Source organism: Leucobacter sp. UCD-THU (genome assembly GCF_000349545.1).
In the GTDB taxonomy this organism is placed as follows: Bacteria; Actinomycetota; Actinomycetes; order Actinomycetales; family Microbacteriaceae; genus Leucobacter; species Leucobacter muris.
The window spans coordinates 103,395-159,067 of the sequence record NZ_KB714603.1; the positions used below are offsets into that span (position 1 = coordinate 103,395).

At 72.2% G+C, this 55,673-nt stretch carries 55 protein-coding genes and 2 tRNA genes (1 of these 57 only partly in view); 32 read left to right on the forward strand and 25 right to left on the reverse strand.

Going from position 1 to position 55,673, the window contains the following annotated elements; all coding sequences use genetic code 11:
- The 8 genes from H490_RS32375 to H490_RS26790 all read left to right on the forward strand — a co-directional run.
- The coding region (locus H490_RS32375) for a hypothetical protein (protein WP_416371712.1) at window positions 1–599 on the forward strand (599 nt) is incomplete at its 5' end.
- A gap of 75 nt (window positions 600–674) precedes the next feature.
- Window positions 675–1,049 carry a ribosome silencing factor gene (gene rsfS / locus H490_RS26760; RefSeq protein WP_017884572.1) on the forward strand — a complete coding sequence of 125 codons (375 nt, stop codon included), beginning with the start codon at window positions 675–677 and terminating at the stop codon, window positions 1,047–1,049.
- 100 nt (window positions 1,050–1,149) lie between these two features.
- A tRNA-Ala gene (locus H490_RS26765) sits at window positions 1,150–1,225 on the forward strand.
- Window positions 1,226–1,318: 93 nt separating this feature from the next.
- Window positions 1,319–2,071, forward strand: coding sequence for a cyclase family protein (locus tag H490_RS26770; protein WP_017884573.1), 753 nt, complete (start codon window positions 1,319–1,321; stop codon window positions 2,069–2,071).
- On the forward strand, window positions 2,068–3,042 hold the full coding sequence (locus tag H490_RS26775; RefSeq protein WP_017884574.1) for a bile acid:sodium symporter: 975 nt from the start codon (window positions 2,068–2,070) through the stop codon (window positions 3,040–3,042). The genes H490_RS26770 and H490_RS26775 overlap by 4 nt, the downstream gene beginning before the upstream one ends.
- 99 nt (window positions 3,043–3,141) lie before the next feature.
- Window positions 3,142–5,259, forward strand: a complete 2,118-nt coding sequence (locus H490_RS26780; protein WP_017884575.1) for a heavy metal translocating P-type ATPase — start codon at window positions 3,142–3,144, stop codon at window positions 5,257–5,259.
- 117 nt (window positions 5,260–5,376) lie between these two features.
- On the forward strand, window positions 5,377–5,841 hold the full coding sequence (locus H490_RS26785) for a fluoride efflux transporter FluC (protein WP_017884576.1): 465 nt from the start codon (window positions 5,377–5,379) through the stop codon (window positions 5,839–5,841).
- Window positions 5,838–6,203 (forward strand): fluoride efflux transporter FluC, encoded by a 366-nt coding sequence (locus H490_RS26790; protein WP_017884577.1) that lies wholly within the window; start codon window positions 5,838–5,840, stop codon window positions 6,201–6,203. The genes H490_RS26785 and H490_RS26790 overlap by 4 nt, the downstream gene beginning before the upstream one ends.
- A 9-nt stretch (window positions 6,204–6,212) precedes the next feature.
- Here H490_RS26790 and pdxY read toward each other — a convergent pair whose 3' ends face one another.
- Both pdxY and H490_RS26800 read right to left on the reverse strand, forming a co-directional pair.
- On the reverse strand, window positions 6,213–7,082 hold the full coding sequence (pdxY, locus tag H490_RS26795; protein WP_017884578.1) for a pyridoxal kinase PdxY: 870 nt from the start codon (window positions 7,080–7,082) through the stop codon (window positions 6,213–6,215).
- Between the two features lie 139 nt (window positions 7,083–7,221).
- The gene (locus tag H490_RS26800) at window positions 7,222–8,568 is read right to left on the reverse strand and encodes an FAD-binding oxidoreductase (protein ID WP_017884579.1); all 1,347 of its coding nucleotides are present in this window, start codon (window positions 8,566–8,568) and stop codon (window positions 7,222–7,224) included.
- A 134-nt stretch (window positions 8,569–8,702) separates the two neighbouring features.
- Here H490_RS26800 and gluQRS point away from each other — a divergent pair, with 134 nt between their 5' ends.
- Window positions 8,703–9,668: a tRNA glutamyl-Q(34) synthetase GluQRS gene (gene gluQRS, locus H490_RS26805; RefSeq protein WP_017884580.1), complete on the forward strand. Its 966-nt coding sequence runs from the start codon at window positions 8,703–8,705 to the stop codon at window positions 9,666–9,668.
- Between the two features lie 68 nt (window positions 9,669–9,736).
- Here the strand turns inward: gluQRS and H490_RS26810 are convergent, their stop codons facing one another.
- Entirely contained in the window at window positions 9,737–10,078 is a 342-nt protein-coding gene (locus H490_RS26810) for a spore germination protein GerW family protein (protein WP_017884581.1), read from the reverse strand.
- 42 nt (window positions 10,079–10,120) lie between these two features.
- On the reverse strand, window positions 10,121–10,942 hold the full coding sequence (locus H490_RS26815) for an SGNH/GDSL hydrolase family protein (RefSeq protein ID WP_051066204.1): 822 nt from the start codon (window positions 10,940–10,942) through the stop codon (window positions 10,121–10,123).
- 65 nt (window positions 10,943–11,007) lie between these two features.
- Between H490_RS26815 and H490_RS26820 the strand changes: the two genes are divergently transcribed.
- The 3 genes from H490_RS26820 to H490_RS26830 all read left to right on the forward strand — a co-directional run bounded on the left by H490_RS26820 (window position 11,008) and on the right by H490_RS26830 (window position 13,731).
- Window positions 11,008–12,816: a DEAD/DEAH box helicase gene (locus H490_RS26820; protein WP_017884583.1), complete on the forward strand. Its 1,809-nt coding sequence runs from the start codon at window positions 11,008–11,010 to the stop codon at window positions 12,814–12,816.
- Between the two features lie 198 nt (window positions 12,817–13,014).
- Window positions 13,015–13,509, forward strand: coding sequence for a Cys-tRNA(Pro) deacylase (gene ybaK, locus H490_RS26825; protein ID WP_017884584.1), 495 nt, complete (start codon window positions 13,015–13,017; stop codon window positions 13,507–13,509).
- 136 nt (window positions 13,510–13,645) lie between these two features.
- Window positions 13,646–13,731, forward strand: a tRNA-Leu gene (locus H490_RS26830).
- Window positions 13,732–13,783: 52 nt separating this feature from the next.
- Here H490_RS26830 and H490_RS26835 read toward each other — a convergent pair.
- The 6 genes from H490_RS26835 to H490_RS26860 form a co-directional block, all read right to left on the reverse strand.
- The gene (locus H490_RS26835) at window positions 13,784–14,911 is read right to left on the reverse strand and encodes an NAD(P)-binding domain-containing protein (protein ID WP_017884585.1); all 1,128 of its coding nucleotides are present in this window, start codon (window positions 14,909–14,911) and stop codon (window positions 13,784–13,786) included.
- A complete protein-coding gene (locus H490_RS26840) occupies window positions 14,908–15,294 on the reverse strand; it encodes a DoxX family protein (RefSeq protein ID WP_017884586.1) in 387 nt (128 codons plus the stop codon). The genes H490_RS26835 and H490_RS26840 overlap by 4 nt, the downstream gene beginning before the upstream one ends.
- Window positions 15,295–15,345: 51 nt before the next feature.
- Entirely contained in the window at window positions 15,346–15,867 is a 522-nt protein-coding gene (locus H490_RS26845) for a MarR family winged helix-turn-helix transcriptional regulator (RefSeq protein ID WP_017884587.1), read from the reverse strand.
- Window positions 15,868–16,033: 166 nt separating this feature from the next.
- The gene (locus tag H490_RS26850; protein ID WP_017884588.1) at window positions 16,034–16,891 is read right to left on the reverse strand and encodes an aldo/keto reductase; all 858 of its coding nucleotides are present in this window, start codon (window positions 16,889–16,891) and stop codon (window positions 16,034–16,036) included.
- Window positions 16,892–16,935: 44 nt separating this feature from the next.
- Window positions 16,936–17,499: a DapH/DapD/GlmU-related protein gene (locus H490_RS26855; protein ID WP_017884589.1), complete on the reverse strand. Its 564-nt coding sequence runs from the start codon at window positions 17,497–17,499 to the stop codon at window positions 16,936–16,938.
- Window positions 17,500–17,518: 19 nt separating this feature from the next.
- Window positions 17,519–18,544, reverse strand: coding sequence for a zinc-dependent alcohol dehydrogenase family protein (locus H490_RS26860; protein ID WP_017884590.1), 1,026 nt, complete (start codon window positions 18,542–18,544; stop codon window positions 17,519–17,521).
- 131 nt (window positions 18,545–18,675) lie between these two features.
- On the opposite strand from H490_RS26860, the gene H490_RS26865 reads away from it, so the two are divergent.
- The 3 genes from H490_RS26865 to H490_RS26875 all read left to right on the forward strand — a co-directional run bounded on the left by H490_RS26865 (window position 18,676) and on the right by H490_RS26875 (window position 22,253).
- On the forward strand, window positions 18,676–19,608 hold the full coding sequence (locus H490_RS26865; protein WP_017884591.1) for a helix-turn-helix transcriptional regulator: 933 nt from the start codon (window positions 18,676–18,678) through the stop codon (window positions 19,606–19,608).
- Between the two features lie 86 nt (window positions 19,609–19,694).
- Complete coding sequence (locus H490_RS26870) at window positions 19,695–20,813, forward strand: helix-turn-helix domain-containing protein (protein WP_017884592.1); 1,119 nt, start codon at window positions 19,695–19,697, stop codon at window positions 20,811–20,813.
- A 156-nt stretch (window positions 20,814–20,969) separates the two neighbouring features.
- The gene (locus H490_RS26875; RefSeq protein WP_017884593.1) at window positions 20,970–22,253 is read left to right on the forward strand and encodes an ArgE/DapE family deacylase; all 1,284 of its coding nucleotides are present in this window, start codon (window positions 20,970–20,972) and stop codon (window positions 22,251–22,253) included.
- Window positions 22,254–22,292: 39 nt separating this feature from the next.
- Here H490_RS26875 and H490_RS26880 read toward each other — a convergent pair whose 3' ends face one another.
- Entirely contained in the window at window positions 22,293–22,613 is a 321-nt protein-coding gene (locus H490_RS26880) for a hypothetical protein (protein WP_017884594.1), read from the reverse strand.
- A gap of 251 nt (window positions 22,614–22,864) precedes the next feature.
- On the opposite strand from H490_RS26880, the gene H490_RS26885 reads away from it, so the two are divergent.
- Window positions 22,865–23,521: a response regulator transcription factor gene (locus H490_RS26885; protein ID WP_017884595.1), complete on the forward strand. Its 657-nt coding sequence runs from the start codon at window positions 22,865–22,867 to the stop codon at window positions 23,519–23,521.
- Between the two features lie 38 nt (window positions 23,522–23,559).
- On the opposite strand, the gene H490_RS26890 is transcribed toward H490_RS26885, so the two are convergent.
- The 3 genes from H490_RS26890 to H490_RS26900 all read right to left on the reverse strand — a co-directional run bounded on the left by H490_RS26890 (window position 23,560) and on the right by H490_RS26900 (window position 26,181).
- Window positions 23,560–24,072: a mycothiol transferase gene (locus H490_RS26890; protein WP_017884596.1), complete on the reverse strand. Its 513-nt coding sequence runs from the start codon at window positions 24,070–24,072 to the stop codon at window positions 23,560–23,562.
- A 25-nt stretch (window positions 24,073–24,097) separates the two neighbouring features.
- Window positions 24,098–24,898 (reverse strand): SDR family NAD(P)-dependent oxidoreductase, encoded by an 801-nt coding sequence (locus H490_RS26895; protein ID WP_017884597.1) that lies wholly within the window; start codon window positions 24,896–24,898, stop codon window positions 24,098–24,100.
- Window positions 24,899–24,966: 68 nt separating this feature from the next.
- Window positions 24,967–26,181 (reverse strand): NAD(P)/FAD-dependent oxidoreductase, encoded by a 1,215-nt coding sequence (locus tag H490_RS26900; RefSeq protein WP_017884598.1) that lies wholly within the window; start codon window positions 26,179–26,181, stop codon window positions 24,967–24,969.
- Between the two features lie 198 nt (window positions 26,182–26,379).
- On the opposite strand from H490_RS26900, the gene H490_RS26905 reads away from it, so the two are divergent.
- A complete protein-coding gene (locus tag H490_RS26905; protein WP_017884599.1) occupies window positions 26,380–27,465 on the forward strand; it encodes a PQQ-dependent sugar dehydrogenase in 1,086 nt (361 codons plus the stop codon).
- A 98-nt stretch (window positions 27,466–27,563) separates the two neighbouring features.
- Here the strand turns inward: H490_RS26905 and H490_RS26910 are convergent, their stop codons facing one another.
- Genes H490_RS26910 through H490_RS26920 form a run of 3 tightly spaced genes read right to left on the reverse strand, consistent with a single transcriptional unit; the run spans window position 27,564 to window position 30,231 of the window.
- Window positions 27,564–28,469 (reverse strand): metal ABC transporter permease, encoded by a 906-nt coding sequence (locus H490_RS26910; protein WP_017884600.1) that lies wholly within the window; start codon window positions 28,467–28,469, stop codon window positions 27,564–27,566.
- Window positions 28,466–29,287: a metal ABC transporter ATP-binding protein gene (locus H490_RS26915; protein ID WP_017884601.1), complete on the reverse strand. Its 822-nt coding sequence runs from the start codon at window positions 29,285–29,287 to the stop codon at window positions 28,466–28,468. The genes H490_RS26910 and H490_RS26915 overlap by 4 nt, the downstream gene beginning before the upstream one ends.
- Entirely contained in the window at window positions 29,284–30,231 is a 948-nt protein-coding gene (locus H490_RS26920) for a metal ABC transporter substrate-binding protein (RefSeq protein WP_017884602.1), read from the reverse strand. Before H490_RS26920 ends, H490_RS26915 begins: the two co-directional genes overlap by 4 nt.
- 246 nt (window positions 30,232–30,477) lie before the next feature.
- Here H490_RS26920 and H490_RS26925 point away from each other — a divergent pair, with 246 nt between their 5' ends.
- The gene (locus H490_RS26925; protein ID WP_017884603.1) at window positions 30,478–32,505 is read left to right on the forward strand and encodes a BCCT family transporter; all 2,028 of its coding nucleotides are present in this window, start codon (window positions 30,478–30,480) and stop codon (window positions 32,503–32,505) included.
- A gap of 15 nt (window positions 32,506–32,520) precedes the next feature.
- On the opposite strand, the gene H490_RS31185 is transcribed toward H490_RS26925, so the two are convergent.
- Both H490_RS31185 and H490_RS26930 read right to left on the reverse strand, forming a co-directional pair.
- Window positions 32,521–33,330, reverse strand: coding sequence for a GNAT family N-acetyltransferase (locus H490_RS31185; RefSeq protein ID WP_017884604.1), 810 nt, complete (start codon window positions 33,328–33,330; stop codon window positions 32,521–32,523).
- A gap of 58 nt (window positions 33,331–33,388) precedes the next feature.
- Window positions 33,389–34,798, reverse strand: a complete 1,410-nt coding sequence (locus H490_RS26930; RefSeq protein WP_051066205.1) for an MFS transporter — start codon at window positions 34,796–34,798, stop codon at window positions 33,389–33,391.
- Window position 34,799: 1 nt separating this feature from the next.
- Between H490_RS26930 and H490_RS26935 the strand changes: the two genes are divergently transcribed.
- The 4 genes from H490_RS26935 to H490_RS26950 are packed head-to-tail and all read left to right on the forward strand — an operon-like array spanning window position 34,800 to window position 39,634.
- On the forward strand, window positions 34,800–35,516 hold the full coding sequence (locus tag H490_RS26935; protein ID WP_017884606.1) for an ATP-binding cassette domain-containing protein: 717 nt from the start codon (window positions 34,800–34,802) through the stop codon (window positions 35,514–35,516).
- Window positions 35,513–36,235 carry an ATP-binding cassette domain-containing protein gene (locus tag H490_RS26940; protein WP_305807413.1) on the forward strand — a complete coding sequence of 241 codons (723 nt, stop codon included), beginning with the start codon at window positions 35,513–35,515 and terminating at the stop codon, window positions 36,233–36,235. Before H490_RS26935 ends, H490_RS26940 begins: the two co-directional genes overlap by 4 nt.
- Before the next feature lie 37 nt (window positions 36,236–36,272).
- Window positions 36,273–37,814 carry an ABC transporter substrate-binding protein gene (locus tag H490_RS26945; protein ID WP_017884608.1) on the forward strand — a complete coding sequence of 514 codons (1,542 nt, stop codon included), beginning with the start codon at window positions 36,273–36,275 and terminating at the stop codon, window positions 37,812–37,814.
- Window positions 37,815–37,843: 29 nt separating this feature from the next.
- The gene (locus H490_RS26950; protein ID WP_017884609.1) at window positions 37,844–39,634 is read left to right on the forward strand and encodes an ABC transporter permease subunit; all 1,791 of its coding nucleotides are present in this window, start codon (window positions 37,844–37,846) and stop codon (window positions 39,632–39,634) included.
- A 29-nt stretch (window positions 39,635–39,663) separates the two neighbouring features.
- Here H490_RS26950 and H490_RS26955 read toward each other — a convergent pair whose 3' ends face one another.
- On the reverse strand, window positions 39,664–40,761 hold the full coding sequence (locus H490_RS26955; RefSeq protein ID WP_017884610.1) for a magnesium and cobalt transport protein CorA: 1,098 nt from the start codon (window positions 40,759–40,761) through the stop codon (window positions 39,664–39,666).
- A gap of 82 nt (window positions 40,762–40,843) precedes the next feature.
- Window positions 40,844–41,740, reverse strand: a complete 897-nt coding sequence (locus H490_RS26960; protein ID WP_031290146.1) for a TIGR01777 family oxidoreductase — start codon at window positions 41,738–41,740, stop codon at window positions 40,844–40,846.
- Between the two features lie 197 nt (window positions 41,741–41,937).
- On the opposite strand from H490_RS26960, the gene H490_RS26965 reads away from it, so the two are divergent.
- Window positions 41,938–43,482, forward strand: coding sequence for a protein adenylyltransferase SelO (locus H490_RS26965; protein ID WP_017884612.1), 1,545 nt, complete (start codon window positions 41,938–41,940; stop codon window positions 43,480–43,482).
- Window positions 43,483–43,841: 359 nt separating this feature from the next.
- Window positions 43,842–44,639 carry an SDR family oxidoreductase gene (locus H490_RS26970; RefSeq protein WP_017884613.1) on the forward strand — a complete coding sequence of 266 codons (798 nt, stop codon included), beginning with the start codon at window positions 43,842–43,844 and terminating at the stop codon, window positions 44,637–44,639.
- Window positions 44,640–44,710: 71 nt separating this feature from the next.
- Here the strand turns inward: H490_RS26970 and H490_RS26975 are convergent, their stop codons facing one another.
- Entirely contained in the window at window positions 44,711–45,259 is a 549-nt protein-coding gene (locus H490_RS26975) for a type 1 glutamine amidotransferase domain-containing protein (protein WP_017884614.1), read from the reverse strand.
- Between the two features lie 163 nt (window positions 45,260–45,422).
- Here H490_RS26975 and H490_RS0116215 point away from each other — a divergent pair, with 163 nt between their 5' ends.
- Both H490_RS0116215 and H490_RS26980 read left to right on the forward strand, forming a co-directional pair.
- Entirely contained in the window at window positions 45,423–46,073 is a 651-nt protein-coding gene (locus tag H490_RS0116215) for an NAD(P)H-binding protein (protein WP_031290147.1), read from the forward strand.
- A 183-nt stretch (window positions 46,074–46,256) separates the two neighbouring features.
- Complete coding sequence (locus tag H490_RS26980) at window positions 46,257–46,502, forward strand: hypothetical protein (RefSeq protein WP_017884616.1); 246 nt, start codon at window positions 46,257–46,259, stop codon at window positions 46,500–46,502.
- Between the two features lie 61 nt (window positions 46,503–46,563).
- Here H490_RS26980 and H490_RS26985 read toward each other — a convergent pair whose 3' ends face one another.
- Window positions 46,564–47,325, reverse strand: coding sequence for an SDR family NAD(P)-dependent oxidoreductase (locus tag H490_RS26985; protein WP_017884617.1), 762 nt, complete (start codon window positions 47,323–47,325; stop codon window positions 46,564–46,566).
- 89 nt (window positions 47,326–47,414) lie between these two features.
- Between H490_RS26985 and H490_RS0116220 the strand changes: the two genes are divergently transcribed.
- Complete coding sequence (locus H490_RS0116220) at window positions 47,415–48,275, forward strand: M15 family metallopeptidase (RefSeq protein WP_017884618.1); 861 nt, start codon at window positions 47,415–47,417, stop codon at window positions 48,273–48,275.
- Here H490_RS0116220 and H490_RS26990 read toward each other — a convergent pair.
- Window positions 48,272–49,474, reverse strand: a complete 1,203-nt coding sequence (locus H490_RS26990) for a YibE/F family protein (protein ID WP_017884619.1) — start codon at window positions 49,472–49,474, stop codon at window positions 48,272–48,274. The genes H490_RS0116220 and H490_RS26990 overlap by 4 nt on opposite strands.
- A 79-nt stretch (window positions 49,475–49,553) precedes the next feature.
- On the opposite strand from H490_RS26990, the gene H490_RS26995 reads away from it, so the two are divergent.
- The 3 genes from H490_RS26995 (at window position 49,554) to mshC (ending at window position 53,151) form a co-directional block, all read left to right on the forward strand.
- Entirely contained in the window at window positions 49,554–50,867 is a 1,314-nt protein-coding gene (locus tag H490_RS26995) for a M20/M25/M40 family metallo-hydrolase (protein WP_017884620.1), read from the forward strand.
- A gap of 137 nt (window positions 50,868–51,004) precedes the next feature.
- Entirely contained in the window at window positions 51,005–51,886 is an 882-nt protein-coding gene (locus H490_RS27000; RefSeq protein ID WP_051066216.1) for an undecaprenyl-diphosphate phosphatase, read from the forward strand.
- Window positions 51,883–53,151, forward strand: coding sequence for a cysteine--1-D-myo-inosityl 2-amino-2-deoxy-alpha-D-glucopyranoside ligase (mshC, locus tag H490_RS27005; protein ID WP_017884622.1), 1,269 nt, complete (start codon window positions 51,883–51,885; stop codon window positions 53,149–53,151). Before H490_RS27000 ends, mshC begins: the two co-directional genes overlap by 4 nt.
- Window positions 53,152–53,264: 113 nt before the next feature.
- On the opposite strand, the gene H490_RS27010 is transcribed toward mshC, so the two are convergent.
- Window positions 53,265–54,290, reverse strand: coding sequence for a PAC2 family protein (locus H490_RS27010; protein ID WP_017884623.1), 1,026 nt, complete (start codon window positions 54,288–54,290; stop codon window positions 53,265–53,267).
- A 137-nt stretch (window positions 54,291–54,427) separates the two neighbouring features.
- On the opposite strand from H490_RS27010, the gene H490_RS27015 reads away from it, so the two are divergent.
- A complete protein-coding gene (locus H490_RS27015; RefSeq protein WP_031290150.1) occupies window positions 54,428–55,135 on the forward strand; it encodes an HAD family hydrolase in 708 nt (235 codons plus the stop codon).
- Window positions 55,132–55,673, forward strand: the 5' end (the start) of a protein-coding gene (locus H490_RS27020; protein ID WP_017884625.1) for a tRNA (adenine-N1)-methyltransferase. 550 nt of this gene lie beyond the right edge of the window; only the first 542 of its 1,092 coding nucleotides appear in the window; the start codon lies at window positions 55,132–55,134; its stop codon lies off the right edge, out of view. Before H490_RS27015 ends, H490_RS27020 begins: the two co-directional genes overlap by 4 nt.

A 55,673-nucleotide genomic window follows, 5' to 3' on the forward strand; every position in this document is an offset into this window, starting at 1 on the left:
ACGAATGCCAGGAAAAAGGCATCGAAAAGCCGAGCCCGGAGCAGAAGACCAGCTACTCGTTCCCCGACATCGCCCCTCCGGAGGAGTGGCGCTCGGTGTTCGACGACCCGACCTCGCGCAAGGTGCCCGACCAGGGCGGCCAGGGCGGCGACTTCGACGATCTCATCTCCCGCGCGGTGGCGCAGGAGAGCACCTCGACCACCGCCGGAACGTCGGCGCTGATCCTGCCCTCCATGCCGGAGGACACCGGCGGCCTCGCCGGCCCCATCGGCACCACGGGTGAGCTGTACGTGACCGGTTCCCTCAAGCTGCCGAAGTCGCTCGGCGAGACCGGCGGGCACTCCGCACTGCACGACTCGATCGAGATGGATCCCATCACGGGCGAGGAGTCGGGCGATGTGCGCATGACATCGGAGGGCCCCGCCCCCGTGTCGGCCCGCCATGCCGTGAGCGCGCGCGCCGCCTCGGGTCTCCCGGTTGCGAAGCCGGTCAAGGATCGCAGCAAGCTCCCTCTCGTGCTCTCCCTCACCGGGGGCGGCCTGCTCGTCGCGGTGGTCGCGCTCGGCGTCTGGGGTGCGAGCAACGGGATGTTCGGATAGTTCTCGACCGCGGGCGCGCGCCCGCCGAACGAAGGAAACACACTGAAGACTGAAGCGAATCAGCCCCACGACGTGATGTCGGATCTGCGAATCGCGGTTCGAGCGGCCGACGAGAAGGGCGCCACCTCGCCGGTGGCGCTGCACGTCACGGAGCAGTTCGGCCTGGCCGACGCGTTCCTGATCGTGACCGGCAGCGTCGAGCGCAACGTGCAGGCCATCTCTGACGCGATCGAGGACGAGCTCAACGCCGAGGGCGTGCGCACCGTGCGCCGTGAGGGGCGTGAGAGCGGGCGCTGGGTGCTGCTCGACTTCGGCGACCTCATCGTGCACGTTTTCCACCAGGAGGAGCGCGACTTCTACCAGCTCGAGCGCCTCTGGCAGGACTGCCCGTTGATCGAGGTGGAGTCGATGCTCGCCCCGGCGGGGGACGGCGGCGCCCGGAGCGAGTGAGCCGCAGTGCGACGCGCCCGGGATCTGTCGATTTGCGCATCGCACCCCACTCCGGTGTAAAGTAGAGGAGTTGTCGGGGGAGCATTTCTCCGACTTCCCCGGGTCTGTGGCGCAGCTGGTAGCGCACCTGCATGGCATGCAGGGGGTCAGGGGTTCGAGTCCCCTCAGATCCACCACTTCAGAGTTCAAGCCCCGCTTCGGCGGGGCTTGAACCGTTTTCGGGCCGTCTTCGCGCGGCGACTCGGGCCGCTCCTCGGTACACTTCGAGCATGCTCGACCTCAGTCACCCGATCACCGCAGGCATGACGGTCTATCCCGGCGATCCCGAGGTGCGCTCGCGCGAGGCGCTCAGCGTCGCCGCCGACGGCGTGGCGGTCACGGAACTGCACCTCGGCTCGCACACGGGCACCCACATCGACGCCCCCTCGCACACGATCCGGGGCGGACGCACCATCGACGAGGTGCCGCTCGATGCGCTCTCGGGCGACGCCCTCGTGCTGCGGGCGGATCGTGCGGGGGAGTGCCGGCCCATCGACGGCGAGATGCTCGGGCTCGAGCGCTTCGACGCCGTTCCGCCGATCGTGGCCATCTGCACCGGGTGGGATCGCCACTTCGGCGGCGAACTCGCCCTGCGGCATCCCTTCCTGGCCGTCGAGGCCGCCGAGCGCCTGTGGTGCCTGGGCATGCGCGTGCTCGTGGTCGACACGCTCAGCCCCGATCCCACGGCCGTCGAGGCGGGGATCGCGGATGAGCGGAGCGCCGCGGGCGAGGCGACCGACCGGCAGGCGCCGCGAGATCCTGCGGCGGGTCCGCCGCCCGCCACCGCGGATCGACCGCTCGCCGTCCCGGATCCGCTGCCCGTGCACACGGTGGTGCTCGGCGGGGGAGGTGCGATCGTGGAGAACGTGCGCGGGCTCGACGCGCTCGGCGAGCGGGCGCGGCTCGGGATCTTCCCGCTGCCGCTCGCGGGCGCCGACGGCGCACCGGCCCGGGTCGTGGCCTGGAGGGACGAGGCCCGGTGATCCCGAGCTCCGTGCGGCTCGTCGAGCGCTTGGAGCGCCACCAGGTGGCGCTCTACCTGGCCGCCCTCGCCATCGGCGCCGCCGCGGGGCTGCTGCTGCCGGGCCTCGCGCGCCCAGCCGAACTCGCCATCACCCCGGTGCTCGGTCTGCTGCTCTACGCGACCTTCCTGGGCATCCCGTTCGCGAGTGCGGGTCGAGCGCTGCGCGACTGGAGGTTCCTCGGCGCGGTGCTCGTGGTGAACTTCGTGCTCGTGCCGCTCGTGGTGTGGCTGCTCTCGCGCCTCGTCGCTCATGATCGTGCTGTGCTGGTGGGGGTGCTGTTCGTGCTGCTCGCGCCGTGCGTCGACTACGTGATCGTCTTCGCGGGGCTCGCCGGCGGCTCCCGCGAACGGCTGCTCGCCGCCACGCCGCTGCTCATGCTCGCGCAGCTGCTGCTGCTGCTGCCGGTGTTCCTGTGGTGGATGGCGGGATCGGACATCGCGGCCACGGTCGAGGCGCGTCCGTTCGTCGAAGCCCTGCTCTGGCTCATCGTGCTGCCGCTCGCCGCCGCGGCTGGCACGCAGTTCGCCGCGGAGCGCGCCCGCTGGGTTGCGCGCCTGCGCGATGCCGTTCTCGGGGCGATGGTGCCGCTGATGATGCTGACGCTCGCGGTCGTGGTCGCGTCCCAGGTGGCGGGGATCGGGGGCAGGATCGCGACGCTCGTCATTGCGATGCCGGTGTTCGTGCTCTTCGCCGCCGTGATGGTGGCGGCGGGGGCGGCGGTCTCGCGGCTGGTCGGGCTCGACACCGCCGGGCGCCGGGCGGTGGTGTTCAGCGGTGCGACCCGCAACTCGCTCGTCGTGCTGCCGTTGGTGCTCGCACTGCCCCCGGCCTTCGCGCTCGCGCCCCTCGTCGTGGTGGCGCAGACGCTGGTCGAACTCGTGGTGATGGTCGCCCTCGTGCGCCTGATGCCAAGGCTGATCCCGGGCTAGGGAATACCCCCACCAGGTATCTGGTTGGACTGGGTGTCGCCGGTCGGGCCTTGCGCGCCGCAACTGAATCACCCAGGCTGGCAGTGAGGACGGGGGAGCATGAACGAGCATCACGACCACGCGACCATCCACGAGGCTCGCGAGCGGCCGGCCGATCAGAGCAGTCACGGGGGTCACGGCGATCACGATGGGCAGAGGGGCCACGAGGGCCACGCCGTCGACGAAGCCCACGCCGGTCACGCCGGTCACGCTGGTCACGCCGAGCGCTTCCAGCGGCTGTTCTGGTTCATGCTGGTGCTGGCGGTGCCGGTGGTCGCCTGCTCGCCGATGTTCGCGATGCTGCTCGGCTACGAGGTGCCGGGATGGGCGCTCTGGGTGTCGCCCGCGCTGGGCACCGTGATGTACCTCTGGGGCGGCGCGCCGTTCCTGAGCGGCGCGGTGGGCGAGATCCGGGATCGCAAGCCGGGCATGATGCTGCTGATCGGGCTCGCGATCACGGTGGCGTTCCTCGCCTCGTGGGGGGCGAGCCTCGGCCTGCTCGATCACGAGCTGGACTTCTGGTGGGAGCTCGCGCTGCTGGTGGTGATCATGCTGCTCGGGCACTGGGTGGAGATGCGTTCGCTTGCGCAGACGACCTCGGCGCTCGACTCGCTGGCGGCGCTGCTGCCCGACGCGGCCGAGCGCGTCGAGGGCGATGAGGTCGTGACGGTGGCGCCCGACGAGTTGCGCGTCGGCGACCTCGTCGTGGTGCGGCCGGGCGGACGCGTGCCTGCCGACGGGCGCATCGTGAGCGGATCCGCGAGCATGGACGAGTCGATGCTGACGGGGGAGTCGCGAGCCGTGCGGCGCGGCGAGGGCGAGCGGGTCGTCGCGGGCACGGTCGCGACCGACTCGGGGCTGCGCGTCGAGATCTCCGCGATCGGCGGCGACACGGCGCTCGCGGGGATCCAGCGGCTCGTCGAGCAGGCGCAGAGCTCGACGTCGCGCGCCCAGCGACTCGCCGATCGCGCGGCCGCGCTGCTCTTCTGGTTCGCGCTGGGCTCGGCCGTCGTGACGGCGACCGTCTGGACACTGGTGGGTCGGCCCGACGAAGGCGTGGTGCGCACGATCACCGTGCTGGTGATCGCCTGCCCGCACGCACTGGGGCTTGCGATCCCGCTCGTCGTGTCGATCGCGACGGAGCGCGCGGCGCGCGCCGGCATCCTGGTGAAGGATCGCCTGGCGCTCGAGAGCATGCGCGTCGTCGACGCCGTGCTGTTCGACAAGACCGGCACGCTGACCGTGGGATCGCCCGCGGTGACCGCGGTTGCACCCGCGGAGGGGAACGACCCCGACGAGCTGCTCGCGCTCGCTGCAGCGGCCGAGTCCGACTCGGAGCACCCGCTCGCGCGCGCGATCGTGCAGGCGGCAGCCGAGCGGCGTCTTGCGGTGCCGGCGTCGAGCGGTTTCTCGTCATCGCCGGCGGTGGGCGTGCGGGCCGAGGTCGGCGGGCGCTCGGTGCAGGTCGGCGGCCCCTTCCTGCTCGAGCAGGAGGACGTGCGGGAGCTGCCGGTGGCCGAGGCCTGGCGCGAGGAGGGCGCGATCATCCTGCACGTGCTCGTCGACGGCGGGGCGGCGGGCGCGTTGCGACTCGCCGACGAGATCCGGCCCGAGTCGCGCGCCGCGATCGACGAGCTGCACCGGCGCGGCGTGCGGGTGGTGATGATCACGGGCGACGCCGAGGCGGTCGCCGCGTCGGTCTCATCGGAGCTCGGCATCGACCGCTTCTTCGCGGGCGTGCGCCCCGAGGACAAGGCATCGAAGGTGGAGGAGCTGCAGAGCGAGGGGCGCCGTGTCGCGATGGTGGGCGACGGGGTGAACGATGCGCCGGCGCTCGCGCGCGCCGACGTGGGGATCGCGATCGGCGCCGGCACCGACGTGGCGATCGCGTCGGCTGGGGTGATCCTCGCGAGCGACGACCCGCGCGGTGTGGTCTCGGTGATCGACCTGTCGACGGCGAGCTATCGCAAGATGCGGCAGAACCTCTGGTGGGCTGCCGGCTACAACCTGGTATCGGTGCCGCTCGCCGCGGGGGTGCTCGCGCCGGTCGGCTTCGTGCTGCCCATGTCGGTGGGCGCGGTGCTCATGTCGCTCTCGACCGTCGTGGTGGCGCTCAACGCCCAACTGCTGCGACGGCTCGATCTGCGGCCCGTGGAGCGCAGCGCCGAGGGGGAGTAGACTGCGGGGGTGCCCTTCGGCGCCCGGTGGTGGGGCTCACCGGAACCAACCTCGTTCGATGCGACAACGGTCCCTGTCTCAATCGCGTACGCGTGTGTTCGAGATGGGAGTGACCGGATGAGTGAGCGTCGGAGCCGGCCGGGAACCGGCGAGGGATCGAGGATCGCGGCGACCCTGCCCGACCTGGGGGTCGTGGCGGTGGGCGGTGCGGTCGGATCCCTCGCCCGTCACCTGCTGTCGATCGCGATCGGGTCGAGCGGCGACTTCCCGCTCGCCATCTTCGTGATCAACGTGTGCGGCGCCTTCCTGCTCGGCCTGCTCGTCGAGGTCGTCGCCCAGGCGGGCGGCGAGGGTGGCCGCTGGCGCACGACGCGCCTGCTGCTCGGCACCGGCGCGCTCGGCGGGTTCACCACCTACAGCCTGCTCGCGGCCGACCTCGCCGAGCTGCTGCTCGACGGCGCCTTCGGCGTCGCGGCGCTCTACGCGGTGCTCACGCTCGTGCTCGGCGGGGCGGCGAGCTGGTGCGGGGTGCTGGCGGGGCGGATGATCGGTCCATCATCGGCGAGGGGGGCAGAACGGTGAGCGGCGCCGCACTCGCGATCGGGATCGCGTTCGCGGGCGGCCTCGGCGCGGCCGCGCGCCACCTCATCGACACGAGCCTGCCCGATCGGGTGCGTGCGCGCTTCCCGTGGGGCATCATGCTGATCAACCTGACGGGTGCCTTCGCGCTCGGAGTGCTCGTCGGCCTCGCCCTCGACCACCCGGTCGCGAGTGTGCTGTCCATCGGCTTTCTGGGGGGCTACACGACCTTCAGCACCGCGAGCCTCGACAGCGTGCGCCTGCTGGCCGCCCGTCGGTACCTGGCCGCGCTGTGGAACGGCCCGGGCATGCTGATCCTCGCCACCGCGCTCGCCGTGCTCGGCATCGTGCTGGCCCGATCCTGATCGACCGGCTCAGCGCACCCGTCGGGCCTCGAAGGTGCGCGCGGGGTGCACGTAGGCCTCCTGCGACTCGACGAGCTGCAGTTCGCGGCTGCCGGCCGCGAGGGTGCGCTCCAGCAGCTCGAAGACGCTCGCCGCGGTGCGGGAGAGGGCGACGGCCGCGTCGCCCGATCCGCGGAGGTGCGCCGTGAAGAGCGCGGCTGTCACGTCGCCCGAGCCGTTGCGCTTGAGCGGGAGGCGCGGCGTCTCGACCAGCCAGGCGCCGTCGTCGGTGACGGCGAGCATCTCGATCGCGGCGGGTTCGCCGTCGGCGCCGACCGGGCGGTCGGGGCGCTGCAGGCTCGTGACGAGCACGGTGGCGGGCCCGAGCTCGCGAGCGCGGTCGACGGCGTCGAGCGTCGACTCGAGCGTGTCGGGCGAGGTGCCCGTGATGAAGCCGAGCTCGAACTGGTTGGGCGTGATGAGGTCGGCCCGCGGCACCACCCGGTCGCGGATCAGGTCCTGCACCTCGGGAGCGACGTGGCAGCCCGACTTCGCGTTGCCGAGCACGGGGTCGCAGGCGTAGATCGCGTCCGGGCTGTGCCGTTTCACGCGGTCGACGGCGTCGAGGATCGCGTCGCCGATGCTGCTGCCGCCCTGGTATCCGGAGAGCACCGCGTCGACGTTCTCGAGGCCGCCGCGCTCCTCGATGCCGGTGACGATCTCGCGCACGTCGTCGCCGCTGAGCATCGGACCGCGCCACGAGCCGTAGCCGGTGTGGTTCGAGAAGCACACGGTGAAGACGGGCATCACCTCGACGCCGATGCGCTGCAGGGGGAAGACCGCGGCGGAGTTGCCGACGTGACCGTACGAGACCGAGGACTGGATCGAGAGGATGCGCATGGATCGATCCTCGCACTGGTCCATGGGCTGGACCACCTCTCGGGCGCGGGGATGGACCACTGGGGGTCCCCTCGCCCGGTGACGCGCTCCGCGGGACCCGCAGGAGCCCCGAGGCTCGGCCCTCCTCGCGGGATCCGCGTCAGATCGCACGATCGGGCGTGAGGATGCCGCGCGGATCGAGCGCCGCCTTGATCGCCCGCTGCACGTCGATCGCCGCCTCGTCGAGCTGCCAGGGCAGCTCGTGCCGCTTCAGGGAGCCGATGCCGTGCTCGCCCGAGATCGTGCCGCCCAGCGAGATCGCGAGTCGCGTGATGTCGTCGATCACACGATCGGCGGCCGCGATGCCCTCCGGGGTGTCGGGCGCCTCGACCGTGCTGTGCAGGTTGCCGTCGCCGGCGTGCGCGACCGTCGAGACGCGTCGCCCGTGCCGCTCCGAGATCTCGGCGATGCCGCGGAACACCTCGGCGAGCGCCGCCACGGGCACCCCCACGTCGCAGGAGATCTTGAGGCCGCGCGCGTTGAGGGCCGGGTTCGAGAGCCGCCGCGCCTCGAGCAGCGCGTCCGATTCCGAGACGCCCGTGTCGGTCGCGCCGTGCGCCGCGCAGACCGCGGTGATGCCCTCGGCCTTCTCGGCCGCGTCGAGGCCGGCCGTCTGACCCACGAGCATCGCGCCCCGCGGAACCGTCAGACCGCTCGGGTAGAACGACTCGATGATCTCGACGCTGAGGGCGTCCATGAGCTCGAGCACCTCGGGCTGGGCGGTTCCGCCCACGATCGCGGTGACGGCGCGGCCGGCGTCTTCGAGGGTGTCGAAGCTCGCGCGGAAGGTGCGGGGCGTTCCCGGAGGCACGGGCTTGAGGCGCACGGTGGCCTCGGTGATCACGCCGAGCGTGCCCTCCGAGCCGATGAAGAGGCTCTTGAGGTCGTAGCCGACGACGTTCTTGCGGGTGAGCGCGCCGGCGCGCAGCACGCGGCCGTCGGCGAGCACGACCTCGAGCGCGGCGACGGAGTCGGTGGTGACCCCGTGCGCGACGCAGCGCAGACCGCCCGCGTTGGTGGCGATGTTGCCGCCGACGGTGCACATGCGGGCGCTGGCCGGATCGGGCGGGAAGAAGAGCCCGCGCTCCCGGCAGGCGGTGTCGAGCTCTGCGGTGATCACGCCGGGCTGCACCACGGCGAGACGGTTCTCGGCGTCGATGCCGACGATGCGGTTCATGCGCTCGAGCGACAGCACGAGGCCGCCGTCGTAGGCCATGGCGCCGCCCGTGAGCCCGGTGCCGGCGCCGCGCACGCTCACCGGCACGCGGTGCTCGTGGGCCCATGCGAGGGCGGCCGAGACGTCGGCGGTCGACTCCGCGAAGACGAGCGCGAGCGGAGCGCCCCGGAGCACGGCGCGGGAGGTGTCGATCGCGTACGGGGCGATGAGGTCGGGATCGCGCACCAGCCGGTCGCCGAACACCTGCTGCAACTGCTGAAGAGATTCCACCCTGGCTCCTTGATCGATGGCACGGGCACCGCAACCACGGTACCGCACGGCCCCGAGCCGCGGCCGAGGCGGGAGAGCGGTGGCGTGAGACGTGGCCGGGAGCCCGGTCGGCAGCCGCGTGGGAGGATGAAGGGGTGGAGGATCGGGTGAGCGCGCCGCGCACGCGTGCGCAGGGCGGCAGGGGGGCGGGTCGGTACGCGCCGAGCCCCTCGGGAGACCTGCACCTCGGCAACCTGCGCACGGCTCTGCTGGCCTGGCTGTTCGCGCGAGCGAGCGGGCGACGCTTCCTCATGCGCATCGAGGATCTCGACCGCGCGCGCGACTCGGGCGCGGGGGAGCGGCAGCTCGGAGACCTCGCCGCCATCGGCATCGACTGGGACGGGGAGCCCGTACTGCAGACGGAGCGGGGCGCGGATCACGAGGCCGCGATCCGAACCCTCGCGCGCGCGGGTCTCGTGTACGAGTGCACCTGCACGCGACGGGACATCCTGGCCGCGCCGAGCGCCCCTCACGCGCCGCCCGGCGCCTATCCTGGCACCTGCCGCGACCGCACCGATGCGCAGCGCGCGGTGGCCCGCGAGGCGATCCTGCCCCGGATCCCGGCGCTGCGGCTACGCGCGCCCGAGGGGGTGCGCGAGCTGGAGTTCGACGACGTCGTGCTCGGGCGCACGCGCGGCGACATCGACGACTTCGTGCTGCGGCGCGGCGACGGCACCGTCGCCTACAACCTGGCCGTCGTGGTCGACGACGCGACGATGGGCGTCGACCAGGTGGTGCGCGGCGACGATCTGGCACCGTCGACGCCGCGGCAGATTCTACTGCAGCGGATGCTCGGTCTGCCATCACCCCCCGAGGTGGAGTACGGGCACGTGCCGCTCGTGCTCGGCCCGAGCGGGGCGCGCCTCGCGAAGCGGGACGGCGCGGTCACCCTCGCGCAGTTGCGGGAGCGCGGGGTCGGCTCCGGCGAAGTGCTGATCGAGCTCGCGACCTCACTCGGTCTCGGGGCGCCGGGCGAGCCCGTCACGACGGCTCGCCTGCTCGAACGTTTCGACCCGGCCGCGCTGCCCCGAGCCCCCTGGACCTGGGCGGGCCCGCGCTGATCTCGGCGGCCGCGCCGCGCGGACGCATCGAGCGCGCTGCGCCCCGGCCCGAAGCGGCGCCGTAGGGGCTACTTCTTGAGCGCCTTGATGATGCGGGCCAGGGCTCGGCCCGCCACCCACACGAACGGCACGCCGACGGCGAGCAGCGCGATGATGTTGGGCTCGAAGCGGGTGTAGCCGTCGCGGCTCACGTAGGCGCCGACCGGCACCGACATGCCCCCGCCCCCGCCGCCCGAGCCCTCGCCCTGGGCGTCTTCGAGGCCGCCGCCGCCCTCGCCGGCGCCGAAGCCGTACGAGGTGCACGCGACGGGCATGATCGTGGTGCCGTCGACCTCGACGGGCTCGCCGTAGGACGAGCGGACGCCCACCTGAGTGACCGTGTCTGCAAGCTGCTGGGTGAGTGATGCCATGCCCTCACCCTACCCGCTCAGCTGAGATTCCGGTGTGAGAGATCAGGCCTCGGCGCCGCCGTAGCGACCCCGGCGCGCGGGTTCGGGTCGGGGGCGCTTCGCCTCGATGCCGTCGCCCGAGGAGACGTGCTTGATGCGGCGGATCACCCACGGCACGAGGTGCTCACGCGCCCACACCACGTCCTCCTTGCGGGCCTGGCGCCAGGTGCGCAACGGCACGGGCGGGGGATCGAGCGGGGTGAGGTCGTGGGGCACGTTGAGGGCCTCGAGGGCGGCGCGCGCGATCGTGTGGTGACCGAGCGCGTTGAGGTGCAGCCGATCGCCCGCCCAGAAGCGGCTGTCCTGCAGCTCCTCGAGCGCCCATTGGTCGACGACCACGCAGTCGTGCCGCTTCGCGACCTTGCGCACGTTCTCGTTGAAGATCGCCACCTTGCCGCGGATCGTGCGGAAGACGGGCTGGAAGGCGGTGTCGACACCCGTGAACAGGAGGATCGTGGCGCCGCTCGCGCCCAGGCGCTCGATCACCCGGTCGAGCTTCGCCGCCACCTCGTCTGGGTCGGTGCCGGGGCGGATGACGTCGTTGCCGCCCGCGCACACGCTGATGAGATCGGGGCGCAGATCGAGCGCCGCATCCACCTGCTCCTCGGCGATCTGCCGGATGAGCTTGCCGCGCACCGCGAGGTTGGCGTACGCGAACTCGTCGTCGTAGGCGCTGAGCACCTCTGCGAAGCGGTCGGCCCAGCCGCGCAACCCGCCCGGGCTGTCGGCGTCGGGATCGCCCACGCCCTCGGTGAACGAGTCGCCGATGGCCACGAAACGCGACCAGGGAAGTTCGATTCCCGCCTGATCATCTGCCACTGCCATCCCCTGTCCGTCGAGCGGCGCCCGTCTGAGAACGCTCGCGATCTACACCGCTAGTCTAGAACGCTGTGACAGATTCGGATCCAGCCCTCCATCTCCCGGGAACGAGTGCCGCCGAACACCTGCCCCCCGCCTATCCCGAGCGCGCCGCCCACGGCACGGCCCCGCGGCTGCGCGCCTGGCAGGAGGAGGCGATCAAGCAGTATCTCGATCAGCACCCCCGCGACTTCCTGGCATCGGCGACCCCGGGCGCGGGCAAGACGACGTTCGCCCTGAGGCTCGCGTCGATCCTGCGCGCCAATCACACCGTCAGCCAGATCGTCGTCGTCGCCCCCACCGAGCACCTGAAGACCCAGTGGGCCGACGCCGCGGCGCGCGCGGGCATCCGCTTGAACCCCTCCTACTCGAACAGCGACGGGCTCGGCTACGGCCGCCATTTCCACGGCGTGGCCGTCACCTACGCCCAGGTCGCGATGAAGCCGGTGCAGCACCGCCTGCTCACCGAGAGCGCCGACACGCTCGTGATCCTCGACGAGGTGCACCACGGCGGCGACGCGCTGAGCTGGGGCGACGCGATCCGCGAGGCCTACGGCAGCGCGAAGCGCCGGCTGTCGCTCACGGGCACCCCGTTCCGCTCCGACGAGGCGCCGATCCCGTTCGTGCAGTACGCGCCGCAGGGCGACGGATCCCGGCTCTCCCTCACCGACTACGACTACGGATACGGGCGAGCGCTCGCCGACGGCATCGTGCGCCCCGTCATCTTCATGGTCTATGCGGGCAAGATGCGATGGCAGACCTCGGCCGGCGAGGAGATGGAGGCCGCGCTCGGCGAGGGCAACACGAAGGACATCACCTCGCAGGCGTGGCGCACCGCGCTCGACCCGGCGGGGGACTGGATCGCGAAGGTGCTGCGCGCCGCCGACCGTCGCCTGAGCGAGGTGCGGCAGCAGATCCCCGATGCGGGCGGGCTCGTGATCGCGACCGACCACGCCTCCGCGAAGTCGTACGCGCGTCAGCTGCGCGAGATCACCGGCGAGGAGGTGGCGCTGATCCTCTCCGACGACGCCGGCGCCTCGGAGCGCATCGACTCGTTCTCGACCGGGGACTCGCGCTGGATGGTGGCGGTGCGCATGGTGTCGGAGGGCGTCGACGTGCCGCGCCTCGCCGTCGGCGTGTACGCGACCAGCTCGTCGACGCCGCTGTTCTTCGCACAGGCCATCGGGCGCTTCGTGCGCTCGCGGCGCCGCGGCGAGGTCGCCTCGGTGTTCATTCCGAACGTGCCCGCGCTCATGCAGCTCGCCGCCGAGCTCGAGAAGGAGCGGGGCCACGTGCTCGAGGGGCCGAAGAGCGCCGAGGAGATGTGGGACGCCGAGGCCGCCCTGATGGCGGAGGCCGAGCGGGAGGACCGGGCCTCGTCGGAGCTCGAGGAGGCCGAGTTCACGTATCAGGCGCTCGGATCCGACGCGCACTTCGACCGCGCCGTGTTCGACGGCGCCGAGTTCGGGGGGTACGCCGAGGTCGAGAGCGAGGAGGAGCTCGACTTCCTCGGGTTTCCGGGTCTGCTCGAACCGCAGGAGGTGCGGGCGCTGCTGCAGCAGCGGCAGGCTCGGCAGGCCCGCCGCTCGGCGAGCCGCCAGGGGCTGCTCGAGCACGCGCCGGAGCGGGCGGAGGCGCCCGAGGCGCTGCACCGCACGCTCGGCGAGCAGCGCAAGCTGCTGTCGAGCCTCGTCGGCATGTACGCCAAGGTGTCGGGCGAGCCGCACAAGGATATCCACACCGAGCTGCGGCGCGTGTGCGGCGGGCCCCCCGTGGCCCAGGCGTCGGTGACGCAGCTGCAGAAGCGCATCGAGCTGCTGCGGAGACGGCTGCGCCCCTAGGGGCATGGCGGGCCCGAATCGCTGGTACGGCGTCGAGAGGCGTTTTCGAACTTCTTTTAGCAGATGGATANGCGTCGTCGTGGATGCGCGCCCCGTAGCCGGCTTTCTCGACGCGCTCGAGTGCTTCGCTCGCGCGAGCGGCGCCGAGGCCAGAGACGATAAAACGCTTTCGAAAACGTGCTCCCTAGAATCGAGGGTGTGGGAAAGAAGCATGCCGCAGCATCGACACCGGCGACCGTCGCGCTCGTGCGGGCGGGGATCCCGTTCGAGATCCGCGCCTACGAGCACGAACCCGGCGTGAGCGACTTCGGGGGAGAGGCCGCCGCCGCGCTCGGGGTGGAGCCCGAGCGCGTCTTCAAGACGCTGCTCGCCGAGGTGGACGGCGCGCTCGCCGTCGGCGTCGTGCCGGTGTCGGGCAAGCTCGACCTCAAGGCGCTCGCCGCCGCGCTCGGCGGCAGGCGGGCCGCGATGGCCGACCCCGCACTCGCGGAGCGCAAGACCGGGTACGTGGTGGGCGGGATCAGCCCGATCGGTCAGCGCACGCGGCTGCGCACGGTGGTCGACTCGTCCGCGCTGGGACACGGCACCGTGCTCGTGTCGGGCGGGCGCCGCGGGTTCGACATCGAGCTGACGCCCGGCGACCTGATGCGCGCGACGGATGCGATCGCGGCGCCGATCGGCCGGCCCGACTGAGCGGCGCAGAGGGGCTGCTCGGCGGCGACGCCGAAGGAATGGGGGCGACGCGCCCGGCCTGAGCCGCCCGATTCGTACCGTGCCGGGATCCGTGCTAAGTTATTATCTGTTCGGCCGATGAAGGTCCGGATCGTTCGCGCGGGTGGCGGAATTGGCAGACGCGCTAGCTTGAGGTGCTAGTGCCCGTATTAGGGCGTGGGGGTTCAAGTCCCCCCTCGCGCACGCGAACGAAACAGCCCCTGGGCAGGTCTCACGACCGGCCCAGGGGCTGTTCTCATGTCCGGCGCGAGTCGGCGGGCTCGACGGCGAAGCGATCGGCGAGGGCCCGGGCGGCCTCGCGACCGGCGCGATTCGCGCCGACCGTGGACTGCGACGGCCCGTACCCGATGAGGTGGATGCGGGGATCGGCGGCGGCACGGGTGCCGCGCACGGTGATGCCGCCGAACTCGTTGCGCAGGCCGAGCGGGTCGAGGTGCCGCAGGTCGGGGCGGAACCCGGTCGCCCACACGATCGCGTCGACGGGGGTGAAGCCGCCGTCGGCCTCCCGCACGCCGCCCGGCTCGAGGCCGGTGAACATGGGGCGCCGTTCGAGCGCGCCGCGGTCGCGGGCGGCGATCGCGTACGGCGTCCAGGCGAGGCCCGTGTACGAGACGACACTGCGGCCGGGTCTGCTGGCTTCGGCGTCGGCGGTGACCCGTGCGATCACCTCGCGCCCCTCGATCTCGGGGCGGAACCCGCCGTCGCGGAAGACGGGCGGCCGCCTCGTGTACCAGTGCGTGGTGGCGACGCGGGAGATCTCTTCGAGGAGCTGGACCGCCGAGATCCCGCCTCCGACGATCGCGACCCGCCGGCCCGCGAACTCCTCAGCCGAGACGTAGTCTCGGGTGTGCAGCTGGCGGCCGGTGAAGCACTGCTGCCCGGGGTACTCGGGGAGCAGCGGATTATTCCAGGTGCCCGTCGCGTTGATCACCGCCCGCGCGCGCCACCCGCCCTCGTCGGTGTCGACGAGCAGTTCGCCCTCGGAGTCGTCGTCGGCGCGACGCACGGCGCTCACCGCGACCGGTCGCAGGATCGGCAGTCGCGTCTCGCGCTCGAACGCGGCGAAGTAGGCGGGAACGGCGTCGCGACTCGCCGCGTCGGGGGAGACCGTCGGCTTCGGGTGGTCGGGCAGGTCGAAGATGCCGTTGACGGTCGCCATGCGCAGCGACTCCCACCGATGCTGCCACGCGCCGCCGGGAGCCGGGTTCGCGTCGAACATCACGAAGGTGCGCGCGGCCCCCGGCTCGGCGAGGGCGCTCGAGAAGCCGCGCCTGGCGAGGTGGTAGCCCGCCGAGAGCCCCGCCTGCCCCGCGCCGATCACGGCGACCGTCGCGAAGCGGCTCGGGCGTTGCGCGGCGCTCATCGGGTCGCGAGGATCAGCGCCGCCGAAGAGAGCCCGACGGCGATGAGCCCGAGGTTCACGGGCAGGGTCTTGCCCTCGCCGCGCTTGAGGTGCAGCGCGAGCGCCAGCAACTGGATCACCGTCAGGCCGAGCACCGCGGCGAACGCCACCCAGCTCACCCACGCCCACCCGTCGAGGGTGCGGGCGAGGATGAGCGGCAGGATCGCGCCGACCGCGCCGACGATCTCGGACCAGGCTGCGAAGTAGGCGATCCCCTTGCCCGTCGTCTCCGTCCACGGCATCTTCTCCTGCAGCGCGGGCCAGGGCGTGAACGCCTTGCCCGCGCCCGCCAGCAGGTTGCACACGGCGAGGAGGCCGGTGGCGATCCACATGATGATGAGCATCTGAGGTTCCTTTCGGTGGTGGGCGATGCGGAGCCGGTCGGGAGCGGCGACTCATCGGCCCGCCGCGCCGCGCGCGCCGGGTGGTCGAGGATCCAGTTCTCCGCACTGCTGTTCGAGGTGCGCGCGGAGGGACGCCACCGCGTCGCCGAGCGCCAGGAGCTGCTGCGGTGCGAGCGCGTCGACGAACAGCTCGTGCACGTCTCTGAGGTGCGGCACCGAGCCGCGCCGAAACTGCCCGAGGCCCGCGTCGGTGAGCACGACGGTCGATCCGCGGCTGTCGTCGGCGCACCGCTCGCGGCGGATCAGCTCGCGCTTCTCCATCCGTGCCAGATGGTGCGACAGTCTGCTGCGGTCCCATCCGATGCGCGCGGCGAGCTCGGAGGAGCGCATCGCGCGTTCACCCGCCTCGCTCAGCGCCAGCAGCACCGAGTAGTCGGCCGACGAGATGCCCGACTGCTGCTGCAGGCGGGCGCCCAGCAGACGGCGCAGCGCTTCGGAGGTCTCGACGTAGTCGCGCCAGACGCGCAGCTCCTGCCGCGACGGCAGCTCGTGCTTTGCCCCGTTTCGGCCCATCCGACTCGCCTCCGTATGAGATTGATGCATCAATCATATGCGGACATGGTTGACGCATCAACCATGCGATCAGGTCGTCGGACGGCGCCGAGATGCCGCACCGGCGCCGTGCCGGTCGCGTGCCTGCTGACCCGCTTCACCCACCGGTGCGCCGATCCGCCGGCTCTCACCCGCCGCTGTAGACCGGGAAGGCGGCGTGCGCGCCGTAGTCGCGGTCGTCGAGGCGCCTGAGGGCCTCCATATCGGCCCCGGGAATCACGAAGTCGACCTGCGCGTTCGCCCGCATGTGCTCGGGGTTCGCGGTCTTGGGCAGCGACACGCAGCCCAGCTGCAGGGTGTACCTGATGCACAGCTGGGGCACGCTCACGCCGTACTTCTCGGCGATCGCCCGCACCTGCGGATTGTCGAGGATCTCGCCGTGCGCGATCGGCGAGTACGCCTGCACGAGGATCCCCTTGCTCTGGCAGTAGGCGATGAGCTCCGACGGAGTGTTGCCGGCGTGCACGAGCACCTGGTTGGCGTGCGGCGCGACGGTGCCGTGCTCGAGGATGTTGTCGAGGTCGTGCCGCAGGAAGTTCGAGACGCCGATCGCCCGCAGCTTGCCCGCCTCGTGCGCTTCCTCGAGCGCGCGCCAGGCGGCGAGGTTGCCCTCGGCGTAGTCGCCGCCGCGGAAGTCGGCCCACGGCTGCGGAGAGTGGATCAGCATCAGGTCGATGTACCCGATGTCCAGCTTCGCCAGCGACTCGTCGATCGCGGCCCCCGCCTCGTCATAGTCCTTGATCTCCGCGGCGAGCTTGGAGGAGACGAACAGCTGCTCGCGGGACACCCCGCTCGCGCGCACCCCCTCGCCGACGCCGCGTTCGTTGCCGTACGCCTGCGCGGTGTCGATGTTGCGATAGCCGACCTCGATCGCGGTCTGCACGGCATCGGCCGCCCGGTCGTCTTCGATGAACCAGGTGCCGAGGCCGAGCTTCGGGGTCTCGACACCGTTCGACAGGGTGTAGGTCTCGTTCAGGATGGTCATGCGCTTGCTCCGTTCTGCTGCAGTGCGTGGGATTCGGTGCGTTCTCAGAGGTTGCGGATCACACGCGCGGGCACGCCGCCCACGACGGTGTCGGGTGCGACGTCGCGGGTGACGACCGCTCCCGCGGCGACGACGGCGCCGTGTCCGATCGTGACGCCCGCGAGCACCGTCGCATTGGCCCCGATCCAGACCCGGTCTCCGATCACGATGGGCCGCGGAACGGTGGTCGCCCGCTCCGCCGGGTCGAGCTCGTGGTTCAGCGACGCCAGTACGACGTTGTGGCCGACGGGCACATCGTCGCCGATGCGGATGCCGCCCTGATCCTGGAACCGGCAGCCGCTGTTGATGAAGACGCGCTCGCCCAGCACCGTGTTCTTGCCGCAGTCGGTGGTGAACGGCGGGAAGAGCCTCACCGTCTCCGCGACGGGCCGCCCGGTGAGGCGCGACATGATCTCGACGCGCTCCGCGGGCGTCGTGTAGCGGGTGTTCAGCTCCATGCACACCCGGATCGCCTCGTCGGCCAGCTCGTGCATCTTGGCCGCGAGATCGGTGCCGGGTCGCGCCGCTTCGCCCGCGTCCATCCGGTCGAGGAACTCCTGCGTATCCACTGCTGCTGTTCCCTTCCGCTCAGACCGTCAGCAGCACCTTGACGGCGGTGCGCCGATCCATCGCCTCGTAACCCGCGGCGGCCTCTTCGAGCGGCAGCGTCAGATCGAACACCCGGCCCGGCTCGATCCTCCGTTCCCAGATCAGCCGGATCAACTCGGGCAGGTAGCGGCGCACCGGCGCCGGCCCTCCGTGCAGGTGCACTTCGGCGAAGAACAGCCGGTCGGCGGGAATGGTGACGCCCCGATGCGCGACGCCGACGAAGCCGATGTGCCCGCCCGCGCGGCACGATCGGATCGCCTGCAGCAGCGACTCCTCGGTGCCGACCGCTTCGATCACCGAGTGCGCACCGAGCCCGCCGGTGAGCTCCCTGATCCGCGCGGCGCCCTCGGATCCCCGCTCCTCGACGATGTCGGTCGCGCCGAACTCCCTGGCGAGCCTCTGCCGTTCGGGGTGGTGGCTCATCGCGATGATGCGTTCGGCGCCCAGCTGTTTCGCCGCGAGCACCCCCATGAGGCCCACCGCGCCGTCGCCGACGACGACCACGGTCTTGCCCGGCCCCGCCTGTGCGGCATCGGCGGCGAACCAGCCGGTGCCGAGCACGTCGGAGGCCGCGAGCAGCGACGGGATCAGGTCGGGATCGGGCCGGCCCGGCGTCTTCACGAGCGTGCCGTCGGCGTGCGGGATGCGCGCCCGTTCCGCCTGGGTGCCGATGGTCGCCGACACGAACTCGGAGTTCACGCACTTCGACGGGTATCCCGATTCGCAGATCTCGCACTCGCCGCACGAGATGACGAAGGAACCGACGACGAAATCGCCGGGCCGCACGGTCTTCACCTCGTCGCCCACCTCCTCGACGACCCCCACGTACTCGTGGCCCATCGGGGTGCGATCGACGGGCTCGACGCCGCGGTACGGCCACAGATCGGAGCCGCAGATGCAGGTCGCGGTGATCCTGATGATCGCGTCGGTGGGCTTCAGGATCCTCGCGTCTTCCCGCTCGCCGACGGTGATCCTGCCGGGGGCGTCCATGATGACTGCGCGCACGTGTGCTCCTTGGTGTGCTGGCGAAGGGTACCCGTCTACCACACCACGAATCGGCCGAAAGAGGGAGACCCCGTCGAGGGAGGCACTGCCAGGGCCTCCTTCCGCGCGGGTCGGCGCCCTATCGTGGTGGTATGGACAATCGCGCCGAGGTGAAGCGCTTCCTGGCCACCCGCCGCGCTCGGGTCACGCCCCGGGAGGTCGGTCTGCCCGAGGGGTCGAATCGCCGTGTGCCGGGGCTGCGTCGCAGCGAGGTGGCGGCCCTCGCCGGCGTCAGCGTCGAGTACTACACCCGCATCGAGCGCGGTGCGATCGCCGGAGCCTCGCCGGAGGTGCTGGACGCGATCGCGCGGGCGCTGCGCCTCGACGATGCCGAGCACGCTCACCTCTTCGACCTCGCCCACGCCGCGAGCCCGGTGGCGCGGCCGCCCCGCCGCCGCAATCCGAAGAGCTGGGCGCCGCATCGGAGCCTGCAGTGGATCCTCGACGCGGTGAGCGACGGGCCGGCGTTCGTGCGCAACGGCCGCATGGACATCCTGGCCGCCAACCGGCTGGCCCGCGCGTTCTACCGGCACACCTTCGACATGCCGGGCCGGCCGCCGAACATCGCGCGGTTCACGTTCCTCGACGAGCGAGCCTTCGCGTTCTATCCGGATTGGAAGATGTTCGCCGACGTGACGGTCGCGATCCTGCGCACCGAGGCGGCGCGGGATCCGCACAACAAGGAGCTGCACGACCTGATCGGCGAGCTGTCGACGCGCAGCGCCGAGTTCCGCACGCGCTGGGGCGCTCACGACGTGCGCCACCACGGCGCCGGGTTCAAGACCTTCGACCACGACATCGTGGGGGAGATGACGCTCGCCTATGAGGGTATGAACATGGAATCCGAACCGGGACTGTCGATCACCGTCTATGCGGCGGAGCCCGGCTCGCCCTCCGCGGAGCGGATGCGGCTGCTCGCGAGCTGGGCTGCCGGCGAGTACGGCGAGTACGGCGAGCGCGGCGACTCCGGCGAGGCTCCGCGGCAGGCCGAGGCCCCGGCCGATCGGGAGCAGCGGGCCGAGTAGCCCAGACGATCCGGCCCTCGGAGGCCACGCGCGGTCCGAACTCGGGCCCACCGGCGAACGCGCCCTCGAGCGGCGACAATGGGGGGATGGGCGAATCGACCTGGCTGAATCTGCTCGAACGGGTGCGACGGGACATCCCGACGCTGCTCGGCGACTTCATGGAGGAGCTCGCCGACCTCGACGGCTACTCCGGCGGCCCGGTGCCGCGCGACGATCTCGAGCGCACCGCACTGCAGGCGTTCGACCTCTTCCTGGAACGGCTATCGGCCGATGACGGCGAGGCCGCGGCCTCCGATTTCCCCGGCTCCCTCGGCAGACGGCGGGCGCGCCAGGGGATCCGGATCGGCCAGTTCACCGAGGGGGTCAGGATCAACTTCCGGCTGCTCTGGCGCGCGCTGCACCGGGCCGCGGAGCCGGACCTCGTCGGGGAGCTCGTCTCGAACGGCGAGCGCGTGCTCAACGTCGTCGAGCGATACGCGACGGAGGTGCAGGCCGCGTTCATCGACGAGACGCAGATCATGGCCCAGTTCCACCGCACGGCGCGCGAGCGGGCGCTGTCCCGCCTGTTCGCGGGCGGAGCCGACGAGGCCGAGGTGCGCGGCGCGGCGGAGGTGCTCGGTCTTGCGAGCGATGAGACCTATGAGCTGATCACCGCGAAGACCGCCGAGGTTCCGGAGGCGATGCGCGCCTCCCTCTCGGAGCAGGCGGCCCTGACGTACGAGGACGGCGACCTGCTGCACCTGTTCCGGCGCAGGCGCGGCGTCGTCGACTGGCCGCTGGCCTCGCGGGGGCTCGCGGGCGTCCACATCGCCAGAGTCGCGGGCGTCGGGGCCCTCGCGCCGGCCGCCTCGCTGGCCCGCGATGTTCTGCGCGTCGCGGAGCCCGGGAGGATCGTGACACTGCGAGACGCGTTCGCGCCGCTCATGCGCGAGCGGGTGCGGGAAAGGGTCGAGGGTTTCGAGCACGAACTGCTCGGCGACTGGCGGCGCGCCACGTCCGACGAGCGGCAGAGGTTCTCGGAGACCCTGCACGTCTTCATGCGCAGCGGATCGGTGCAGGAGACCGCGGATCGGCTCTTCCTGCACCGCAACACCGTGTTCAAGCGGCTGCGCGCGTTCGAGGCGCTCACCGGGCTCGACGTGACGCGGCCGAGGGACGCCGCGATCGCGCTCCTGCTGCTGCCGGCCGACCCCTCGGTGTTGTGATCACCACTCGAGGCGCGGAATCGGCTCGATCTGGACACCTCGGCGATGCATCTCGACACATAGGCTCGAAATCACCGGACGCGAACGGAGCGCCCGAGCAACGCACCCGCGCCGTGCCGCAGCGATCCGGCCCCGCGGCCGCCGAGAGGAAGCAACATGATCCCCCACGAAGTCGCCGACCGGATCCTCGCCGCCGTGGACGCGCGGTTCGACGAGCAGCTCGCGAGAACCGCTGAGCTCGTCGCCTCGCCGTCGCTGCGCGAGGGCGAGGAGCCCGCCCAGGATCTCATCGAGCAGCAGATGCGGGATCTCGGGCTGGAGATCGACCGCTGGGCGATCGACACGCCCGAACTGCGCGCGCACCCGGGCTTCGGCAAGTGCACGGTCGACTACCGCACCATGACGAACGTCGTCGGCACCTACAGTCCCGCTCGCGACGGCGGGAGGTCGCTGATCCTCAACGGGCACATCGATGTCGTGCCCGAGGGGCCCGAGGCCGAGTGGTCGCGCTCGCCGTGGGACGCCGAGATCCGCGACGGCTGGATGTACGGACGCGGCGCCGGCGACATGAAGGCCGGTCTCGTCTCGAACCTGTTCGCGTTCGACGCGATCCGCCGCGCCGGCCTCGAACTCACGGGCCGGGTCCACCTGCAGTCGGTCGTCGAAGAGGAGTGCACCGGCAACGGTTCGCTGGCCGCCCTGCTGCGCGGCTACACGGCCGACGCCGTCATCATCTCGGAGCCGGAGGAGGATGCGCTCGTGCGTGCCAACGTGGGGGTGCTGTGGTTCACGGCCCGCGTGAGCGGGGATCCCACCCACCCCAGGGAGATGGCGAACGGCTTCAACGCGATCGACGCCGCCTACGAGGTCATCGGCGCGCTGCGCGAGCTCGAGAAGCGCTGGAACGCCGAGAAGGGCGAGCACCGCTATTTCGAGGATCTGGATCACCCCATCAACTTCAACGTGGGCGGCATCCGCGGCGGCGACTGGCCGTCGAGCGTGCCGGCCTGGTGCGAACTGCGGGTGCGCGTCGCCACCTATCCGGGCACGACCGCCGACGACGCGTGGAGTGAGATCGTGCGTTGCGTGGAGGACGCCTCGCAGCGCGCCGAGGCAGGCCGCTCGTTCGAGGTGCGGCTCACGCCCGACGGCTTCTACGCCGAGGGCTACGTGCTCGAGCCGGGCGGGGAGGCGGAGGCGCTGCTCGAGCAGACGCACCGCGCGGCGTTCTCTCGCGAACTCACGAGCTTCACCACTCCCGGATACCTCGACGGCCGGGTCTTCGTGAACTACGGCGGGATGCCGACGCTCGTCTACGGCCCCGTCTCGGAGAACATCCACGGCTACGACGAGCGCGTGAGCATCGACTCGGTGCGCAGGTGCACGAAATCGATGGCGTTGTTCCTGGCCTCCTGGTGCGGAGTCGTCGAGGCCGAGTAGCGGCGGCCGCGCCCCGGGCCCGGCAGAGGCGAGACCGGGCTACTTCGAGTCGTGAGACTCCCGTCCCGCGTGCTCGGGGGTGAGCACGAGCCCCCGGCTCGAGTACGACGACTTCGTGAGCCGCTGCAGCCACTCCCTCGAGAGCGGCACGCGCTCGCCGTCGGAAAAGTGGAAGACGATGGGGATCGACGCCGAGATCCAGAGCGTCGTCGTGACCGCGCGCTGGTGCTGGTGCGCGGTCCAGGTGAGGAAGAAGGACTCGTTCCTCCGCACCCTCGTGACGATCACGACCCGCAGGTGCTCAAGGGTGCGGTCGTCGAAGTGGTACTCCTGCGTCCTGCCGTAGATGAGTGTTCCCAATGCTGCCTTCGGGTCGATGCCGAATGACTCCTGTCGCGGGCGCGCCATTCTCGGCGGACGGCCATCGGCCCGGGTGGAGTGGGAAGGGGGCGTGCTTCCCGGGGAAACTGTAGCGAGGAGGGCACCACCCCTGGGGGTGTGTTCTCGGCGGCCCGAGACAACTAAAATTCGGCGTCGAACCGCCGTCTCGTGGGTCTTCGGCGGGGCGCGGATCCGGCAGCCTACGGGCCGCTCGCGCCTATACTCGTTACGTGAACACCGAGCCTCTGCGCCTGCGTCTGCTCAACGACTACGAGGTGGTCGTGGCGGGCCTGCGCGCCATGCTCGAGCCTTTCGACGACCGGGTGCGGGTGGTGGAGGAGGACATTCGCTCCGTCTCGGGCCGGCGGGTGGATCTCACCCTCTACGACACCTTCGGCCGCACCCTCGACGAGCAGCGGGACCTCGGCGAGCTGGTCGCGGATCCGGCGACGGGCACGGTCGTCGTGTACGCCTGGAACGCCGGAGAGGCGGCGATCGAGGGCGAGGGGGCGACGAGCGGAGTCGAGTACCTCGACAAGTCGCTGCCCGCGGCCGAGCTCGTGGCCTCGCTCGAGCGGATCGCTGGCCGGGGTGCGGCACCCGGAGCTGAAGCGCCCCGGGAGAGCCCCGGCGGTCGCCTCGCCGAACCGCAGAGTTCGTGGCCCGGCAGGGAAGAGGGGTTGAGCGTGCGCGAGGCGGAGGTCGTCGCGCTGATCACCCAGGGGCACACGAATCCGGAGATCGCGGCGTCGCTGTATCTGAGCCTGAACTCACTCAAGTCGTACATCCGCTCGGCGTATCGCAAGATGGGCGTCGAGCGCCGATCCCAGGCGGTGCGGTGGGGCATCGAGCACGGCATGCTGCCTCCTCGGAAGGGCGAGCGCTAGGCGGCCTCCCCTGAGTGAAGGGGCGCGCCTCCCACCGCCTATTCGAACGCTCCCGGCTCCATGCCGGCGATGTAAGCCGCCTGCGCCACGTGCTCGGCCGCGTCGACCGAGATGCTCACGAGCCGTGAGGCGCGGGTCACCGGCGGATCCCACTGCTCGTCGATGATCTCGTCGAGCGCGGAATCGTCGAGCGACCGCAGGTACTCCACCTGCGCGTCGACCACGGCTGCGAGATGCTCGAGCAGCAGCTCGGGATCCTCGATGACGACGGCGCGCGCCTGCTCCGCCGTGTGCCCGTACCCCATCTCGTGCGGGCCGAGATCGAGGCCGAAGCGCCGGTCGAAGCCCTCCGACGACCACACCGCTTCGCGGCCGGAGAGCGAGGCGAGCTGCTCGTCGAGTTCGCGGGCGGCGTGCCACAGCAGCCAGGCCACGGAGTTGTCGTGGTGCGGGTGGGCGTTCAGCAGGCCCGGCGTGAGGGAGATGCGCAGGGCCTCGGCGGAATCCTTCGGCCGCCGGGCCAGGTCGATCAGTATGTCGATGGCGTTCATGTCGTGCTGCCGTCGCGAGCTCCGCTCAGAGCGTCGCGACGGATCCTCCGTCCACTCGATAGTTCGAACCGGTCACGAAGGAGGCGCGGTCGGAGCACAGGAACGCGATGACCGCGGCCACCTCCTCGGGGGCGCCTCGCCGCTTCAACTCGAGGAAGGGGCGCTCCTCGTCGAGGAAGGAGCGGATCGCTTCGTCGCGCGTCACCCCGAGCTCTTCGGCGCGGCGATCCATCATGGCGTCGGTCATGGGCGTGCGGATGAAGGCGGGGGAGACGGTGTTGACGAGCAGGCCCTGCCCCGCATAGCTGCGCGAGAGGCCCTTCGCGAGCGCGAGCACGCCGGCCTTCGCCGCGCAATAGGGCAGCTCGTCGTCGTACGGCTGCACGGCGTCCTCCGACGCGATGAACACGATGCGGCCCCGGCCGCTGGCGCGCAGGTCGTCGAGGAAGGCGCGGGTGACGCGCACGGGAGCGAGCAGGTCGACGTCGAGCGTCGAGATCCAGCCCTCGTCGTCGATCTCGTGGAACTTGCCCTGCGCCCCCGTCACCCCGGCGCAGTGCACGAGCGTGTCGACGGCGCCGACGGCGCTCGCCGCACTGCGGTGCAGCTGCTCGATGTCGGACGGGCGGGTGAGATCCGCCGGGAATGCGTGCAGCCGGTCCGGCGGGGCATCCAGCTCGCGCGCGGCGGCGCGCAGTTTCTCGGGATCGCGATCGGTCAGCACGACCGTGGCCCCCTCCCGAAGAAGCTCGGAGGCCGTGCTCCAGCCGATGCCCGAGTCGCCGCCGGTGATGAGGGCCGTGCGCCCCGCGATGCCGAGATCCATGATGCTCCTTCCGCTGCAGCGGGTGGTGATATCGGTCCGTCATCCGGATACGGATGGCGGATCCCCGATCAGTCCTCCGTCTCGCCGTCCTCCGTTGGGATGCGGCGGCGCAGCGCCTCGTGATCAGAGCCGTCGGCGTTCGCGATCGCGTCGCGCGCGTCGTCGCGCCGGCCCTCGACGTTCCAGAGCAGCACGCCCGCCACGCGGTCGTCGTCGACGTAGTAGACGACGCCCCGCTCTCCGTCCCACTGCTCGACGGTCTCGAGCGACGGGTCGAGGGTGCCGACCGCCTCGTAGCGGTTGCCGAACACCACCGAGTAGAAGTAGGGCGTGTGATCGTAGGGCTCGTCGGCCCCCGCGAGGTTGCGTCCCGCCTGGTGCCCCATCTCGGTGGCATTGTCGACGTGCTCGATGCGGCGCCGGCCCAGGATCTCGTCGGGGTAGGAGGCGATGTCCCCGGCCGCGAACACCCGGGGGTCGCTCGTGCGCAGCCGGTCGTCGACCAGCACCCCGTCGTCGGTCTCGAGGCCGGCCCCACGGGCCAGCTCGATGTTCGGGGTGACGCCGACGCCCACCACCACTGCGTCGCACGTCAGGGAGCCGCCGTCGGAGAGCGCGAGGCGCACCGAGCCGTCGGCTTCGAAGCCGGCCCCCTCGGCCTTCGCTCCGGACACTATGGTCACGCCCTCGCGCTCGTACATCCGCTGGAACCGCGAGGCCAGCTCGGCGGGGAACTTCGACCCGCCCAGCACCTCATCCGGGAAGACCAGCGTGACGCGCGTGTCGTTCTGCACGAGGGCCGCCGCCAGCTCGGTGCCGATGAAGCTGCCTCCGACCACCGCCACGTGGCGCTCGCCCCCCGCGAGACCGCGCAGCCGTCGGTAGTCCTCGACGGAGCGGAAGAACACGATGCGGTCGTCGTCCGGCAGGCCGGCGGTGCCGGGGCTGCCTCCCGTGGCGAGCAGCAGCTGCTCGTAGCGGAACTCGGCGCCGTGCTCGGTGCGCACGACGCGCTCGCCGCGGTCGATCTCCACCGCTCGCTCACCAGCGTGCCTCGTCGCACCCGTGTCGGCCTCCGTGTCGAGCCAGACGTCGTCGAAGGCGAAAGCGGGATCCGTCCAGAGCTTCTTCGAGAGGGCCGGCCGCGTCACCGGAGGCGTCTGCTCCTCGGCCACGATGCCGATGGTCCCCTCGGGGTCGAGCTCGCGGATGCCGCGAGCCGCGCTGTCGGCGACCATGCCGCCGCCGACGATCAGATACCGGTACTCGCTGTAATCAGCCATGACCTCACGGTAACGAGCCGCGGGCACGCAGCGGCAGGGCCTTGCCAACACCCCGAGCCGAGTGCTAGTCGCCGCTCGCCGCGATCGACGGCTCTTGCGAGGCCGACCGGTTCGGCGCCGGTGGAGCGCCCGGCCTCGCTAGGGCTGATGCGCCCGGCACGCAGCGCGGATGCCGCGACGGGGGCGTACCGTGGGAGCATGATCGAGACGCTTCCCGCGCCGTGCCGCGCCCGCTGGATCGCCGTGGCCGGCGCCGCGCTGCTGCTCGCGGGCTGCACGACCACGCCCGGAGCGGAGCATCGGGGCGGCGGCGCATCTCCCGGCGCAGAGGCGGCATCGGGCGCGGAGACCGTGGCGACCGGCCTCGACGCCCCGTGGTCCATCGCGTTCCACGGGGAGACGCCTCTCGTCAGCGAGCGCGACACCGCGCGCATCGTCGAGCTCGATGCCGAGGGCGGCAGCCGCGAGGTGGCGGTGATCGACGGGGTCGTGCCCGCCGGGGAAGGCGGGCTGCTCGGCATCGCCGTGCACGACGAGCACCTCTACGTCTACTTCACCGCGCGCGACGAGAACCGCATCGAACGGCTGCCGCTCGCGGGGGAGCCGGGCGCCCTGGCCCTCGGTGAGGCCGAGACGATCCTCGACGGGATCCCGGCGGCGAGCCATCACAACGGGGGCCGCATCGCCATCGGGCCTGACGGCATGCTCTACGCGACCACGGGCGACGCGGGCGACCCCGCGAGCGCGCAGGACGCGGGGTCGCTCGCAGGCAAGATCCTGCGCCTCGCGCCCGACGGGGCGGCGCCGGCCGACAACCCGTTCCCTGGCTCCTACGTCTACAGCCTCGGACACCGCAACGCGCAGGGTCTCGCCTGGGACGACGACGGCGCGCTCTACGCCTCGGAGTTCGGTCAGAACACCTGGGACGAGCTCAACGTGATCGAGGCGGGCGGCAACTACGGCTGGCCCGAGGTGGAGGGCATCGCGGGCCGGGCCGGCTTCGTCGATCCCGTGCAGCAGTGGGAACCGGGGGAGGCGAGCCCGAGCGGCATGGCCGTCGTCGACGGCAGCCTGTACATTGCCAACCTGCGCGGAGAGCGGCTGCGCGAGGTGCCGCTCGGCGATCTCGGGGCCTCGACCGAGCACCTCGCGGGCGTCTACGGGCGGCTGCGCGAGGCGGCGGTCGCGCCCGACGGATCGCTGTGGGTGCTCACGAACAACACCGACGGCCGGGGCGCGCCGGCCGACGGCGACGATCGGATCCTGCGCGTGGATCCCCGCTGAGGAGCCTCGATCCTCGCCGCGCCCCGGCGTGTCGTTCCGGCTCCGGAACCAAGCCCGACCGCCGCCCGGGCCGGCCTCGGGTCCGGCTCGGGCGGGGATCAGGCGACGGATCCCGAACCCCTCGCCCGCGTTCGCGACCGCGTCGCCGAGCGCGCCCGGCGACGAGCGAGCAGCCGGGTGGCGATGAGCCCCTGGCGCGGCCCGAACAGGTAGGCCAGGGCGAACGCCGCGCCCTGCGCGAGCACGATCATGGGGCCCGACGCCGTGTCGAGGTAGTAGCTCGTGTAGAGGCCGACGACGGCGCAGACGGCGGCGATGGCGGGGGCGAGCACGAGCATGCGCCCGAAGCGATCGGTGAGCAGGTACGCGGTCGCACCGGGGATGATGAGCATCGCGACGACGAGGATCACCCCGACGGCCTGCAGCGCGACCACCGAGGTCATCGCGAGCAGCCCCAGCAGGATCGCGCCGAGGAGGCGGGGGTGCAGGCCGATGGCGTGCGCGTGCGTGGGGTCGAACGCGAAGAGGGTGAAATCGCGCCGCTTCACGATCAGCACCGCGAAGACGATCGCGGCCAGCACCGCGATCTGCAGCAGATCGGCCGACGACACCCCGAGCAGGTTGCCGAAGATGATGTGCGTGAGGTCGGTCTGCGAGGGCACGACCGAGATGATCACGAGCCCGAGTGCGAACAGCGTGGTGAAGACGATGCCGATGGCCGCGTCCTCCTTCACGCGGCTCGTGTCGCGCACCGCCCCGATGAGCGCGACCGCGAGCACGCCGAACACGACGGCCCCGAGTGCGAAGGGGGCGCCCACCAGATAGGCGATCGCCACTCCGGGCAGCACCGCGTGCGAGACCGCGTCGCCCATCAGCGACCAGCCGATGAGCACGAGCCAGCACGAGAGCAGCGCGCACACCACCGAGGCGACGAGCGCGGTCGCGAGCGCGCGCGTCATGAAGTCGTAGCCGAGCGGGTCGAGCAGCAGGTCGAGCGGGTTCATGCGTCCTCTCCCGGTTCGCGCGCGTCGCGTTCGCGGCTGTCGTCGTCGCGCTCCCGATCGTCCGATGCGGGACCGTCGTCACGATGCATGACGTCGAGCCCGAAGGCGAGCGCGAGCGCGTCGGGCTGCAGCACCTCGTGGGGGTCGCCGTGCATGAGCACGCGCCGCATCAGCAGCACCGCCTCGTCCGCGAGAGCGGGCAGGGCGTGCAGGTCGTGCGTGGAGACGAGGATCGTGTGGTCGTCGGCGGCGAGCTCGCGCAGCAGACGGGTGATGGTCGCCTCGGAGCGCTTGTCGACGCCCGCGAAGGGCTCGTCGAGCAGCAGGGTGGTGGCTCCCTGTGCGATGCCCCGGGCGACGAATGCGCGTTTGCGCTGCCCGCCCGAGAGCCGCCCGATCTGCCGGTCGGCGTAGTCGGTCAGCTCGACGCGCTCGAGTGCGCGGTCGACCGCGTGCTGGTCGGCGCGCCGGGGCCGCCGCGAGACGCCGAGGTGGCCGTAGCGCCCCATCATCACCACGTCGCGCACCGAGACCGGGAACGCCCAGTCGACGTCTTCGCTCTGCGGCACGTATCCGACGCGGCCCTCGCGGCGGGCGCGAGCCGGGGGGTCGCCGTCGATGAGCACCGATCCGGAGTCGGGGCGGATCATGCCCATGATCGTCTTGAAGAGGGTCGACTTGCCCGAGCCGTTCATGCCGACGAGGCCGCAGACGCGCCCGGGTTCGACCGAGAAGTCGGCCCCGTCGAGGGCGAGCACGTCGCCGTAGCGCACGGTGAGGTCGCGGATCTCGAGCGCCGGGGCGGCGGGGGCGGTCACGCGTCGCCTCCGGTGAGACCGTCGGCGATGAGCTGCGCGTCGTGGCGGATCAGCTCGAGGTAGCTCGGCACGGGGCCGTCGGCCTCGGACAGGGAGTCGACGTAGAGCACGCCGCCGAACTCGGCGTCGGTGGATTCGACGACCTGCCGCATCGGCTTGTCCGAGACGGTCGACTCGCAGAACACGGCGGGCACGTCGTTCTGCCGCACGAAGTCGATCGTGTCCGCGATCTGCTGCGGTGTGGCCTGCTGTTCGGCGTTGACCGCCCAGATGTAGCGCTCGGTGAGTCCGGTGTCGCGGGCGAGATACGAGAAGGCGCCCTCGCAGGTGACGAGCGCGCGCTGCTGCTCGGGCAGGTCCGAGAGCTTGGCCGTGAGCTCGTCGTGCACCCGCTGCAGTTCGGCGCCGTAGGCCTCTCCGTTGGCGGTGTAGTCGGCGGCGTGCTCGGGGTCGAGCTCGCTGAAGGCCGTCACCATGTTGTCGACGTAGGTCTGCGCGCTGCGCGGGCTCATCCAGGCGTGCGGGTTGGGCATGCCCGCGTGCGCGTTGTCGGCGATCGGGATCGGTTCGACGCCCTCGCTCACGACCGCGTGGGGGACGTCGAGGTCGGCGACGAACTGCTCGAACCAGGCTTCGAGCCCGAGGCCGTTGTCGAGGATCAGCTCGGCCTCGGCCGCGCGGCGCACGTCGCTCGGCGTCGGTTCGTAGCCGTGGATCTCGGCGCCTGGCTTGGTGATCGACTCGACGCGCAGGTGCTCGCCCGCGACGTTGCGCGCCATGTCGGCGAGCACGGTGAAGGTGGTGAGCACCACGGGGCGCCCGTCGTCGCGGCCCGGGCCCTCCGCGGCGTTCGCGCTGCAGGCGGTGAGCGCGCTCGCGGCGAGCACGGCTGCGGCGAGCGCCAGCGAGCGGATGCGGGCGGGGCGGGGCGAGCGGCGGGGCATGGGGTCTCCTTCACGGTCGTGCGGAAGCTCCTCGGGCGAGAGGCGTCGGTTCGGTGGTCTCCATCTTAAAGTTCGGTATGCCGAACTTTCAAGATCGACATGCCGTTGCAAGTCGACGTCGCGGCGGCCGCGCCTCGCGCCGTATGCCTCCCGAGGCATTGAAGCCGTCGCCCGGCTTGCAATGGCTCCCTCGGCCCGCGAAGGTAGAAGGGCCGAATCGTTCGTCGAACAGAGTGGAGAACGGCCATGAGCGCAACCGATCAGCCGGGGGACGGCGACGGGTCGCAGCCCGACACGGGCGCCGAGACGCCTCCCGAACAGCGATCCGGCGCGGGCGGCCGCGCCGAGACCGGGCGCGACGCGCGGCGCGGGCCCGACGCCGAGCCCGAGTTCGACGCGCCGTTCGAGACGGTGGCCGAGGCCCTGCTCAGGTCGGAGGCCGAGCTCGCCGCCCAGCTGAGCCGGGTGGCCGCCGCGATCCCGTCCGATCCGAGTCTGCCGGCCACCGTGCACCTGCCGAGCTCCGTGCAGATCGCCGAGGACGACTCCGACGCCCGCATCACCGAGAAGCTGCGCAGCCACGGCGTGCGGATCGGGCGGGGCATGATCTCGCCGCGGGTCTTCTGGCCCGCGCTCATCGTGATCCTCCTGGTCTCCCTGTTCGCGATCCTCGCACCGGCGCTCGCCGGAAGCGTATTCATGGCGGTGCAGAACTGGATCGTCGAGCACCTCGGCTGGTACTACATGATCATCGTCGCGGTGTTCATCGCGGTGGCGGTCGGGATCGCGTGCTCGCGCCTCGGGCGCATCCGTCTCGGCCGCGACGACGACGTGCCCGAGTTCGGGGTGCTGTCGTGGTTCTCGATGCTGTTCGCCGCCGGCATGGGCATCGGTCTCGTGTTCTACGGGGTGGGCGAACCGCTCACGTACGCGACCGTGCAGCCGAAGCCCGGGTGGGAGGGCGACCAGGCCGAGCTCGCCGGTCTCGCGATGGCGCAGACCTTCGTGCACTGGGGGCTGCACCCCTGGGCGATCTACGCGGTGATCGGCCTCGCGATCGCCTACGCGATCCACCGCCGCGGGCGGCCGGTCTCGATCCGCTGGTCGCTCGAGCCCCTGTTCGGCGAGCGCGTCAAGGGCTGGGTCGGCGACGTCATCGACGTGCTCGCGATCTTCGGCACCGTCTTCGGCGTGGCGACCTCGCTCGGCCTCGGGGTGCAGCAGATCTCGGCGGGCATGGCCGAGATCGGGATCGTCGATCGAGCGAGCAACACGCTGCTCGTCGTGCTGATCCTCGTCATCACCCTCATCGCCATGCTCTCGGTGATCAGCGGCATCGGCGCCGGCATGAAGTGGCTCTCGAACATCAACCTGTCGATGGCGGGGCTGCTGCTCATCAGCGTGCTGCTGCTCGGGCCCACGCTGTTCCTGCTGCAGAATCTCACCGAGTCGATCGGCTTCTACCTGGCGAACGCGTTGCAGATGACCTTCGACGTGGGCGCCTACCAGCGCTCGCCGGAGGCCACGAGCTGGTTCTCGGGATGGACGATCTTCTACTGGGGCTGGTGGATCTCGTGGTCGCCGTTCGTGGGCATCTTCATTGCCCGCATCTCGCGCGGCCGCACCGTGCGCGAGTTCATCGCGGGCGTGCTGCTCGCACCGACCCTCGTGGGCGTCGTGTGGTTCTCGGTGATGGGCGGCGCCGGCATCTACCGCCAGCTGTTCGGCGAGGGCGACCTGGTCGAGAACGGCGAGGTGCACGTCGAGAGCGCTCTGTTCAAGGTGCTCGGAGATCTTCCCCTCGGCACCGTGTTCTCGGTGGTCGGCATCCTGCTGGTCGCGATCTTCTTCATCACCTCATCGGATTCGGGGTCGCTGGTGGTCGACATGCTCGCCTCGGGCGGCCACCCCAACCCGCCCACGTGGTCGCGCGTGCTGTGGTCGATCCTCGAGGGCGTTGTGGCGATCGCGCTGCTGCTGGCCGGCGGCCTGCAATCGCTGCAGGCGGCCGCCCTCGCGACCGCGCTGCCGTTCAGCGTGGTGCTGCTGCTCATGAGCTGGTCGACGCTGCGCGCGCTGCGCATCGACGACCGGGTGCTCGAGCGGGCCGAGCGCATCGCCCGGCTCGATCGCGTCACCGAGCACATCTCGAACGAGCTGGCGGGCACGATCACCGACATCCCCGAGCTCGAATCCTGGGTGGACGATCGCATCGACTACCGCATCTCGCGCACGAGGGGCGCCTTCGGGCGCAAGCCGACCGAGAAGCGCTGAGCGCGTCCGTCCCGGCTACCGACGCGCGAGGCGCTCGGTGCTGAGCCTGCACCCGAGTGAGGCGAGCGCCGAGCGCAGGGGCTCGCTCGCCGGCGCGGACGAGATCTCGACGCGCGCGGTCCAGTCGCCGGCGCGGGCGAGATCGTCGAGCAGCGCGCCGAGGCGGGCGGGATCGGAGCCGGCGTCTGCGGAGGCGGGTGCGAGCTCGGCGATGCGGTCGGCGGACACCCAGGTGTCATCGGGGCCGGGTGAGAAGTCGAGGGCGAACCCGAGTTCGGCGGCGCGCTCGGCGAGCACCGCCGAATCATGCGTCGTCTCGCCGCGATGCGTTCCCGCTGCGGTGCCCGGTCGCTGCGAGCGCATCCAGCTCTCGGAGTACGGCTGATAGCCCTGCCCGAGATACAGCTTGCGCGCTCGGGGATTGCCGCCCATCACGTCGACGACGGAGACGCCGATCCCGGCAGCCTCGGCCTCCTCGTCGACCGCGCGCATCAGCAGCGTGCCGAGGCCCGCACCCCGTGCTGCGGGCAGCACGCTGAGGGTCTCGAGCACGACTGCCGACCGTCCGTCGAGTTCGTCGGCGTAGCTGAGCGCGTAGCCGACAGTGCGGTCCGAGCGCACCGCGAGGTGGATGGAGACCCACGGTTGCTCGTCGTGCAGTCGCCGATAGTGGCGCTCGCGCAGCGGCCAGCTCTCGCCCCGCTCGACGATCTCGAGACCGGCGGCACCGATCGACGCGTGGTGGTCGAACAGCGCATCCCAGAGGGGTGCGAGGCGAGGGATCGCCTCGCCGCCGACGCGGTCGATCTCGAACTGCCCGCCCATGGGCCACCTCCGTGCGGTTTGCTCTGCGCTTGCAGTGTACGACGCGGGGCGCGGGCGCTCAGTTCGCGCGCGCTCGCCCCGCGAGCAGCCGCGGGGCGAGCGCTGCGGCCAGCGCGGGAAGGGTCGCGAGCAGCAGCCAGGGGAGCGCCGCCGCTCCCGACCCCGCCGCGGAGGCGCCGCTCGCGCGGTCGAAGAGCCTGCCGACCGCGAGGTTGCCGCACAGCACCGCGATGCCGCCGCAGCTCGCGAGCAGGCCGAAGTACGATCCGGTCGCCCCGGGGCGGGCGAGTTCGGGCACGAGGGCGAGCGCCGTCGGGTTCGCGATGAGGTGGCCGAACGCGATCCCGGTCGCGGCCATTGTGACGAGGGCGAGCGCCGCGGTCTGCGTGAGCGGCAGCAGGGCTGCAGCCGCCAGCGAGAGGAAAGCCGCCGCGTGCGCCAGGTAGCCGATGCGGAGGGCTCGCGGGGCTCCCAGTCGTGCGCTTCCGCGCGCGAGCGGGAGCTGCAGCGCGAGGGTGAGGATCGACACCCACGCGAACACGAGGGCGACGGCCCCGGCGTCGCCGCCCGCCTGGGCCATCGCGAGGGGCAGCGCGAGGTAGAGCTGGTTGTAGGCGAGCAGGTCGGCGGCGTGCAGCGCTGCGAAGGCCGCGAATCGGCGATCTCGCAGGGCCGCGAGCGCGGTCGCGCCGCGGTGGGGCCGGCGCTCACGGACCGGTCGGGGCAACAGAGCGGCGAGCATCGCGCCGACGGCGAGGAAGAGGGCTGCGCCGGCTGCGGCGACGACGGCGAAGCCGTGGTCGAGCAGTGCCGCGCCGAGGAGGGGGCCGACCACCACGCCGACCTCTCCGGTGACGGCGAGCCAGGCGAAGAGGGATGCCCTTGCACGGGGTGAGCGATGGAGCGTCCGGGCGGCGAAGCCCGGCAGGACGTCGCTCGAGGCGCGCTCCGCGGCGGCATCGCCGACGCCCGCGCCGCGCGTCGGGGAGGCGGTGCGCCGCACTGCCTCGATCTCGGCGATGAGGGAGTTGAGCGCGGGCGAGAAGAGGGCGCCGCCGAGACCGGTCAGCGCGGTGCCCGCGATGAAGAGCCAGAGCCGGGGGTCTCCCGCCCAGAGCGCCGCCGAGAGCGCGAGGAAGCCCGCGGCGCGCACCGCGCAGCCGGTCAGGATGACCGGCCGCGCGCCGACACGATCGGCGAGAGAGCCGCCGACGATGAAGAGGCCCTGCTGCGCGAGGGTGCGCACTCCCAGCACGAGGCCGACCGCGGCGGCGCCGAGCCCGAAGTCTCCCGTCAGCACCGTCGTGAGGAACGGCACCACGGCGTAGAAGCCGATGTTGAAGAGGGCCTGGGTGCCGAGCAGGGTGGGAGTTCGAGGCGCGGCGGCGGGGCCGTGCGCCGGGACGGCGCGGGCGGGCGGTGGGCTGATTTGCGCCGCCCGCCGTCCGTGATTGATAATCATTTTCATTATGAGTATCGATACTACGCGCGGATCCACCGCTCCCGCTTCGGCGCGGCGCGCGCCGAAGAACCGCGGCGGGGCGGCGCTCGTCTCGCTGCGCGGGGCGACGGTGCGAACCGCCGACGGCCGCGCCCTGCTTGAGGTGCCGCGCCTCGACATCGCACCCGGCGAGCGCGTGGTGATCACCGGCCCCTCGGGCAGCGGCAAGTCGCTGCTGCTGAGCACGCTCACCGGACGCTGGGCGGCGGGGCTCGTGTTCGAGGGCGGGCGGCAGGCGACGTTCACCCGCGTCGGCTTCGTGCCGCAGCGGGGGCTCGACGCGCTCCACCCCCTCGCCCCGCTCGCGCGCCAGCTGCGGCGCGTCACCGCTGCCGGCGCCGATCGCGTCGCCGAGGTGCTCGTGTCGGTCGGGCTCGACGATCCCGCGATGCACCGCAGACGCCCCACCGAACTCTCGGGCGGCCAGGCGCAGCGCGCGGCCGTCGCCCTCGCGGTGCTCACCGACGCGCCGTTGATCCTCGCCGACGAGCCGACCAGCGCCCTCGATCACGACACCCGCGATCAGACCCTGCGACTGCTCGACGAGATCATCGGCGAGCACCAGACGCTCGTCGTGGCGACCCACGACGGCGCGGTCGCGGACGCGCTCGCGACGCGGCACATCCGGGTCGCCGCCGGGAGCATCGCCGAGGTGCCGCTCCGCCGCGCCGGAGTGCGGCCGTGAGCGCGGCGGTGGGCGGGGCGGGGCGAAGCGCCGGATCCGGCGTCCCCATGCTCGAGATCCGCGAGGTCACCGCGATGCACGGCCGAGGCCGCCGCGCGAGGCGCGTGCTCGCCCCGACGAGCCTGCGCATCCACGCTGGCGAATCGGTCGCGGTCGTGGGCCGCTCGGGCGCCGGCAAATCGACGCTCGCCGACATCGTGCTCGGCCTGAGGCCTGCGGCCGACGGCGGGGTCGCGGTATCGGGGGAGCCCTGGTGCGGGCCGTCCCACCGCCCCGAACGGCGTCGCCGTCGACTGGTGCAGGGCGTCCCGCAGGATCCAGCGGCCTCCTTCGCGCCCCGATCCACAGTCCGGCGCTCCATCGAGCAGGCGCTGCGCAGACTCACCGGCGCGGCCGGCGGCGACGCGGAGGCGATGATCCGCCGCGCCGCCGAGCTCGCCCACCTCGACCTCGGCCTGCTCGACCGCCGGCCCGCCGAACTCTCGGGCGGGCAGGCCCAGCGCGCCGCGATCGCGCGCGCCCTCGCGGTCGAACCGGCCGTGCTCGTCGCCGACGAGCCGACCAGTGCGCTCGACCCCGAGACCGCGCTCTCGGTCTCGACCGCGCTGCTCGCCGGCGTCGAAGCGGCCCGCATCGGCATGCTGCTCGTCACCCACGACCCGGAGCTCGCCGCGCGCTGCTCCCGCACAACGACGATCGTCGCGCCTCCCGCGCCATGACCGCCCACGTACACGACCCCAACGGACAGGACCCTCGATGACCGTCTCCCGACCCCGACCCCGGCCCCGATCCCGCGCTCTGGCGCTGGCCGCGATCCCGCTCGCGGGGCTGCTCGCGCTCTCCGGCTGCTTCTCCGGCGCCGCAGGCGGCCACCGCGGCACCGACGACCGCATCTCGGTCGCCCACATGCAGCCGCCGCGCTCCGGCCTCAGCCCCCTCAGCGACGATGCGTTCAAGCTCTCCCGCTGGTCGGCCTCCGAGACGCTCGTCGTGCTCGACGAGCTCGGCGAAGCCCTGCCCGGCCTCGCCTCCGAGTGGGAGCGCGACGGCGAGCTGACGTGGCGGTTCACGATCCGCGAAGGGGTGACGTTCCACAACGGCCAGGCGCTCACCCCGGCCTCCGTGGTCAACTCCCTGCAGCACGCGATCGACGCGACCCCCGTGCCGCGCATCCTCGACGGCGTCGAGCTGACCGTGAGCGCCGAGGGCGAGCACGGCGTCACCATCGAGACGGCCGAACCCGACCCGCTGCTGCCGCACCGCCTGTCGAGTCCCCAGCTCGCGATCTTCGACGACGCCGCCTACACCGAGAACGGGGTGAACCCCGTGGGCACCGGCACCGGGCCGTTCGAGATCGTCGACGTCGACGGCGTCTCGGGCGCGACCCTCGACCGCTACGAGGACTACTGGGGCGACCCCGCCCTCGCGAGCGGCATCGACGTGACGTTCGTGCCCGACGGCACGGCACGGTCGGCGGCCCTGCGCACAGGCGAGGCCGACGTCGTCGAGGCGATCCCCGCCGGCCAGGCGGCGTCGGTCGACCAGGATCTCATCACCGAGGTGCCGATGCCGCGCACCAACACGCTGTACCTGAACACCGAGAGCGGTCCCTTCGCCGACCCCGCCGTGCGAGCCGCCGCGCGCGAGGCCATCGACCGCGCAGCCATCGTAGACTCGGTGTACGAGGGTCGCGCCGACGTCGCGTCGGGCCTGCTCGGCCCCGCGCTGCCGTACGCCGCCGACCTGCGCGACGACGCCGGCTACCGCGAACGGCTCGACGGCCGAGCCGAGGCCGCCCGGGTCGACGGCGTGAAGATCACGCTGGGGACCTTCACCGACCGGGCCGAGCTGCCCGAGGTCGCCGTGATGCTCGAGCAGCAGCTCGAAGCGGTCGGCTTCGACGTGCAGCAGGACGTGCGCGAGTACCAGTACATCGAGGCCGACGCCCTCGACGGCGCCTTCGACGCGTTCATCCTCTCCCGGGCCACCGTGCTCGACTCCGGCGACCCCGTCGCCTACCTCGCCTCCGACTTCACCTGCGACGGCGGCTTCTCGATCTCCCAGCTCTGCGCGCCCGAGGTCGACGAGGCGATCCGCATCGCCTCCGAGACCGAGGCCGGGGAGGAGCGTCAGCGCGCCATCATGCTCGCCGAGGCGAGCGTGCTCGGCACCGACGCCGCGATCCCGCTGCTGCACGAGCGGGTGATCCAGGGAGAGTCGTCGCGCGTGCACGAGGCCGCCCGCGACCCGCGCGAGCGCATCCTCATCACCGCCGACACCCACCTCGATGCCGAGTAGTCCGACCAGGGTGCGGAAGGAGGGCGACCGTGCGGCACAGTAGTGCGCTCGGGCTCGTCTCGCGCGTGCTCAGCGGGGTCGTGCTGCTGCTCGTCGCCGGGGCACTGCCCTGGCTGTCGCGGCTCGACCCCGCGGCCGCCGTGCTGCGAGCCCGCTACGCCGAGCTCGAACCCACCCCCGAAGCGCTCGCCGCCATCCGCCAGGAGCTCGGGCTCGACGGCGGGCCGCTCGCCACGAGCCTGCGCTGGTGGTCGGGTGTGCTGCGCGGAGACCTCGGCACCTCGTGGGTGAGCGGCGGCGAGATCGGGCCCGGCGTGTGGCACGCCCTCGGCGCCTCGGCGACGCTCACCCTGTTCGCCACCGTCGTGGCGCTCGTCGTCGCGGCCGCCCTCGTCGCGCCCGCCGCCCTCCGGGTGCTGGGGGATCAGCCACAGCGGGGCTCCGGGCCCCTCGGGGTGGCTCTGACGGCGCTCCCCGAGTTCCTGCTGGCGAGTGCGCTGCTGGTGGTGGTGGCGGTGCAGCTGCAGTGGCTGCCGCCCTACGGCTGGACGGGCCTCGACACCGCGGTCCTGCCGTCCCTCTCACTCGGCATCCCGGCAGGCGGCCTCCTCGGCCGCCTGCTCTCCGACGCCGTCTCGGGCGTCGCCGAGGAGCGCTGGGTGAACGTCTGGCGACTCGCAGGCGCACCGGCTCGGGTGATTCTGGCCGGGGTGCTGCGGCGCGCGGCGGCGGCCGTCGTCGACCAGCTGGGGCTCGTGTTCATCGGCCTGCTCGGCGGTGCCGTGGCCGTCGAACAGGTCTTCGCGATCCCGGGCCTCGGCCGCTACCTGCTCGGCTCGGCGAACGCGCAGGATCTGCCGGCGCTGCAGGCCGGTGTGTTGCTCATGGCGCTGGCGGCCGTGCTCGTCGGGGTGCTGGCCTCGCTCGCGAGGCGCCTGCTGCGCGGCGGACCGCTGCCCGCCGGATCGCTGCCGCCACCGCCCGAGGCGCGCGGCGACGGCCGTGCGGCCCGCTGGACGGCGGCGATCGCGGCGGGCCTGCTGCTCGCCATCCTGGCCTTCGGGCTGCCGCGCGACCCCTACACGATCGCGCACGCCCGCCTCGCTCCGCCCAGCCTCGAGCTGCCCTTCGGCGCCGACGCCAGCGGGCGCGACCTGCTCGCGCGCGTCGCCCACGGCACGATCGGCACCCTCACCCCGGCGTTCCTGATCGTGCTGCTCGCGATCGTGGTGGGCCTGCTGCTCGCCGTGCTCGGCGAGGTCGCACGCGGGCCCGCGGAGATCGCCAACGCGACGCCCCCGATCCTCGCGGGCGTCATCATCGCCGCGCTGCTCGGCCCCTCGGTCGGGGGAGCCGCGCTCGCGGTGCTCTGGGTGACCTGGCCGCCGCTCACCACGCACGCGGCGGCGCTCATCGACGAGGCGCTGGCCCTGCCGCACATCAGGTGGTTGCCGCTCGCCGGGGTGACGAGCCTCGAGATCTGGCTGCGCCACGTGCTGCCCGCCGCCGTGCTGCCGCTGCTGCGCCACGGTATGCTGCGGCTGCCGGGCGTCGCCCTCGCCCTCGCCGCCCTCGGTTTCCTCGGCCTCGGCGCGCAGCCGCCGCTGCCCGAGTGGGGCCTGCTGCTCTCGGAGGGCATCGACTACGTCGAGCGCGCCCCGTGGACCACGGTCGCACCGGCGATCGCGCTGATCCTCACCTCGGTGTTCGCGGTGGCGCTCGCCGGGCTGCGCCGCACGCGCCGCACGCGCTCAGCCGCGGCGCCGAGGCTCACCGAGCGCGAGGACGCGGAGGTGTCGATCCCCGCCGCAGCGGTGTGACGGGCGCGGACGGATCGGCGATCCGCCCACTACATCCACTTCTTCAGCTTGAAGATCACGTACAGCAGTGCCGCGAACCCGACCATCCCGCCCACGGCGAGCGGATACCCCGCCGCCCAGTGCAGTTCGGGCATCAGGTCGAAGTTCATGCCGTAGACCGCTGCGATGAGCGTGGGGGCGAAGAGGATCGCGGCCCAGCCCGAGATCTTCTTCATGTCCTCGTTCTGGCGCTGCGCCACGAGCGTGGCGTTCACGTTGAGGATCTGCGAGAGCGCGTCGCGCAGCTCGGTGGTCTCGGTCACCACGCGCGTGAGGTGATCGGAGACGTCCTGCAGGTAGGCCTGCAGGGCGTCGGGGATCGCGTACTTGTCGGCACCCTGCTGCAGCTTGTGCAGCACCCGCGTGAGGGCGGCGGTCGCGTGCAGCACGTCGATCACCTCCTGGCTGAGGTGGTAGATGCGCTCGGCGGCCGCCGCGTCGCCGCTGAACACCTGCCGCTCGATCTGCTCCTTGTCGGTCTGCACGCCGTCGAGCACGGGAAAGTAGCCGTCGACGATCGCGTCGAGCAGCTGATAGACCATCCCCTCGGGGCCGAGGCGCAGCAGCTGCTCGTTCCCGAGCAGCAGCGCGCCGCTGCCGAGCGGGGCGTTCTGCGACGCGTCGATGCCGGCGGCGACCTCGGTGCCGTCGATGAGGCGACCGTCCTGGCAGACGATCACGAGCGTGCGGGGGCGCACGAGCAGGTGGAACTCGCTGAACTCCACCTCCTCGCTCTCGTCGATGTAGCGGGCCGATCGCAGCACGAGGAACAGCACGTCGCCGTAGCGCTCGAGCTTGGGTCGCTGCCCGGCGTGCAGCAGATCCTCGACCAGCAGCGGGTGCAGCTGCCACGCCGAGGCCAGTTCGGCGATGCCCTCGGGGTCGGGCGTGGCCATCACGGTCAACGCCATGTGCGACGGATCGGCCCGCGTGAAGGCGAGCGACTCGGCGGGCGGCACGTCGGCGGCGAGCTGCTGCGGGCGGCCGTCGACGATGCGGCGGGTGAGGGTCGGAGCCGCGACGGGGGCCGCCGCGGTCGCTCCCCGCGCGCTCTGCCGAACCGCGCGCTTCGCTCGCTGCCGTGCCATGTCAGCCCCCTCCGTCGAACCGTTTGGCAGTGTATCCCAGGCGGGGCGGAGGCCCGGGCCGTGTCTCGCTCGGGATCGGCGCTCAGCCGGCGAGCGCCGACGCCATGGCCCGTTCCACGGTGGGGTGCTCGAATTCGAAGCCCGTTCCCTCGAGCACGGTGGGCAGCACGCGGGCGTCCACGAGCAGCAGCGAGTCGGCGGCGTCGCGGCCCAGCCCGAGCCGCAGCGCCCACGGGGGCGCGGGCAGCAGGAAGGGGCGGCGCATCTGCCGGGCGAGCTCCCGCCCGATGTCGTTCGCCGAGGCCGGGATCGGCCCGCAGAGATTCGCGGGGCCCTCGACGTCGGCGGCGATGAGGTGGCGGATCGCCCGCACCTCGTCGTCGAGCGAGATCCAGGGCCACAGCTGCGTGCCGGCGCCCAGGGGACCGCTCAGCCCCAGTCGTGTGAGGGCGAGCAGCGGCTTCAGCACGCCCTCGGCGTGCAGCAGGGGAGCGGTGCGCAGCAGCACGACGCGGGTTTCGGGTCCCGCGGCGAGGGCCTCCCGCTCCCACGCCGCGCACAGCTCGGCGAGGAAGGTCTCGCCCGCCGCGCTCGCCTCATCGAGGGTCTCGCCGGGGCGGTCGCCGTAGTACCCCACCGCCGAGGCGCAGAGGAACGCGGGGGCGCCGGAACCGAGACGGCGCAGGGCCGTCGCGAGCGTGCGGGTCGGGATCAACCGCGACTCCCGGAGAGTGCGGCGGTAGGGGGCCGTCCAGGGCAGGCGGCCGATGCTCGCCCCGTTGAGGCAGACCACCGCGTCGGCGCCGTCGAGCACTGCGGGGTCGAGCGCGCCGCCGTCGGTGAGCCACTCGACCTCGTGCGGGCCGCGGGGCGGGCGCCGCACCAGATGCGTGACCCGGCGCCCCTCCGCCTGCAGCAGCCAGGTGAGCGCCCCGCCGATCAGACCGGATCCGCCCGCGATCACCACGTGCCCGCTCATGAGCCGCCCCCTCTGCTGCCACGGCGGCGGCCCGGCACACCATGTGCGAGTCGCTGCCGCGTTCGTGCTCCCGATCCTAGGGTGCGCCGCCGGGTACCACCAGGAGCACGAGGCTCATGAGAGACGGGCTTCGTCGCGCGGAACGTCCACGCCGCCACCCTGAGTGCGCGGTGAGGAAGCGGGCGTAGCCTCGGGGCATGCGCACCGAAGCCCAGCCCGAAGACCGCGCAGCGGAGCCCGGCGGAGTGCGGTCGCCCGCGGCTGCTCGGCCGTTCGCCCCGCCCCTCGGCGCCGCCTTCGCCGAGCGTCTGCCCGAACTGGCGCTGCCCTGGAACGCGATGCGGCCCGAGCGCCCCGCGATCCTCGCCCTCAACGAGAGCCTCGCACGAGAGCTGGGGCTCGACCCCGAGCGGCTGCGCGACGAACCCGGTGCGCGCTGGCTGATCGGCAACGACCCCGCCGAGGGCAGCCTGCCCGTCGCGCAGGTCTACGCCGGGCACCAGTTCGGCGCCTACTCGCCCAGACTCGGCGACGGCCGCGCGCTGCTGCTCGGCGAGATCGCCGACACCCGGGGACGGGTGCGGGACCTGCACCTGAAGGGATCCGGCCGCACCCCCTTCGCGAGAGGAGCCGACGGATTCGCCGCCGTCGGTCCCATGCTGCGCGAGTACCTGATGGGGGAGGCCATGCACGCGCTCGGCATCCCCACCACCCGGGCCCTCGCCGTCGTCGCGACCGGCCGACGCGTGGTGCGCGACGAAGCGCTCGACGTGCTGCCGGGCGCCGCGCTCGCACGCGTCGCGAGCAGCCACCTGCGCGTCGGCACGTTCCAGTACGCGCGCTCGCTCGGCGACCCCGAGCTGCTCCGCCGCCTCGCCGACTTCGCCATCGAGCGGCACTTCCCGGAGCTCGCGGCCGGCGAGACGCCCTACCTCGGGCTGCTCGAAGCGGTGATCGACGTGCAGGCGAGGCTCGTCGCCTCGTGGATGCTCGTCGGCTTCGTGCACGGCGTCATGAACACCGACAACATGACGATCTCGGGCGAGACCATCGACTACGGGCCGTGCGCCTTCATGGACGCCTACGACCCCGCCACGGTGTTCAGTTCCATCGACCACCGCGGCCGCTACGCCTACGGCGCGCAGCCCGCCGTCGCCGGGTGGAACCTCACCCGCTTCGCCGAGACCCTGCTGCCGCTGCTCTCCGACGACCCAGCCGAGGCCGAGCGGCAGGCCGTCGGCGCGCTGCAGGGCTTCGGGGGCGCCTACGACGCCGCGTGGACCGCGGGCATGCGGGCCAAGCTCGGGCTCGGCGACGCCCGCGGAGCCGACCCGACGGCCGACGACGAGACCGTGGCCGCGCTCGCCGCAGAGCTGCTGCACGAGCTGCACGAGGGCCGGATCGACTACACGCGCGCGTTCCGGGCGCTCGCCGAGACCGCGCGCGGGGTCGCGCCCACCGGGTACGCAGTGCTGCTCGGGGAGCGAAGCCCCGGCCCGTGGCTGGAGCGGTGGCTCGCGCTCGGCCCCGATCCGACCGCGATGGACGCGACGAACCCCGTCTACATCGCGCGCAACCACCTCGTCGACGAAGCGCTCGTCGCGGCCACCGAGGGCGACCTCGCGCCGTTCGAGGCGATCCTCGACGCGGTCGCGCGCCCGTTCGAGCCGCGTCAGGGTCTCGAACGGTACGCTCAACCGGGCCCTCCGGGCCGCCCGCACGTCACCTACTGCGGCACGTAGGCCTGCGCTGACCCCTCCCGACCGCCCGGATCCGTCGCGCCCGACCCGACCGCCCGCGCCCGTCCCGACCGCCCGCGCCCGTCCCGACCGCCCGCGCCCGTCCCGACCGCCCAGGCCCGACCCGAGCGCGCCTCCCCGTGACCCGCGGTGCGCCGAGAGGCGGATTTCGCATGTCGCGCGGGCGCGCGAGCTGCGAAATCCGCCTCTCGAGGGCCCGCACGCCCGGCGCAGGAGCAGCCGGGCATGGTGCGAGGGAGCAGGCAGGGGTCCGGGGCAGGGCGGGGCGTGTCAGAGACGGCGGGGCGGGGGAACGGGGTAGCCTGAATGGTGACGGAACAGGCTGCGCGGGGGAGCCGAGCATGCACACACCACGGCGTTCGGCGATCGTGACGGGCGCCGCCCGCGGGCTGGGGCGGGCGATCGCCCTCGAGCTCGCCCGGCGCGGTGAGCGCCTCGCCCTGTTCGACCTCGACCTCGACGGGGCGGCCGAGACCGCGCGGCTCATCCGCGAGGCCGCGCAGGAAGCCGGGTCAGGCACCGCCGGGCTCTCGGCCGAGACCGCAGCCGAGGCCTTCGCCGTCGACGTGAGCGACGAGACGAGTGTGCGCGAGGGTGTAGCCCGGGCTGCCGAGCGCCTCGGGCCGCCGCTGATCCTCGTCAACAACGCGGGCGTGCTGCGCGACGACCTGCTGTTCAAGATGCCCGTCGAGAGCTGGGACACCATCATGAACGTGCACCTGCGCGGCGCCTTCCTCATGAGCCGCGAGGCGCAGCAGTACATGGTGCGGCACGGCTGGGGCAGGATCGTTAACCTCTCGAGCACGTCGGCGCTCGGCAACGCCGGGCAGGCGAACTACTCGGCGGCGAAGGCGGGGATCCAGGGGTTCACGAAGACCCTCGCGCTCGAACTCGGCCGCTTCGGCGTCACCGCCAACGCGGTCGCGCCCGGATTCACGGTCACCGACATGACCCGCTCCGTCGCCGAGCGGCTGGGCATCGGCTTCGACGAGCTCGTCGAGCGCGAGGCGGCCGCGGTGCCGGTGCGGCGGGTGGGCGCCCCCGAGGACATCGCGAACGCGGTGGCGTTCTTCACCGACGAGGCCAGCGGCTTCGTCTCGGGGCAGGTGCTGTACGTGGCGGGCGGCCCCCGAAGCTGAGCCCGCACCCAAAAGAAAGAGCGGGTGCGCCGGGGAATGGAGAGACCCCTGCGCACCCGCTCGGCTCGTCGCTAGGCGGTCTGGCCGCGGTGCTTGCCCTCGGCGATCTCCTCGACGAGCTTCGCGTTGAAGGCGGGCAGGTCGTCGGGGGTGCGGCTCGTCACGAGCCCCTGATCCACCACGACCTCCTCGTCGACCCACGTCGCTCCCGCGTTGCGCAGGTCCGTGCGCAGGCTCGGGTACGAGGTGACCTTGCGGCCCTGCAGCACGTCGGCGTCGGCGAGGATCCAGCCGCCGTGGCAGATCGCCGCCACCGGCTTGTGCTGCTCGAAGAAGTCGCGGGTGAACGACACGGCGTGCTCGTCGAGCCGGATGTGGTCGCCGTTGACGACGCCGCCGGGCAGCACCAGGGCGTCGTAATCGCCGGCGCTCGCGTCGGAGGTCGATCGGCTCACGATCGCCTCGTGCCCGTTCTTGCCGCGGATCGTCCCCGTGTTCGTCGAGACGACGTCGACCTCGGCTCCGTGCTCCCGCACCGCGGCGAGGGGTTCCGTCAGCTCGGAATCCTCGAACCCGTTGGTGGCGAGGATCGCTACGCGCTTACCGGTCAGGTGCGCCATGGTGTTCTCCAATCTCGTTGCGTGCATCGATGAGCACCAGTCAACCCCGTCGCCGGCGCCCGGGGCACCCCGTTGCGCTGCTCGGTGCGATTCGCTATCTTGCCTGCGGGAGGCGATCCGGCGGCCCTGTGCACGCCCCGGCCCGAGGCGTATGGTGGAGGGCATGTCACGGATCATTCTCTTCGGTGGACACGGCAAGATTGCGCTTCTCGCGGAGCCCCTGCTCACGGCTCGGGGCGACGGGGTGACGGCGGTGATCCGCAACCCCGACCACGCCGACGAGGTGCGGGCCACCGGCGCCGAGCCGCTCGTGGCCGACATCGAGCGGCTCGACGTCGACGCGCTCGCAGAGCTGATCGCGGGTCACGACGCGGTCGTCTGGTCGGCGGGCGCCGGGGGCGGCAACCCGGCGCGCACGCGCGCGGTGGACCACGAGGCCGCGGTGCGCAGCATGGACGCGGCCGAGCGGGCCGGCGTGCGGCGCTACGTGATGGTCTCCTATTTCCGCGCATCGCCGCAGCACGGGGTCGACCCCGACCACCCCTTCTTCGCGTACGCCGAGGCGAAGGCCGCGGCCGACGAGCACCTGCGCGCCTCCTCTCTCGACTGGACGGTGCTCGGCCCGAGCGCCCTCACGCTCGATCCGGGCACGGGCCGGATCGACGTCGACGCCGAGGACTCGGAGAGCGTGCCGCGCGCGGACGTCGCAGCGGTCGTCGCGGCGGTGCTCGCGGACGACGGTACGATCGGCCGCACGATCCGCTTCAACTCCGGCGGCACGCCCATCGCCGAGGCGGTGGCGGCCCGAGCCTGAGCCCCGGCGTCGATAGACTCCGAGGGATGAGACGCGGCAGCACCCGGCGCAGAGCGCAGCGAGAGTTCCCGATCCGCTCCGACGACGGCTTCCGCGGCGGCATCGCCATGCTCGTGTCGGCCCGGTGCTCGCGGTGTCGCTGATCGCCTTCGGACGCAAGGGCTGCGCGAGGAAGCGGGCCTCGTGCTCGCCGCCCTGTGCGCGACGTTCTCGGTCTTCTTCCTGCTCTATCTGCTCTGGACTCATCGCCTGTTCTCACGAACGGCGCCGGCGGAGGCGCTGCGGATCGCCGCGACGCAGCACCGCCGCGGTGCGAGTCGTCTCTCGCGGGTGATCGGCCTCAAGACGGTGGAGGACTGGAGCATGACGGCGGTGCTCGTCGTCGCGATGGCGGTCTCGCTCATCTCGAGCCTCGTCATCTCGGGGTGAGGGGCGGCGCGAGAGCCCAGCTTCCGGGCGGCGGACGGGGATCGCGCCCGCGACGCTGCACTCAGTCGCCCGTGGTGGTGGCCCGTTCGAGCAGGCGGTCGGGGAGCATGGGGATGAGGGGCCGGATCAGGCGGTAGCGCCAGTCCGAGACCATCACGGCCCGCCCGCGGTGCAGGGCGCGCAGGCCCTCGCGGGCGACTCGACGGGTGTCGGCCCACGCGATTCGCGGCAGCCTGGGCAGATGATCCTCACCCATGCGCACATGGAATTCTGTGTCGAGCAGGCCCGGGCAGAGCGCCGTGACCCGCACGCCCGTTCCGCGATAGCGCGCGTTCAGCGAACGCGAGAGCGAGACCGTCGCGGCCTTGGCCGCCCCGTACGTGCCGCTCGGCGTGAACGCGGCGACGCTCGCGACGTTCATGATCCAGCCGCGACGGCGGGCGAGCATGCCGGGGATCGCGGCGTGGGCGAGCCGCAGCGGCGCCCACGACAGCAGTTCGTGCAGGCGCCGCTCGTCGGCGAGGCGGCTCGACTCGAAGCCGTCGTAGACGCCGAAGCCCGCGTTGCTGATGAGGATGTCGACGGGGGAGTCGGGATCGGCGGCGCGACTCGCCGCGCGCTCGAGGCCGTCGTGCTCGGTGAGGTCGGCCGCCAGCACTTCGACGGTCACTCCGTATTCGTGCCGCAACCGCTGGGCCAGCCGTTCGAGCCTGGCTTCGTCGCGGGCGACGAGCACGAGGTTCACGCGGCGTTCGGCGAGCTGGCGGGCGAGCTCGGCGCCGAGCCCGACGGATGCGCCGGTGACGAGAGCGAGATATGCCATAGCGGTCAGTCTCTCATCCCCGGGTCTCGGCGATCGCGCGGAATGCGGGATCGGGCCGCGCGACGCACGGGATCCCCTAGGCTGATGCCGTGCCAGCGCCTCAGATCATCGCCGTCGTCGGGTTCGGCCTGTTGGGCGCTCTGCTGCTCGGCGCGCTGTTCCTCGTGCCCCGGATCAGGGCGCGCGGCGCCAGGATCGCCGCGCTTGCGGCGGGGATCGTGCTGCTGCTCGGTGCGGTCGCCGGCGCGGCCGGCGCGGTCGCGGTCGGTACGGCGCAGCAGGCGTCCCCGTTGCGGGCCGTCGAGCAGCGCGCCGAGTCCGGGGTGGGTGGGGAGTCTGGCACCCTGCCCGCCGACTTCGTCGACGCCCGCGAGCTCGAGCCCCGCATCGAGGTCGAGCTGCGCTACGCGGGCACCCGCAACTTCACGGGGCGGGTGGTCGACGGCTACGAGACCGACGACCGCGCGATCCTGCAGCGCGATGCGGCGGTCGCGCTCGCCGAGGTGCAGCGCGACCTCGCGGCGGAGGGCCTGGGCCTGCGCGTCTACGACGCCTACCGGCCCACGCGGGCGGTGCGGTTCTTCATGGATTGGGCCCGCACCGACGACGACTCGACTCGCGAGGAGTACTACCCCGACTTCGAGAAGCCGCAGCTCTTCGAGCTCGGCTACATCGCCGAGCGCTCCAAGCACTCGCTCGGCGGCACCGTCGACCTCACCCTCCTTGACCTCGCGAGCGGCGAGGTGCTCGACATGGGCGGGCCGTTCGACTTCTTCGGCGAGCGATCGCACTACGACGCCGCGGGGCTCACCGCGGAGCAGTCGGGGAACCGCACCCGTCTGCGCGATGCCATGATCGCGCGCGGCTTCGAGCCCTACGAGCTGGAGTGGTGGCACTTCTCGTATCCGCTCGGCGACGACGCCCGACCGTTCGACGCCCCGGTGCGCTAGACGTTCGGCGCCGTCTCGACGGGTGACGCCGCGGTCGAGGGAGCGGGTGCGAAGCAGACCGCCGCCCAGGTGGTGATCGGCACGGCGAGCACGAGCCCGATGCTGCCGCACAGCGTGCGCACCACCTCGATCGCGATGTCCTCGTGCGTGAGCAGCGAGAGCAGCGGCCGGTCGTAGAGGTACAGCAGGATCAGTACGCCGAGCGCCGCCCCGACGTACGCGAAGAACACCGTGTACACGGTCGAGGCGATGTGGTCGCGCCCGATCCGCATCGCGCTCGCGTACACCTCGTGCCGCGGCATCGCGGGGGCGGCCGCCCGCAGCTCCCACACCGACGACGCCTGGGTGATCGTGACGTCGTTGAGGATCCCGAGCCCGGCGATGATGACGGAGCAGCTGAGCAGCCCTCGGAAGTCGATGTGCTCGACCACACCCGCGAGCGTGCCCGACGCCTCGTCGCCGATGCCGCTGAGGCGCGTCGCCTGCGTGGCGATCAGCGAGACGCCGGCCATGATCGCGATGCCGCAGAGCGTGCCGACGAGCGCCGAAGTGGTGCGCATGTTGAAGCCGTGCACCAGGTAGAGGATCACGAACATGATCGCGCTCGACGCGATGACCCCGACGAGCAGGCCGGGGGAGCCGGCCACGAGCGCGGGCAGCAGGAAGGCGAGGATCACGGCGGCGCTGATCCCGAGGGCGAGGAGGGCGAGCAGGCCTCTGAGCCTGCCCACCGCGATCACGACCGCGACGAAGACGAGCGCGAGGATCGCGAGCGGCAGGCCGCGGAACACGCCCGAGACGCTGTACTGGTTCGCGAGCTGGTAGCGGGTCTCGGCGACGGGCGCGTGCGGGTAGGCCATGAGCTCGAGGCGGTCCCCGGGTTGCAGGCCGGCCCGGGTGACGGCGCCTCGAGCGGTGATGTCGACGACGTGCCCGGCGTCGTCGCCGCTGCGGATGCCGATGGAGAAGGTCAGGCAGTCGTCGGCGGTGCTGCCGTCGACTTCGGCGCAGCCCTCGGTCACCGCGAGCAGTTCGCCCGTCTCGAAGGTGGTGCCCTCCGCGACGAGGGGTGCGCGGTCCGCGGCCTGGGCGACTCGGTCGTAGTCGGGCCAGAGTGCGATGAGGCCCCAGGCGGTCGCGGCCGCCACGAGCGCGAGCACCGCGATCGCGACGAGCTTGATAGGCGTAACGATTCTCATTACGAAAATAGTAGCGCCGTGAGCGTCTCCCGGCGTCATCCGCCGGCCCCGTGTCGGGGGCGCCCGGTACCCTGGAGGCATGAGCAGCGAGACCACCGACCCCCAGCTCTCCGAGACCGCGCGCGTCGCGCGCGACCTCATCCGCATCGACACCACCAACCGCGGAGGCGGAGACGCCGAGCCCGAGCTGCCCGCCGCCGAGTACGTCGCGACGTATCTGCGCGACCTGGGGCTCGAGCCGCAGATCTTCGAGTCGCTGCCGGGCCGGGCCAGCGTCGTCGCACGCGTGCCCGGAGCCGAGCCCGGCCTGCCAGCCCTGGTGCTGCACGGTCACCTCGACGTCGTGCCGGCAGACCCCGCCGGGTGGAGCGTCGACCCGTTCGCCGGTGTCATCGCAGAGGGCATGCTGTGGGGTCGCGGCGCGGTCGACATGAAAGACATGGACGCGATGATGCTCACCGCGGTGGCCGAGCTGCTGCGCTCGGGGGAGCGGCCCCGGCGCGAGGTCATCCTCGCCTTCTTCGCCGACGAGGAGAACGGCGGCGTCTACGGCTCGCACCACCTCGTCGAGCACCACCCCGAGCTCTTCTCAGGGGCCGAGACCGCGATCAGCGAGGTCGGCGGCTACTCCATCGACGTGGCCGGCACGCGCGCCTACCTCATCCAGACCGGCGAGAAGGCGCTCGACTGGATCCGCCTCCGTGCCCGGGGCACCGCCGCCCACGGCTCGCGCGTCTGGCACGACAACGCCGTCACCCGGCTCGCCGAGGCCATCGCGGCGCTCGGGCGGCACGAGTGGCCCGTCACCCTCTGCGACACCACGCGCGACCTCATCGACCACCTCGCGGCGATCCTCGGCGAAGACCCGCACGAGGTGGCTCCCGACGAGCTCGTGCTGCGGCTCGGCAAGGGCGGCGGCTTCATCCAGGCCAGCCTGCGCAACACGAGCAACCCGACCGTGCTCACCGCGGGGTACAAGCACAACGTCATCCCCGACACCGCCGAAGCGCTCGTCGACGTGCGCTCCCTGCCCTCCGAGCAGGGAGACGTGCTCGCGCAGGTGGAGCGCATCGTCGGCCCGGACATCGAGATCGAGACGGTGCACACCGACATCGGCCTCGAGGTGCCCTTCGCCGGCGAGCTCGTCGACGCCATGACCGAGAGCCTGCGCCGCGCCGACCCAGACGCGCGCGTGCTGCCCTACCTGCTCTCCGGCGGCACCGACAACAAGGCGCTGTCTCGACTCGGCATCGCGGGCTACGGGTTCGTGCCGCTGCGCCTGCCCGCCGACCTCGACTTCCCCGGCATGTTCCACGGCGTCGACGAGCGCGTGCCCCTCGACGCCCTCGACTTCGGGCACCGGGTGCTCGTCGACCTGCTGCGCACCTACTGACGCCGGCCGAGCCGGCTGCGACCGCGTTCGCACCCGTGCCCGACCCCGGGGCGTCACGGGGTTTCGCCGAGACCCTGGGCTATCCTGGACGGCGGCCCGCGACGGCCGCACGCTTCCATCCGCCACGAAAGGACATGATGGGCTTCTTCGACGCGATCCTGCTGGGCATCCTGCAGGGTCTCACCGAGTTCCTGCCGATCTCGTCGAGCGCTCACCTGCGCATCGCGAGCGAGCTGCTCGGCATCGGCGACGCCGGCGCCGCCTTCACCGCGATCACCCAGATCGGCACCGAGGCGGCGGTCATCGTGTTCTTCTGGCGCGACATCGTCCGCATCATCGGCCGCTGGTTCCAGTCGCTCACCGGCAAGGCGGCCCGCACCGATCCCGATGCCCTCATGGGATGGTGGATCATCATCGGCACGATCCCCATCGTGGTGCTCGGCCTGCTGTTCCAGGACCAGATCGAGACGACGCTGCGCTCGCTCTGGTTCACCGCGATCACGCTCATCGTCTTCGGCCTGCTGCTCGGCGCCGCCGACTGGGCCGGGCGCAAGACGCGGCCGCTCGAGAAGCTCACCTGGAAGCACGGCCTCATCTTCGGCTTCGCCCAGTCGCTCGCGCTGATCCCGGGCGTCTCCCGCTCCGGCGGCACCATCACGGCCGGCCTCTTCATGGGCTACACCCGCGAGGCCGCGGCGCGCTACTCCTTCCTGCTCGCCATCCCCGCCGTGCTCAGCTCGGGCTTCTACCAGCTCCTCAAAGCCCTCCGAGCTCCCGAGGGCGACACCCCGATGGGCCTGACCGCCATCGCCACCGCCGTGGCGTTCGTGATCGCCCTCGTGGTGATCGGCGTGTTCATGAAGTACATCTCGAAGCGCAGCTTCCTGCCCTTCGTGATCTACCGCGTGCTGCTCGGCATCGCGATCATCGTGCTGCTGAGCACCGGCGTGCTCACCGCCGAGGGCGGCACCGCCGTCGCAGCAGCGGCCGACGTGGCGACCGCGGGGGCGATCCGATGAGAACTTGGACCCCTCCCGAGCTGCCCGAGCTGCCCGGCGCCGGCCTCACGCCCAAGCTGTTCAACACCGCCACCGAGCGCTTCGAGTACCCCGCCATCTCCGAGGGGCGCGCGCTGCTCTACGTGTGCGGCATCACCCCCTACGACGCGACCCACCTCGGCCACGCGTTCACCTACCTCGCGTTCGACATCATGCAGCGCGCCTGGCGCGACGCCGGCATCGAGACGGTCTACGCGCAGAACATCACCGACGTCGACGACCCGCTGCTCGAGCGCGCCGCCGCGACCGACGTCGACTGGCGCTCGCTCGCCGACGAGCAGATCGGGCTCTTCCGCTCCGACATGCACCGCATGGGCATGATCCCGCCCGAGCACTACGTCGCGGTCACCGAGCAGATCGACGAGATCGCCGCCGCCGTGCGCGAGCTGGTCGAGCGCGGCCTCGCCTACTCGGTGCCGACCGACGACTCCGAGGGCGACGACCTCTACTTCGACACCGACGCGGCCGAACGGGAGTCGCAGTGGCGGCTCGGCGACGTCGCACCCTACGACCACGGCACGATGCTGCAGCTCAGCGCTGAGCGCGGCGGCGACCCGCAGCGCGCGGGCAAGCGCAACCCGCTCGATCCGCTGCTGTGGCGGGCGGTTCGCGCGGGCGAGCCGAGCTGGGAGAGCCCCGTCGGCGAGGGCAGGCCCGGCTGGCACATCGAGTGCTCGGTGATCGCGACACGAGCCCTCGGCGGCGCGTTCACGGTGCAGGGCGGCGGATCCGATCTCGTCTTCCCGCACCACGAGTTCACCGCGGCGCACGCCACCGCGATCTCGGGCACGCCCCTCGCGCACGCCTACTGCCACGCGGGCCTCGTCGCCTACCAGGGGCACAAGATGTCGAAGTCGCGCGGCAACCTCGTCTTCGTGTCGAAGCTGCTCGACGGCACGCACGGCGCCTGCGCGGGGGTGCCGGCCGACCCGTCCGCGATCCGCCTCGGGCTGCTCGCGCACCACTACCGCTCCGAGTGGGAGTGGCACGACGCCGACCTCGAGACCGCGAACCGCCGGCTCGAGGCCTGGCGCGAGGGGCTCGAGCGCGGCGGCGACGACCTCGCCTCCGCGACCGCGGTGCTGCAGCAGCTGCGCGCCGCCCTCGCGAACGACCTCGACACACCGGTGATGCTCGCCACGCTCGACGCCGCCCTCGATCGCGGGGTCGACGACCCCGCGCTGATCGCGGCCGCCGTCGACGCGCTGCTCGGGGTGAAGCTGTAAGAGCGGCTATCGAGTCGGCCGGTTCTGCACGAGTCGGCCGACGATTCGCGCGAATCGCCGGCCGACTCGATACGAAGGGGCCGACTCGGTGCGGGTGGGGCTTGCGAGGCGGGTCAGCGCTGCTCGGGATCCGCGTCGTCGTCGCCCTCGTCGCCGTGATCGCGGGCCTCGCCCGGGAGATCCGGCTCGCCCGGGAGACCCGCCTCGCCCGGGAGATCCGGCTCGGTTGCCTCGGCCTCCTCGATGCCGCGCGATCCGCCCTCGAGGAACTTCTCGAACTCGAGGGCGAGCGCGTCGCCCGTCGCCTCCGCAGCCATGGCATCGTCGCGCGACTCCTCGAGGCCGCGGATGTAGCGCGACATCTCTTCGTCGGCGGCGGCGATCCGGTTGATGTTCGCCTCCCACTCGTTGGCCTGCATCAGCAGTTCGCCGCGCGGGATCACGATGTCGAGCAGCTCCTCGAGCTTGTCGAGCAGCGCGAGCGTGGCCTTCGGGGAGGGGGTGCTGTGCACGTAGTGGGGCACCTGGGCCCAGAGCGAGATCGCCGAGATGCCGGCCTGCGCGAGTGCGAGGTCGACGACGGTCGCGATGCCGGTGGGGCCCTCGTAGCTGCTGCGCACGGCGCCGGTCTCGGCGCGGCGCTCGGCGCTCTCGGTCGAGACCGACACGGCGATGGGGCGGGAGTGCGGCGCGTCCGAGAACATCGCGCCGAGGATGATGACGGTGTCGATGCTCCACACGTCGATGAGCTCGACGATCTCGTCGGCGAAGTTCTGCCAGTCGCGGGCCGGCTCGACGCCGGCGAGGAGGAAGAGGTCGGTGACTGGACTGCCGTCGATGCGCCGCAGCGTCTCCTCGTCGGGGCGGGGCGGGGCCGGCGCGTCTCCCGGGCGCTGCACCGTGCCGTACAGGCGGGTGTCGGGCCACTCGAGCACGCGGTTGCCCTCGGCGTCGAAGATCAGCTTGGGCCGGTGCACCTGGAAATCGACGTAGCCCTCCGAGCTGATGACGTGCAGCACCTCCGCGTCGATGAGCCCGCCGAGGTGCTGCAGAACCTCGGTGGTGGCGTCGCCGGCGTCGCTCCAGCCCTGGAATGCGACGATCAGCACGCGGGGCTGCGGGGAGGCGGTCTCAGACATGCCCTCCAGGATATCGACACCGCGCCGGAGAACCGATGTTTCCGCCGAGAGCGCCATCTCGGCGTCGCACCGCGGCTCCGGCGGGGTGCCCGCCGCGATCTCGGCACGGCCGAGGTTTCGCCGGTAGGCTGGTGCGGATGAGCGCTCTTTCCCAGCATGAAGCCCCCGCCGCCGTCCTGTGGGACATGGACGGCACCGTGATCGATTCGGAGCCGCTGTGGCTCGAGGCCGAGCTCTCGATGCTCTCGCGCTACGGCATCGAACTGACCGCCGAGGTGCGGGACCGCATGATCGGATCGGGGCTGCGCAACGCGGCCGTCATCTTCCAGCAGATGGGCGTTCCGCTCGGCGTCGACGAGATCATCGCAGAGTGGGAGACGGCGGTGATCGCCGGCCTGCGCGAGGCCGGCCCGCAGTGGCGTCCGGGCGCCGTGGAGCTGCTCGAGTCGCTCGCGACGGCGGGCATCCCGAGCGCGCTCGTGACGATGGCCGTCCGGTCGATCGCCGACACCGTCGTCGGGCTGCTGCCCGAAGGCCTGTTCCGCGGCATCGTCGCGGGCGACGAGGTGGAGCACGAGAAGCCGGATCCCGATCCCTACCTGCGCGGGGCGGCCCTGCTCGGCGTGCCGATCGAGCGCTGCCTCGCGATCGAGGACTCCTTCACCGGCCTGGCCGCCGCCCACTCGTCGGGAGCGGTCGCGATCGGCGTGCCCAACCTGCTCGACCTCACCGGTGCATCGGCGCACGAGGTGTGGCCGACGCTCGCCGGCGTCGACGCGGATAGACTTTCCGAGCGTTTCCGCTCCCTGCGGAACGCCGAGCAGACGACGGGAGCGCAGCGGTGAGCGAGCAGCAGAGCACGGACGATTCGATCGTCGGCGCCGATTCGGGCCGGGCGCCGCAGGCCGCCGGCGAGCACGCGCCCTCGGCCCGCGGGCCCCTCGGCTACGGCGACCGGGTGCAGCTCACCGGCCCCAAGGGCCGCCTCAACACGATCACGCTCGTGCCGGACGGCGAGTTCCACAGCCACCGGGGCCTGATCCGCCACGAGGAGATCGTGGGCCTGCCCGACGCCTCCGTGGTGGTGAACAGCAGTGGTGAGGAGTACCTCGCGCTGCGCCCGCTGCTCTCCGACTTCGTCATGTCGATGCCGCGGGGGGCTGCGATCGTCTACCCCAAGGACGCTGCGCAGATCCTGTCGCTCGCCGACATCTTCCCGGGCGCCCGCGTGGTCGAGGCGGGTGTCGGGTCGGGTGCGCTGTCGTTGCACCTGCTGCGCGGGATCGGCCCCGAGGGGCGCCTGTTCTCGTTTGAGCGCCGCGAGGAGTTCGCCGACATCGCCCGCGGCAACGTGGCGGCCTTCTCGGGGCGCGCCCCCGAGAA

Bases quoted from the DNA above. Each gene is read 5' to 3' on its own strand.
- H490_RS26935 (WP_017884606.1), top strand. From the start codon at position 34,800: ATGAGTATCGATACTACGCGCGGATCCACCGCTCCCGCTTCGGCGCGG.
- H490_RS26920 (WP_017884602.1), bottom strand. From the start codon at position 30,231: ATGCCCCGCCGCTCGCCCCGCCCCGCCCGCATCCGCTCGCTGGCGCTC.
- H490_RS26945 (WP_017884608.1), top strand. From the start codon at position 36,273: ATGACCGTCTCCCGACCCCGACCCCGGCCCCGATCCCGCGCTCTGGCG.
- H490_RS27010 (WP_017884623.1), bottom strand. From the start codon at position 54,290: ATGTCTGAGACCGCCTCCCCGCAGCCCCGCGTGCTGATCGTCGCATTC.
- H490_RS26780 (WP_017884575.1), top strand. From the start codon at position 3,142: ATGAACGAGCATCACGACCACGCGACCATCCACGAGGCTCGCGAGCGG.
- H490_RS26905 (WP_017884599.1), top strand. From the start codon at position 26,380: ATGATCGAGACGCTTCCCGCGCCGTGCCGCGCCCGCTGGATCGCCGTG.
- H490_RS26925 (WP_017884603.1), top strand. From the start codon at position 30,478: ATGAGCGCAACCGATCAGCCGGGGGACGGCGACGGGTCGCAGCCCGAC.
- pdxY (WP_017884578.1), bottom strand. From the start codon at position 7,082: ATGCGCATCCTCTCGATCCAGTCCTCGGTCTCGTACGGTCACGTCGGC.
- H490_RS26815 (WP_051066204.1), bottom strand. From the start codon at position 10,942: ATGGCAGTGGCAGATGATCAGGCGGGAATCGAACTTCCCTGGTCGCGT.
- H490_RS26875 (WP_017884593.1), top strand. From the start codon at position 20,970: ATGATCCCCCACGAAGTCGCCGACCGGATCCTCGCCGCCGTGGACGCG.
- rsfS (WP_017884572.1), top strand. From the start codon at position 675: ATGTCGGATCTGCGAATCGCGGTTCGAGCGGCCGACGAGAAGGGCGCC.
- H490_RS26835 (WP_017884585.1), bottom strand. From the start codon at position 14,911: ATGAGCGCCGCGCAACGCCCGAGCCGCTTCGCGACGGTCGCCGTGATC.
- H490_RS26900 (WP_017884598.1), bottom strand. From the start codon at position 26,181: ATGGCTGATTACAGCGAGTACCGGTATCTGATCGTCGGCGGCGGCATG.
- mshC (WP_017884622.1), top strand. From the start codon at position 51,883: ATGAGAACTTGGACCCCTCCCGAGCTGCCCGAGCTGCCCGGCGCCGGC.
- H490_RS26840 (WP_017884586.1), bottom strand. From the start codon at position 15,294: ATGCTCATCATCATGTGGATCGCCACCGGCCTCCTCGCCGTGTGCAAC.
- H490_RS26870 (WP_017884592.1), top strand. From the start codon at position 19,695: ATGGGCGAATCGACCTGGCTGAATCTGCTCGAACGGGTGCGACGGGAC.
- H490_RS26990 (WP_017884619.1), bottom strand. From the start codon at position 49,474: ATGAGAATCGTTACGCCTATCAAGCTCGTCGCGATCGCGGTGCTCGCG.
- H490_RS0116215 (WP_031290147.1), top strand. From the start codon at position 45,423: ATGTCACGGATCATTCTCTTCGGTGGACACGGCAAGATTGCGCTTCTC.
- H490_RS26845 (WP_017884587.1), bottom strand. From the start codon at position 15,867: ATGGGCCGAAACGGGGCAAAGCACGAGCTGCCGTCGCGGCAGGAGCTG.
- H490_RS26975 (WP_017884614.1), bottom strand. From the start codon at position 45,259: ATGGCGCACCTGACCGGTAAGCGCGTAGCGATCCTCGCCACCAACGGG.
- H490_RS26955 (WP_017884610.1), bottom strand. From the start codon at position 40,761: ATGGCACGGCAGCGAGCGAAGCGCGCGGTTCGGCAGAGCGCGCGGGGA.
- H490_RS26895 (WP_017884597.1), bottom strand. From the start codon at position 24,898: ATGGATCTCGGCATCGCGGGGCGCACGGCCCTCATCACCGGCGGCGAC.
- H490_RS27015 (WP_031290150.1), top strand. From the start codon at position 54,428: ATGAGCGCTCTTTCCCAGCATGAAGCCCCCGCCGCCGTCCTGTGGGAC.
- H490_RS31185 (WP_017884604.1), bottom strand. From the start codon at position 33,330: ATGGGCGGGCAGTTCGAGATCGACCGCGTCGGCGGCGAGGCGATCCCT.
- H490_RS26865 (WP_017884591.1), top strand. From the start codon at position 18,676: ATGGACAATCGCGCCGAGGTGAAGCGCTTCCTGGCCACCCGCCGCGCT.
- H490_RS26995 (WP_017884620.1), top strand. From the start codon at position 49,554: ATGAGCAGCGAGACCACCGACCCCCAGCTCTCCGAGACCGCGCGCGTC.
- H490_RS26890 (WP_017884596.1), bottom strand. From the start codon at position 24,072: ATGAACGCCATCGACATACTGATCGACCTGGCCCGGCGGCCGAAGGAT.
- H490_RS26910 (WP_017884600.1), bottom strand. From the start codon at position 28,469: ATGAACCCGCTCGACCTGCTGCTCGACCCGCTCGGCTACGACTTCATG.
- H490_RS26930 (WP_051066205.1), bottom strand. From the start codon at position 34,798: ATGAAAATGATTATCAATCACGGACGGCGGGCGGCGCAAATCAGCCCA.
- H490_RS26770 (WP_017884573.1), top strand. From the start codon at position 1,319: ATGCTCGACCTCAGTCACCCGATCACCGCAGGCATGACGGTCTATCCC.
- H490_RS26985 (WP_017884617.1), bottom strand. From the start codon at position 47,325: ATGGCATATCTCGCTCTCGTCACCGGCGCATCCGTCGGGCTCGGCGCC.
- H490_RS26970 (WP_017884613.1), top strand. From the start codon at position 43,842: ATGCACACACCACGGCGTTCGGCGATCGTGACGGGCGCCGCCCGCGGG.
- H490_RS27000 (WP_051066216.1), top strand. From the start codon at position 51,005: ATGGGCTTCTTCGACGCGATCCTGCTGGGCATCCTGCAGGGTCTCACC.
- H490_RS26850 (WP_017884588.1), bottom strand. From the start codon at position 16,891: ATGACCATCCTGAACGAGACCTACACCCTGTCGAACGGTGTCGAGACC.
- H490_RS26960 (WP_031290146.1), bottom strand. From the start codon at position 41,740: ATGAGCGGGCACGTGGTGATCGCGGGCGGATCCGGTCTGATCGGCGGG.
- H490_RS26785 (WP_017884576.1), top strand. From the start codon at position 5,377: ATGAGTGAGCGTCGGAGCCGGCCGGGAACCGGCGAGGGATCGAGGATC.
- H490_RS26810 (WP_017884581.1), bottom strand. From the start codon at position 10,078: ATGGCATCACTCACCCAGCAGCTTGCAGACACGGTCACTCAGGTGGGC.
- H490_RS26965 (WP_017884612.1), top strand. From the start codon at position 41,938: ATGCGCACCGAAGCCCAGCCCGAAGACCGCGCAGCGGAGCCCGGCGGA.